At 62.6% G+C, this 55,648-nt stretch carries 56 protein-coding genes, 1 tRNA gene and 2 pseudogenes (2 of these 59 only partly in view); 35 read left to right on the top strand and 24 right to left on the bottom strand.

Annotated features, from left to right (window positions below; genetic code table 11):
* A protein-coding gene (locus tag Q9K02_RS13030) for a glycoside hydrolase family 16 protein (protein ID WP_305933280.1) crosses the window boundary here: on the bottom strand, window positions 1-216 show its 5' portion. 660 nt of this gene lie to the left of the window's left edge; the window shows 216 of its 876 coding nt (coding positions 1-216); it begins with the start codon at window positions 214-216; the stop codon falls past the left edge of the window.
* A 199-nt stretch (window positions 217-415) separates the two neighbouring features.
* Between Q9K02_RS13030 and Q9K02_RS13025 the strand changes: the two genes are divergently transcribed.
* Both Q9K02_RS13025 and acs read left to right on the top strand, forming a co-directional pair.
* Window positions 416-2,359: a M1 family metallopeptidase gene (locus tag Q9K02_RS13025; protein WP_305933279.1), complete on the top strand. Its 1,944-nt coding sequence runs from the start codon at window positions 416-418 to the stop codon at window positions 2,357-2,359.
* 33 nt (window positions 2,360-2,392) lie between these two features.
* The gene (acs, locus tag Q9K02_RS13020; protein WP_305933278.1) at window positions 2,393-4,330 is read left to right on the top strand and encodes an acetate--CoA ligase; all 1,938 of its coding nucleotides are present in this window, start codon (window positions 2,393-2,395) and stop codon (window positions 4,328-4,330) included.
* Between the two features lie 10 nt (window positions 4,331-4,340).
* On the opposite strand, the gene Q9K02_RS13015 is transcribed toward acs, so the two are convergent.
* From Q9K02_RS13015 to rtcR, 3 genes are all read right to left on the bottom strand, one after another.
* Window positions 4,341-6,116 (bottom strand): sodium:solute symporter family protein, encoded by a 1,776-nt coding sequence (locus Q9K02_RS13015; protein WP_305933277.1) that lies wholly within the window; start codon window positions 6,114-6,116, stop codon window positions 4,341-4,343.
* Between the two features lie 5 nt (window positions 6,117-6,121).
* Complete coding sequence (locus tag Q9K02_RS13010; protein ID WP_305933276.1) at window positions 6,122-6,433, bottom strand: DUF4212 domain-containing protein; 312 nt, start codon at window positions 6,431-6,433, stop codon at window positions 6,122-6,124.
* A 713-nt stretch (window positions 6,434-7,146) separates the two neighbouring features.
* Complete coding sequence (gene rtcR, locus Q9K02_RS13000) at window positions 7,147-8,781, bottom strand: RNA repair transcriptional activator RtcR (protein WP_305933275.1); 1,635 nt, start codon at window positions 8,779-8,781, stop codon at window positions 7,147-7,149.
* A gap of 255 nt (window positions 8,782-9,036) precedes the next feature.
* Here rtcR and Q9K02_RS12995 point away from each other — a divergent pair, with 255 nt between their 5' ends.
* Window positions 9,037-10,263, top strand: coding sequence for an RtcB family protein (locus Q9K02_RS12995; RefSeq protein ID WP_305933274.1), 1,227 nt, complete (start codon window positions 9,037-9,039; stop codon window positions 10,261-10,263).
* Window positions 10,264-10,301: 38 nt separating this feature from the next.
* On the top strand, window positions 10,302-11,321 hold the full coding sequence (gene rtcA, locus Q9K02_RS12990; RefSeq protein WP_305933273.1) for an RNA 3'-terminal phosphate cyclase: 1,020 nt from the start codon (window positions 10,302-10,304) through the stop codon (window positions 11,319-11,321).
* Between the two features lie 258 nt (window positions 11,322-11,579).
* Here rtcA and Q9K02_RS12985 read toward each other — a convergent pair whose 3' ends face one another.
* From Q9K02_RS12985 to groES, 3 genes are all read right to left on the bottom strand, one after another.
* The gene (locus Q9K02_RS12985; protein ID WP_422785433.1) at window positions 11,580-12,089 is read right to left on the bottom strand and encodes an Hsp20 family protein; all 510 of its coding nucleotides are present in this window, start codon (window positions 12,087-12,089) and stop codon (window positions 11,580-11,582) included.
* Between the two features lie 200 nt (window positions 12,090-12,289).
* Window positions 12,290-13,909 carry a chaperonin GroEL gene (groL, locus tag Q9K02_RS12980; protein WP_305933272.1) on the bottom strand — a complete coding sequence of 540 codons (1,620 nt, stop codon included), beginning with the start codon at window positions 13,907-13,909 and terminating at the stop codon, window positions 12,290-12,292.
* Between the two features lie 57 nt (window positions 13,910-13,966).
* Window positions 13,967-14,281 carry a co-chaperone GroES gene (groES, locus tag Q9K02_RS12975; protein ID WP_305933271.1) on the bottom strand — a complete coding sequence of 105 codons (315 nt, stop codon included), beginning with the start codon at window positions 14,279-14,281 and terminating at the stop codon, window positions 13,967-13,969.
* Between the two features lie 455 nt (window positions 14,282-14,736).
* Here groES and Q9K02_RS12970 point away from each other — a divergent pair, with 455 nt between their 5' ends.
* On the top strand, window positions 14,737-15,006 hold the full coding sequence (locus Q9K02_RS12970; RefSeq protein ID WP_305933270.1) for an usg protein: 270 nt from the start codon (window positions 14,737-14,739) through the stop codon (window positions 15,004-15,006).
* Window positions 15,007-15,138: 132 nt separating this feature from the next.
* Here Q9K02_RS12970 and Q9K02_RS12965 read toward each other — a convergent pair whose 3' ends face one another.
* On the bottom strand, window positions 15,139-15,771 hold the full coding sequence (locus tag Q9K02_RS12965) for a tyrosine-type recombinase/integrase (RefSeq protein ID WP_305933269.1): 633 nt from the start codon (window positions 15,769-15,771) through the stop codon (window positions 15,139-15,141).
* Between the two features lie 436 nt (window positions 15,772-16,207).
* Here Q9K02_RS12965 and Q9K02_RS12960 point away from each other — a divergent pair, with 436 nt between their 5' ends.
* The 9 genes from Q9K02_RS12960 (at window position 16,208) to Q9K02_RS12920 (ending at window position 23,707) form a co-directional block, all read left to right on the top strand.
* A complete protein-coding gene (locus Q9K02_RS12960) occupies window positions 16,208-17,206 on the top strand; it encodes a GlxA family transcriptional regulator (RefSeq protein WP_305933268.1) in 999 nt (332 codons plus the stop codon).
* Between the two features lie 99 nt (window positions 17,207-17,305).
* Window positions 17,306-19,054, top strand: coding sequence for a putative bifunctional diguanylate cyclase/phosphodiesterase (locus Q9K02_RS12955; RefSeq protein ID WP_305933267.1), 1,749 nt, complete (start codon window positions 17,306-17,308; stop codon window positions 19,052-19,054).
* Complete coding sequence (locus Q9K02_RS12950; RefSeq protein WP_305933266.1) at window positions 19,051-19,659, top strand: response regulator transcription factor; 609 nt, start codon at window positions 19,051-19,053, stop codon at window positions 19,657-19,659. Before Q9K02_RS12955 ends, Q9K02_RS12950 begins: the two co-directional genes overlap by 4 nt.
* Window positions 19,660-20,004: 345 nt before the next feature.
* Complete coding sequence (locus Q9K02_RS12945) at window positions 20,005-20,262, top strand: cold-shock protein (RefSeq protein ID WP_305933265.1); 258 nt, start codon at window positions 20,005-20,007, stop codon at window positions 20,260-20,262.
* Window positions 20,263-20,330: 68 nt separating this feature from the next.
* Window positions 20,331-20,528, top strand: a complete 198-nt coding sequence (locus Q9K02_RS12940; protein WP_305933264.1) for a hypothetical protein — start codon at window positions 20,331-20,333, stop codon at window positions 20,526-20,528.
* Window positions 20,529-21,005: 477 nt separating this feature from the next.
* Window positions 21,006-21,248, top strand: coding sequence for a translation initiation factor IF-1 (gene infA / locus Q9K02_RS12935; RefSeq protein WP_305933263.1), 243 nt, complete (start codon window positions 21,006-21,008; stop codon window positions 21,246-21,248).
* A gap of 256 nt (window positions 21,249-21,504) precedes the next feature.
* Complete coding sequence (locus tag Q9K02_RS12930) at window positions 21,505-21,729, top strand: hypothetical protein (RefSeq protein WP_305933262.1); 225 nt, start codon at window positions 21,505-21,507, stop codon at window positions 21,727-21,729.
* A 193-nt stretch (window positions 21,730-21,922) separates the two neighbouring features.
* Complete coding sequence (locus Q9K02_RS12925) at window positions 21,923-22,132, top strand: cold-shock protein (protein ID WP_305933261.1); 210 nt, start codon at window positions 21,923-21,925, stop codon at window positions 22,130-22,132.
* Between the two features lie 366 nt (window positions 22,133-22,498).
* The gene (locus Q9K02_RS12920; protein WP_305933260.1) at window positions 22,499-23,707 is read left to right on the top strand and encodes a sensor histidine kinase; all 1,209 of its coding nucleotides are present in this window, start codon (window positions 22,499-22,501) and stop codon (window positions 23,705-23,707) included.
* A 21-nt stretch (window positions 23,708-23,728) separates the two neighbouring features.
* Here Q9K02_RS12920 and Q9K02_RS12915 read toward each other — a convergent pair whose 3' ends face one another.
* The gene (locus Q9K02_RS12915) at window positions 23,729-24,094 is read right to left on the bottom strand and encodes a response regulator (RefSeq protein ID WP_305933259.1); all 366 of its coding nucleotides are present in this window, start codon (window positions 24,092-24,094) and stop codon (window positions 23,729-23,731) included.
* A gap of 364 nt (window positions 24,095-24,458) precedes the next feature.
* On the opposite strand from Q9K02_RS12915, the gene Q9K02_RS12910 reads away from it, so the two are divergent.
* Window positions 24,459-24,632, top strand: coding sequence for a hypothetical protein (locus Q9K02_RS12910; RefSeq protein WP_305933258.1), 174 nt, complete (start codon window positions 24,459-24,461; stop codon window positions 24,630-24,632).
* A 152-nt stretch (window positions 24,633-24,784) separates the two neighbouring features.
* Here the strand turns inward: Q9K02_RS12910 and Q9K02_RS12905 are convergent, their stop codons facing one another.
* A complete protein-coding gene (locus Q9K02_RS12905) occupies window positions 24,785-25,417 on the bottom strand; it encodes a tyrosine-type recombinase/integrase (RefSeq protein WP_305933257.1) in 633 nt (210 codons plus the stop codon).
* A 264-nt stretch (window positions 25,418-25,681) separates the two neighbouring features.
* On the opposite strand from Q9K02_RS12905, the gene Q9K02_RS12900 reads away from it, so the two are divergent.
* From Q9K02_RS12900 to Q9K02_RS12885, 4 genes are read left to right on the top strand one after another with little or no spacing between them, the layout of a single operon-like run.
* On the top strand, window positions 25,682-25,843 hold the full coding sequence (locus Q9K02_RS12900) for a hypothetical protein (RefSeq protein WP_305933522.1): 162 nt from the start codon (window positions 25,682-25,684) through the stop codon (window positions 25,841-25,843).
* Window positions 25,788-25,916 carry a DUF3489 domain-containing protein gene (locus tag Q9K02_RS12895; protein ID WP_305933256.1) on the top strand — a complete coding sequence of 43 codons (129 nt, stop codon included), beginning with the start codon at window positions 25,788-25,790 and terminating at the stop codon, window positions 25,914-25,916. The genes Q9K02_RS12900 and Q9K02_RS12895 overlap by 56 nt, the downstream gene beginning before the upstream one ends.
* A gap of 2 nt (window positions 25,917-25,918) precedes the next feature.
* Entirely contained in the window at window positions 25,919-26,335 is a 417-nt protein-coding gene (locus Q9K02_RS12890) for a DUF2924 domain-containing protein (protein WP_305933255.1), read from the top strand.
* On the top strand, window positions 26,332-27,996 hold the full coding sequence (locus Q9K02_RS12885; RefSeq protein ID WP_305933254.1) for a recombinase family protein: 1,665 nt from the start codon (window positions 26,332-26,334) through the stop codon (window positions 27,994-27,996). The genes Q9K02_RS12890 and Q9K02_RS12885 overlap by 4 nt, the downstream gene beginning before the upstream one ends.
* 235 nt (window positions 27,997-28,231) lie before the next feature.
* Here Q9K02_RS12885 and Q9K02_RS12880 read toward each other — a convergent pair.
* A tRNA-Ser gene (locus Q9K02_RS12880) sits at window positions 28,232-28,323 on the bottom strand.
* A 207-nt stretch (window positions 28,324-28,530) separates the two neighbouring features.
* On the opposite strand from Q9K02_RS12880, the gene Q9K02_RS12875 reads away from it, so the two are divergent.
* The 3 genes from Q9K02_RS12875 (at window position 28,531) to Q9K02_RS12865 (ending at window position 31,164) form a co-directional block, all read left to right on the top strand.
* Window positions 28,531-29,325, top strand: a complete 795-nt coding sequence (locus Q9K02_RS12875) for a DUF1134 domain-containing protein (protein WP_305933253.1) — start codon at window positions 28,531-28,533, stop codon at window positions 29,323-29,325.
* A gap of 117 nt (window positions 29,326-29,442) precedes the next feature.
* Window positions 29,443-30,618, top strand: a complete 1,176-nt coding sequence (locus Q9K02_RS12870; protein ID WP_305933252.1) for an amino acid aminotransferase — start codon at window positions 29,443-29,445, stop codon at window positions 30,616-30,618.
* Between the two features lie 6 nt (window positions 30,619-30,624).
* Entirely contained in the window at window positions 30,625-31,164 is a 540-nt protein-coding gene (locus Q9K02_RS12865; RefSeq protein ID WP_305933251.1) for a GNAT family N-acetyltransferase, read from the top strand.
* Between the two features lie 12 nt (window positions 31,165-31,176).
* Here Q9K02_RS12865 and Q9K02_RS12860 read toward each other — a convergent pair whose 3' ends face one another.
* The 6 genes from Q9K02_RS12860 to Q9K02_RS12835 are packed head-to-tail and all read right to left on the bottom strand — an operon-like array spanning window position 31,177 to window position 35,040.
* On the bottom strand, window positions 31,177-31,794 hold the full coding sequence (locus Q9K02_RS12860; protein WP_305933250.1) for a riboflavin synthase: 618 nt from the start codon (window positions 31,792-31,794) through the stop codon (window positions 31,177-31,179).
* Between the two features lie 17 nt (window positions 31,795-31,811).
* Complete coding sequence (gene ribD / locus Q9K02_RS12855; protein WP_305933249.1) at window positions 31,812-32,786, bottom strand: bifunctional diaminohydroxyphosphoribosylaminopyrimidine deaminase/5-amino-6-(5-phosphoribosylamino)uracil reductase RibD; 975 nt, start codon at window positions 32,784-32,786, stop codon at window positions 31,812-31,814.
* On the bottom strand, window positions 32,767-33,222 hold the full coding sequence (locus Q9K02_RS12850; RefSeq protein WP_305933248.1) for a hypothetical protein: 456 nt from the start codon (window positions 33,220-33,222) through the stop codon (window positions 32,767-32,769). The genes ribD and Q9K02_RS12850 overlap by 20 nt, the downstream gene beginning before the upstream one ends.
* 41 nt (window positions 33,223-33,263) lie before the next feature.
* Window positions 33,264-33,986, bottom strand: coding sequence for a M48 family metallopeptidase (locus tag Q9K02_RS12845; protein ID WP_305933247.1), 723 nt, complete (start codon window positions 33,984-33,986; stop codon window positions 33,264-33,266).
* Window positions 33,983-34,444, bottom strand: coding sequence for a YcgN family cysteine cluster protein (locus Q9K02_RS12840; protein ID WP_305933246.1), 462 nt, complete (start codon window positions 34,442-34,444; stop codon window positions 33,983-33,985). Before Q9K02_RS12840 ends, Q9K02_RS12845 begins: the two co-directional genes overlap by 4 nt.
* A complete protein-coding gene (locus tag Q9K02_RS12835) occupies window positions 34,432-35,040 on the bottom strand; it encodes an SCO family protein (RefSeq protein WP_305933245.1) in 609 nt (202 codons plus the stop codon). Before Q9K02_RS12835 ends, Q9K02_RS12840 begins: the two co-directional genes overlap by 13 nt.
* 73 nt (window positions 35,041-35,113) lie before the next feature.
* On the opposite strand from Q9K02_RS12835, the gene Q9K02_RS12830 reads away from it, so the two are divergent.
* The 6 genes and pseudogenes from Q9K02_RS12830 to Q9K02_RS12805 all read left to right on the top strand — a co-directional run.
* Window positions 35,114-35,716, top strand: coding sequence for an ankyrin repeat domain-containing protein (locus Q9K02_RS12830; RefSeq protein ID WP_305933244.1), 603 nt, complete (start codon window positions 35,114-35,116; stop codon window positions 35,714-35,716).
* Window positions 35,703-36,395, top strand: a complete 693-nt coding sequence (locus Q9K02_RS12825; protein ID WP_305933243.1) for a COQ9 family protein — start codon at window positions 35,703-35,705, stop codon at window positions 36,393-36,395. Before Q9K02_RS12830 ends, Q9K02_RS12825 begins: the two co-directional genes overlap by 14 nt.
* 56 nt (window positions 36,396-36,451) lie before the next feature.
* Window positions 36,452-36,691, top strand: coding sequence for a FeoA family protein (locus tag Q9K02_RS12820; protein ID WP_278327953.1), 240 nt, complete (start codon window positions 36,452-36,454; stop codon window positions 36,689-36,691).
* Window positions 36,688-38,550 (top strand): ferrous iron transporter B, encoded by a 1,863-nt coding sequence (gene feoB, locus Q9K02_RS12815; RefSeq protein ID WP_305933242.1) that lies wholly within the window; start codon window positions 36,688-36,690, stop codon window positions 38,548-38,550. Before Q9K02_RS12820 ends, feoB begins: the two co-directional genes overlap by 4 nt.
* Before the next feature lie 97 nt (window positions 38,551-38,647).
* The gene (gene ssb, locus Q9K02_RS12810) at window positions 38,648-39,187 is read left to right on the top strand and encodes a single-stranded DNA-binding protein (protein WP_305933241.1); all 540 of its coding nucleotides are present in this window, start codon (window positions 38,648-38,650) and stop codon (window positions 39,185-39,187) included.
* 196 nt (window positions 39,188-39,383) lie between these two features.
* Window positions 39,384-41,087: pseudogene (locus tag Q9K02_RS12805) on the top strand (putative bifunctional diguanylate cyclase/phosphodiesterase); the annotation flags it as partial.
* Between the two features lie 92 nt (window positions 41,088-41,179).
* Here Q9K02_RS12805 and Q9K02_RS12800 read toward each other — a convergent pair.
* A complete protein-coding gene (locus Q9K02_RS12800; RefSeq protein ID WP_305933240.1) occupies window positions 41,180-41,719 on the bottom strand; it encodes a YceD family protein in 540 nt (179 codons plus the stop codon).
* Window positions 41,716-42,234, bottom strand: coding sequence for a ubiquinol-cytochrome C chaperone family protein (locus tag Q9K02_RS12795; protein ID WP_305933239.1), 519 nt, complete (start codon window positions 42,232-42,234; stop codon window positions 41,716-41,718). The genes Q9K02_RS12800 and Q9K02_RS12795 overlap by 4 nt, the downstream gene beginning before the upstream one ends.
* A gap of 173 nt (window positions 42,235-42,407) precedes the next feature.
* Here Q9K02_RS12795 and Q9K02_RS12790 point away from each other — a divergent pair, with 173 nt between their 5' ends.
* The 6 genes and pseudogenes from Q9K02_RS12790 to Q9K02_RS12765 all read left to right on the top strand — a co-directional run bounded on the left by Q9K02_RS12790 (window position 42,408) and on the right by Q9K02_RS12765 (window position 46,490).
* Complete coding sequence (locus tag Q9K02_RS12790) at window positions 42,408-42,869, top strand: outer membrane protein assembly factor BamE (RefSeq protein WP_305933238.1); 462 nt, start codon at window positions 42,408-42,410, stop codon at window positions 42,867-42,869.
* Window positions 42,870-42,921: 52 nt separating this feature from the next.
* Window positions 42,922-43,038, top strand: a pseudogene (locus tag Q9K02_RS12785) (outer membrane protein assembly factor BamE); the annotation flags it as partial.
* Between the two features lie 48 nt (window positions 43,039-43,086).
* The gene (gene hslV / locus Q9K02_RS12780) at window positions 43,087-43,647 is read left to right on the top strand and encodes an ATP-dependent protease subunit HslV (protein ID WP_278327960.1); all 561 of its coding nucleotides are present in this window, start codon (window positions 43,087-43,089) and stop codon (window positions 43,645-43,647) included.
* A gap of 4 nt (window positions 43,648-43,651) precedes the next feature.
* Window positions 43,652-44,953: an ATP-dependent protease ATPase subunit HslU gene (gene hslU, locus Q9K02_RS12775; protein WP_305933517.1), complete on the top strand. Its 1,302-nt coding sequence runs from the start codon at window positions 43,652-43,654 to the stop codon at window positions 44,951-44,953.
* Window positions 44,954-45,051: 98 nt separating this feature from the next.
* The gene (locus Q9K02_RS12770) at window positions 45,052-45,648 is read left to right on the top strand and encodes a methyltransferase domain-containing protein (RefSeq protein ID WP_305933237.1); all 597 of its coding nucleotides are present in this window, start codon (window positions 45,052-45,054) and stop codon (window positions 45,646-45,648) included.
* Window positions 45,645-46,490: a glycosyltransferase family A protein gene (locus tag Q9K02_RS12765; RefSeq protein ID WP_340310227.1), complete on the top strand. Its 846-nt coding sequence runs from the start codon at window positions 45,645-45,647 to the stop codon at window positions 46,488-46,490. The genes Q9K02_RS12770 and Q9K02_RS12765 overlap by 4 nt, the downstream gene beginning before the upstream one ends.
* Window positions 46,491-46,496: 6 nt before the next feature.
* Here Q9K02_RS12765 and Q9K02_RS12760 read toward each other — a convergent pair whose 3' ends face one another.
* A complete protein-coding gene (locus Q9K02_RS12760) occupies window positions 46,497-48,002 on the bottom strand; it encodes a SulP family inorganic anion transporter (protein WP_305933236.1) in 1,506 nt (501 codons plus the stop codon).
* A 220-nt stretch (window positions 48,003-48,222) separates the two neighbouring features.
* Here Q9K02_RS12760 and Q9K02_RS12755 point away from each other — a divergent pair, with 220 nt between their 5' ends.
* Window positions 48,223-51,066: a M16 family metallopeptidase gene (locus Q9K02_RS12755; protein WP_305933235.1), complete on the top strand. Its 2,844-nt coding sequence runs from the start codon at window positions 48,223-48,225 to the stop codon at window positions 51,064-51,066.
* On the opposite strand, the gene Q9K02_RS12750 is transcribed toward Q9K02_RS12755, so the two are convergent.
* From Q9K02_RS12750 to Q9K02_RS12735, 4 genes are all read right to left on the bottom strand, one after another.
* The gene (locus tag Q9K02_RS12750; protein ID WP_305933234.1) at window positions 51,067-52,881 is read right to left on the bottom strand and encodes an ABCB family ABC transporter ATP-binding protein/permease; all 1,815 of its coding nucleotides are present in this window, start codon (window positions 52,879-52,881) and stop codon (window positions 51,067-51,069) included.
* A 46-nt stretch (window positions 52,882-52,927) separates the two neighbouring features.
* Window positions 52,928-53,869: a retroviral-like aspartic protease family protein gene (locus Q9K02_RS12745; protein WP_305933233.1), complete on the bottom strand. Its 942-nt coding sequence runs from the start codon at window positions 53,867-53,869 to the stop codon at window positions 52,928-52,930.
* Window positions 53,870-53,930: 61 nt separating this feature from the next.
* Entirely contained in the window at window positions 53,931-55,388 is a 1,458-nt protein-coding gene (locus Q9K02_RS12740) for a lipopolysaccharide biosynthesis protein (protein ID WP_305933232.1), read from the bottom strand.
* 4 nt (window positions 55,389-55,392) lie between these two features.
* Window positions 55,393-55,648 carry the 3' end of a glycosyltransferase family 2 protein gene (locus Q9K02_RS12735; protein WP_305933231.1) on the bottom strand. The gene runs 644 nt beyond the window's last position, so 256 of the gene's 900 nt are visible here — the last part of the coding sequence; its start codon lies beyond the right edge, outside the window; its stop codon occupies window positions 55,393-55,395.

Genomic DNA, 55,648 nt, shown 5'->3' with positions numbered 1-55,648 from the left:
CGTATCCGGGCTGTCGAGATAGGCCTGCTGCTCGTTGTTGACCCAGAAGTCCATCCCGATGACGTTCCATTTCGACCGATCGAGCGAAGGTGCGTCGAAATCTTCTTCGAACAGGAGTGCCCGCGTACTGGCGGTTGCACTCTCCTGCACGTCCTCGATAGGAGCGCAGGCGCTGAGCAGTGCGAAAGCGGCGACAGCCGCGATTGGTCGAAACATATGGTCTCCCCTTCGGCCGGTCGTCCGGCTCCTTGATCTGATAACGTTAACAATACAGCTTGAGTGAACCTTGGCCAGCCCCCGGCATACGATTTCACGCTAGGGGTGGATTGCCGCCCACCGATAGGCGATAGCCACCGCAATAGAGTTGCCGATCCTCCCTTCGGGATCCGGCCGCGCCACCAATCCGGAGACTTCGATGCGCTCAATCACCCTTGCTACCATCCTTGCGCTGAGCGCTGCTGCATGCACGACCATGGAGGCGGCGCCTCTCGCCGACACGGCCAACCCTGCGCGAATGGTCTCGCCCATCCTCACGACTCCCGAGGCCGAGGACACGCAGACCTGGGCCGAACCGGAGCGGGCTCGCGTTACGCATGTCGCGCTCGATCTCGACCTCGATTTCGATGCCCGGCGCGTCGGCGGCACCGCCATGCTCGACGTGCTGGCCGAACCGGGTGCCGATACGATCGTGCTCGACACCAACGGGCTGGAAATCGCGCGCGTCACCGACGGCAGCGGCCGCGAACTTCCGTGGGAAATCGAATCGATGGAAGAAACGGGCGCCAAGGGCGAACCGCTGCGGATCACGCTGAACGGCGCGCGCACCATCCGCATCGACTACCGCGCGCCGGCCGATGCAAGCGCGCTGCAATGGCTGAGCCCCGAGCAGACCGAGGGCGGGGTCCATCCCTTCCTGTTCAGCCAGGGGCAGGCGATCCTCAACCGCACCTGGATCCCGACGCAGGACAGCCCCGGCATCCGCCAGACGTGGGAAGCGCGGATCACTGCGCCTAAGCCGCTCGATGTCGTGATGAGCGGGGTGCGACAGGGCGAGCCGGAGGATCTCGGCAATGGTCGTCGCGCGTTCCGCTTCGTCATGGACAAGCCCGTGCCGCCGTATCTGATCGCGATTGCCGCGGGCGACATCGACTTCGCCTTGATCGGGCCGCGCACCGGCGTGTGGGCGGAGCCTGCCACATTGCCGCGCGCCCGTGCCGAGGTCGGCGATACGGAAGAGATGGTCGAGGCTGCAGAGGCGCTTTACGGCGAATATCGCTGGGGCCGTTACGACATGATCGTCCTCCCACCCGCCTTTCCCTACGGCGGGATGGAAAACCCGGTGATGACCTTCCTCACCCCGACCTTCATCGCGGGCGACCGGTCGAACAACGGGCTGATCGCGCATGAGCTGGCGCATAGCTGGTCGGGGAATCTGGTGACCAACGCCGTCTGGGGCGACAGCTGGCTGAACGAAGGCGTCACCACCTATTTCGAGAACCGCATCATGGAAGCGGTCTATGGCGAGAAGCGCGCCGAGCAGGAGGCAGCGCTGATGTATGCCAATATCCTCGAGACGCTGAACGAGGTCGGCAGGGACGCGCCGGGCACCGCGCTCAGCACCGATGGCGAATACGAGCTTGGTAGCGCGATTGCTTACGAGAAGGGCGCGTTTTTCCTGATGACGGTCGAAAGCATCGTCGGGCGCGAGCGCTTCGATGCCTGGCTGCGCCAATGGTTCGACAATCACGCCTTCCAGCCCGCGACCAGCGAGATGTTCTACGCGGACATGATGGCCAATCTCGTCCGGGACGAAGCGGAAGCGGAGCGACTGACCTTGCGCGAATGGATTTTCGAACCGGGCCTTCCCGAGAATGTTGCGAAACCCGACCCGGCCGCCTTTGCCGCGGTCGATCAAGCCGTCTTGTATTACGCGACGCGTTATTCGACCCCGGTGGATGGCCCTAACCCGCCGGCGCGCGTCAGCTTTCCGGAAGACCACTGGTTCGGGTGGACATCTGCCGAGCGGCAACGTTTTCTCGCCAATCTGCCAGCCGATCTTACCGAGATCGAGATGCGCATCCTCGACGACAATTTGAGACTTTCGCAATCGGCTAACAACGAAGAACTATTCCTTTGGCTCAATTACGCCCTCGACCATCGTTACGAACCGGTCGTACCACTTGTCGAACAGTTCCTGGCCCGCGTCGGCCGTGCCAAATTCGTCCGCCCGCTGTTCGCCACCCTATGGGGCGAAGGCGAGTGGGGCCGCCCCATCGCCCAGCGCATCTATGCCGATACGCGCGCGTCCTATCACTCGGTGACGCAGGCCGGGGTCGACCGGGTGCTGGCATCGGACTGATTTTTGGCTAACACGATCGTCGAGGAGAGACAGATGACCGATACGGCCAGGGAATACGTCGCACGTCCGGCCAATGATGGGCCGACCCATTGCACGGCGGCGCAGTACGAAGAGCTTTACCGGCGCAGCGTGGACGATCCCGACGGCTTCTGGCTGGAGCAGGCAAAGCGGCTCGACTGGGAAACCGCGCCTGCGAAGGGCGGCAACTGGTCCTACGATCCGGTCGAGATCAACTGGTTCGAGGATGGCGTCCTCAACCTGTGTCACAACGCCGTCGACCGCCATCTCGCCGAGCGCGGCGATGCCACCGCGCTGATCTTCGAGCCGGACGATCCGGACAGCCCCTCTCGCACTCTCACCTTCACGCAATTGCATGCCGAAGTGGTGCAGATGGCCAATGCGCTGAAGGCGCTGGGCGTGAAGAAAGGCGACCGCGTCACGCTCTACATGCCGATGGTGGTAGAGGGGACGCTGGCCATGCTCGCCTGCGCGCGCATCGGGGCGATCCACTCGGTCGTCTTCGGCGGCTTTTCGCCTGAGGCGCTGGCGGGCCGCATCACCGATTGCGACAGCCGCTTCGTCATCACTGCCGACAGCGGGCTGCGCGGCGGAAAGACCATTCCGCTGAAAGCCAATGTCGATGCCGCCCTCGCGCTCGAAGGCGTGCAGGTAGAGGGCGTACTAGTGGTACGCCACACCGGTGCCGAGGTGGATTTCGTCGAAGGCCGCGACCACTGGTATCACGATTTGCGGTCTGACGAGGATTGCCCCTGCGAGCCGATGAAGGCGGAGGATCCGCTCTTCATCCTCTACACCAGCGGATCGACCGGCAAGCCCAAGGGCGTGCTGCACACCACCGGTGGCTATGGCGTGTGGACCGCCGCGACCTTCCACTACGGCTTCGACTACCGGCCGGGCGAGGTGCACTGGTGCACCGCCGATATCGGCTGGGTCACCGGCCACAGCTACATCGTCTACGGCCCGCTCATCAACGGCGCGACGAGCCTCATTTTCGAAGGCGTGCCGAATTATCCCGACCACGGCCGCTTCTGGGACGTGGTGGACAAGCACAAGGTCGACATCTTCTACACCGCGCCCACTGCCATCCGCGCGCTGATGCGCGAGGGGGATCATCACGTCACGAGCCGCGACCGGTCTTCGATCCGCCTGCTCGGCAGCGTGGGAGAGCCGATCAATCCCGAAGCCTGGCGTTGGTATTACGAAGTCGTCGGCGAGGGCCGCTGCCCGGTGATCGACACCTGGTGGCAGACCGAAACCGGCGGCATCATGCTGACGACGCTCCCGGGCGCGCACGACATGAAGCCGGGCAGTGCGGGCAAGCCTTTCTTCGGTGTGCAGCCGCAACTGGTCGACAACGAGGGCGGCGTTCTGGAGGGCGAGGCCGAGGGGAACCTCTGCATTACGCATAGCTGGCCCGGCCAGGCGCGGACCGTCTATGGCGACCATGAGCGCTTCGTGCAGACCTATTTCAGCACCTACGCCGGCAAGTATTTCACCGGCGACGGCTGCAAGCGAGACGATCGCGGCTATTACCGCATCACCGGCCGGGTGGACGATGTCATCAACGTCTCGGGCCACCGCATGGGGACGGCGGAAGTCGAAAGCGCGCTGGTGCTGCATCCGCGCGTGTCGGAGGCTGCCGTGGTCGGCTATCCGCACGACATCAAGGGGCAGGGCATCTATTGCTACGTCACCCTGATGGAAGGCGATGACGGCGGCGACGAGCTGGAGGCGGAACTGCGCCAGTGGGTGCGCAAGGAAATCGGACCGATCGCGACGCCCGACCATCTCCATTTCACGCCCGCATTGCCCAAGACGCGCAGCGGCAAGATCATGCGCCGTATCCTGCGGAAGATTGCCGAGAACGATTTCGGCTCGCTGGGCGACACGTCGACACTGGCCGATCCGGGCGTGGTCGACAGCCTGATCGAGGGGCGGCAGAACCGCTGACTTGCGCGCGTCAATGCGCGTGGGCAGCACCCGCCCCGCGCGGGACGCGGATGTTCTCGACCAGCGCGTCAACCTCGGGCGGGGGCGGGGCGGTCAGCCGCGCGACGGTGATCGCCACGGCGAAATTCAGCAGCATGCCGACAACGCCGATGCCTTCGGGCGAGATGCCGAACAGCCAGTGCTCCGCTGTGTTGAGGTCGGGCGCCCAGAGCTTGAACCACGCGATGTAGAGGAAGGTGAAGGCAAGTCCCGTCACCATCCCGGCAATCGCGCCCTCGCGATTCATGCGCTTGGAAAAGATGCCCATGAAGATCGCCGGAAAGAGGCTCGCCGCGGCGAGGCCGAAGGCGAAGGCCACGACCTGCGCCACCCAGCCTGGCGGATAGATGCCGAGAATGCCCGCGACCACGATGGCCGCCGTCGCCGCGACCCGTGCGGCGAGCAACTCGCCCTTCTCGCTGATCTGCGGGCGGAAGGTCGATTTGAGGAGGTCGTGGCTGACTGCAGTGGAGATCACCAGCAGCAGCCCCGCCGCCGTGCTCAGCGCCGCCGCCAGCCCGCCTGCCGCGACCAGCGCAATGACCCAACCGGGCAGATTGGCGATCTCCGGATTGGCCAGCACCATGATGTCGCGGTCGACATAGACCTCGTTCGCATTGTCGGTGGCGGCATTGTCGAGCAGCCGCTCGCCCGAAACGCCGATGCCGCCGGGTGTATATTCGGGTGCACCCTCGAAGGCGTCGCCCGCCTCGTACTGCATCACCCCGTCGCCATTCTTGTCGCGCCAGGCGATCAGGCCGTTGGCTTCCCAGTTGCGGAACCAGTCGGGCGCCTCGGCATAGCGCGTGTCGCTGACGCTCTCGTTGAAGTTGAGGCGCGCGAAAGCGGAGACGGCAGGCGCGGTCGTGTAAAGCAGCGCGATGAAGACCAGCGCCCAGCCAGCAGACTTGCGCGCGTCCGACGCCTTGGGCACGGTGAAGAAGCGCACGATGACATGCGGCAGGCCCGCCGTGCCGATCATCAGCGCAGCGGTGATGCAGAAAACATCGACCATCGACTTGCTGCCGTCGGTATAGGCGGGAAACCCCATTTCGACGAGCGAGCTGTCGAGCTTCTGTAGCACGCTCATGCCCGATCCATCGGCAAGTTCAGAGCCTAGCCCCAACTGCGGCACCGGATTGCCTGTCGCCAGTAACGAGATGAAGATCGCAGGCACCAGATAGGCGAAGATCAGCACGCAATATTGCGCCACCTGCGTATAGGTGATGCCCTTCATCCCGCCGAGGACCGCGTAGAAAAATACAATCCCCATGCCCAAGATCACACCGAGCGTCACATCGATTTCGAGGAATCGGCTGAACACGATGCCCACGCCGCGCATCTGCCCGGCGATATAGGTGAAGCTGATGAAGATCAGGCAGACCACCGCGACCGTCCGCGCGATGTTCGAATAATACCGCGTCCCGATGAAGTCCGGAACGGTGAACTGGCCGAATTTCCGCAGGTAGGGAGCCAGCAGCAATGCCAGCATGACGTATCCGCCGGTCCAGCCCATCAGGTAGACCGAGCCGTCATAGCCCATGAAGGCAATCAACCCTGCCATCGAGAGAAAGCTCGCCGCGCTCATCCAGTCGGCGGCGGTGGCCATGCCGTTCACGACCGGATTTACCCCGCCGCCCGCGACGTAGAATTCGGACGTCGATGCGGCGCGGCTCCAGATCGCGATGCCGATATAGAGCGCGAAGCTCAGCCCGACGAAGAGATAGATCAGCGTCTGCGTTGCCATGCCGCCTACTCGCCCTCCACCGGCGTGTCGGCATCGTCGTCATCGAGGGCGAAGTCCCGCTCGATCCGGTGCATTCGCCAGGCGTAGATCGCGATGAGCACGATGAAGACGTAGATCGATCCCTGCTGCGCGAACCAGAAACCGAGCGGAAATCCGCCGAGCATGAACTGGTCGAGGAAGGGCCGGAACAGGATCCCGGCCCCGAAGCTCACCGCAAACCAGATCGCCATCAGCGTGCCGAGCAGTCGCAGGTTCGCCCGCCAATATGCGCGGCGATCCTCGGTCGACGACTTCGACTTATCGGCAATGTCCGACATATCGCTTCCCCTCCCCTGGACCGATTAGGGCAAGCTAAAACAGCGTCTCAATAGCCGCAATAGTGCGGATCAATAGAGCTTGAAGAGGGAAGTGGCGGAGCAGGCGGTCACCTGCGAACCGGCATAGTTGGGCGATTTTGGTCCCGTCTTTCCAAACGGTTTGTTTCTGGCGCAGGACGGCCAGAACGGGGAAGACGCTCAAACTTTCAGGCTTGTGAGACGGGACGAAGTCGAAGCAGCGCTTCGGCGCCAATCGGTCTCCGAGTCAAAGTCATGCGCCGCTAAGGTGACAGGCGTCTTATCTCGCTTGATTTGGCATCACGGCAACTGTCGAAGCTGCTCTGATGGCTAGCACAAGGTTCAGCAGAACCGAGAACTTCGTGCACTTGCGCGGTGCACTTGATTACCCCCAATCTGCATGCAAAACGTAGGCCACTAGCTGCAACCGATTGGATGGCGCTTAACCCGAAGGAAAAATGCGTTCTCTTACAGTTGCACAAGGGGGATCAGGATCGCGGTTTTCGCAAAGCCTTCCCGCGACACGCAGAGTATTCGCGCAAGTCATGAATTCGGGATATCGAACCCTAGCGCTTTTGTTTGGGCCCCTGTCGAAACCATAGTCTGCCAGATGGTGTGCGGTGGGGCTGACGTGATCGCCCGAACTGCCGAAGGTGGCGCATGACAGCGCCGGACGGCCGAGGAAATTGTCTGTTTTAGCCCGCTCGACAACTACAAGCGGACGGTCGCCGAACGGCCCATGAGCCGATATCGTCCCATCTAAGCCCGAAACGCGCCAGATACTTGCGCAGACGATCGGCGTCGTTCGTCGACTTGCGCTCACCCCGTGAGACCGCAAACAGTTCTCGGCCCGCAGCCGACAACGACGCACTGCGACGGCAGACCGCGATTACATGTGCCAGCTGTTCCCGGTCGAACGGGTCGATCCGGGCGATGGCATTTTCCGGAAGGACCTCGGCAAGCGCACTGCCACCAGCCCGGTTGTTCTCGCCGTGCCACAAGCGCCCGAGCCGTGTAATTTCGGCGGTAACCGTCGCCGCGTCGATCCGTCCGTCCGGGCTGAGCGTCGCCATGCGAGTAATGCTGGCCGACAGGTCGCGGAAGTTGCCGTTCCATGCTGCCGCGTTGCTCGTTGCGAAGGTGAGGTAGGTCCGGCGCGCCTCGGCGTTGAAAGTGACGCGCAGGTCTTCCGCTTTGGCGAAACGTTCCAGTTCATAGTCGAGGTTGGGTTCGATGTCCTCGCGGCGCTCTGCGAGGCCGGGGAGAGCGAAGGTCCATAGATTGAGCCGGGCGAACAGATCCTCACGGAACCGGCCCTCGCCGACCTCGACAACGAGGTCGCGATTAGTGCCGGCGATAAGTTGGAAATCGCTTGCCACTTCCTTGTCCGAACCCACCGGCAGGAAGCGCTTGTCCTCCACCGCACGCAGGATCATCGCCTGCTCGTCGAGGCCCAGTTCCCCGATCTCGTCGAGAAACAGCATGCCGTTGTCGGCGCTCCGGAGCAGGCCAGCGCGTTCGGCGACCGCGCCCGTGAACGCCCCCTTGGTATGGCCGAACAGCGCGGCCATCGCATTGTCGCCTTTCAATGTCGCGCAGTTGACCTCGACGAACGGACCGGAGAGGCGGTGCCGCTCGACCTTGAGTTCGTAGATCCGGCGGGCAAGCGCGCTCTTTCCAGCGCCAGTCGGCCCCATCAGCAGTAGCGGCGCGGAAGAGCGCGTCGCGACCTGCTCGATTTCGTCGATCATAGTGTTAAAGGCCGCGTTGCGCGTCTCGATACCGCCCTTGAGCAAGGATGTGCTAGCCCGGCTCCCCTCGGCGAAACGCTGCGCAATGGTGTCGTAGCGAGAAAGGTCGAGATCGATCGCGGTCCATACACCCGAAGGATCGGGCGCACCGCGTTTCGGCTGCGTCTGCAACAGCTTGCCCGGAATGAACCGGGCCTCGGTCAGCAGGAACATGCAGATCTGCGCGACGTGGGTGCCGGTGGTGATGTGGACTAAGTAGTCCTCGGCCTCGGGGTCGAAGGCGAAACCCTGCGCAAAGTCGAGCAGCTCGGTGTAGACCTCCTCGAAGTCCCATGCGTCGTCGAAATTCATGACGCGCGGTTCCACGCTCGTCTCCGGCGAGACGCTGGCGATATCGTCGGCGATGAAGCGCGCCAGCCCCTCGTGCTGGCGCCCGTGAAAAAGGATCAGGCGATCGACGCGCAGATCGGGCTGCATGCAAAGTCCCACCGTTGGCCGCCATTTGCTCCACCGAGACGCGTCGCGCTTGCTCGCATCGAGGGTGGAACCAAGAAATCCGATAACCGTCGTTCTCTTCATGCTTTATCAATTAGGATAAATCGCGATAGAATTCTATATATATTTGCGTCCTAGCACGTGCTTCCCTTCTGGCCTCGTTTTCAGAAAAGCACACGGATACAGTAGCTTATGAGGATTGCCCTCGTCTGGAGCCAATTTGGCACGCTGTCTGCAAAGCTATTGAGTGCCGGGTCGGTCGAACGCCCGGCGACGACGACGCCGGGGTGGCCGGAATGGGCCGGTCACCCCTAAGGCTGACAGATAAGGATCAGAACGATGACCCAGACGGGCTACGAACTACAGCAAGTGGGCGACGGCGCGCCGATCAAGATGTGGACGCGCGGCGTTCCCGTCGACGACAAGGCCCGCGACCAGCTCGCCCGGGCGGCGAAGATGCCGTTCATCTTCAAGCACGTTGCGGCCATGCCCGATGTTCACGTCGGGATCGGAGCGACCGTCGGCTCGGTCATTCCGACCAAGGGCGCGGTCATTCCCGCTGCGGTTGGAGTGGACATCGGCTGCGGCATGATGGCCGCGCGCACGTCACTGATGGCGAGCGATCTCCCCGACAATCTCGAGGGCATTCGCTCGGCTATCGAAAAGGCCGTGCCGCATGGCCGTTCCTCGGGCCGCGGCGGACGCGACAAAGGCGCCTGGGGCGATCCGCCGTCGGAGACGGTCGAGGTCTGGGCGACGCTCGTCCATCGGTTTGATCGGATCGTGGCGAAGTATCCCAAGCTGGAGCGCGCCAACCACCTCGTGCATCTCGGCACGCTGGGGACGGGCAACCACTTCATCGAGCTGTGCCTCGACGAGGAGCAGCGGGTGTGGGTCATGCTGCATTCCGGCAGCCGGGGCGTGGGCAACGCGATCGGGCGTTACTTCATCGAACTGGCAAAGGAAGACATGCGCAAGTGGCATATCAACCTGCCCGATGAAGACCTTGCCTACTTCCCGGAAGGGACCGACCATTTCGACGATTATGTCGAGGCGGTCGAATGGGCGCAGGACTTCGCAAAGCTCAACCGGCACGTGATGATGACGCACACGATCGCGGCGCTTCGCGGTCAGATCGCCAAGCCCTTCACGGCGGAATGCGAGGCGGTGAACTGCCATCACAACTACGTGACGCGCGAGAACCACTTCGGCGAGAACGTGCTCGTCACCCGTAAGGGCGCGGTGCGCGCGGCGAAAGGAACGATGGGCATCATTCCCGGATCGATGGGCGCGAAGAGCTTCATCGTGCGTGGCCTCGGCAACGCGGACAGCTTCGACAGCTGCTCGCATGGCGCTGGACGGGTGATGAGCCGGACCCAGGCCAAGAAGGAAGTCTCGCTCGCAGAGCACGTCGCCGACACCGCCGGGGTCGAATGCCGTAAGGACGAAGGGGTGATCGACGAGACGCCTCGGGCCTATAAGCCGATCGAAAAGGTCATGTCCGCGCAGGCCGATCTGGTCGAAGTCGTCCATACGTTGAAGCAGGTGGTGTGCGTGAAGGGATAATCCCTTCACGCGGCCATCCGATTATCTAGGAATAACCCATGATCACTATCGACGGCTCCGAAGGCGAAGGCGGCGGGCAGGTGCTGCGCAACGCCTGTGCGCTTTCGCTCGTCACCGGCGAGCCCTTCACGATCGAGAAGATCCGCGCAGGCCGCGACCAGCCCGGACTGATGCGTCAGCACCTGACCGCGACCGAAGCCGCATGCACCATTGGCGGGGCCGATTGCGAGGGGTTGCAGCTCGGCTCCAACCGCATCGTCTTCAAGCCAGGCTCGGTGACGCCGGGCGATTACCGCTTCGCTGTCGGCACCGCCGGCTCGACCGCGCTTGTCCTCCAGACCGTGCTTGTCCCGCTCGCGCTGGCGGACAAGCCGTCGCATCTGGTCATCGAGGGCGGCACGCACGCCAGTATGGCACCGCCTTTCGACTTCATCGCCAAGTGTTTCCTGCCCATCTTCGAGCGCATGGGACCGCGCATCTCGGCGCGCATCAAGCGGCATGGCTTCTTTCCACGCGGGGGTGGTCGGATCGAAATCGATATCGATCCTTCGCCGCTGCGCCGGATCGAATGCATCGAGCGCGGCGAATTGCGCGAACGCTCCGGTATGGTCTCCCATGCCTCCCTCGGCGATGGCAAGATCGCCCAGCGCATTCGCAAAGCTGCACTCAAGGCGCTGCCCGATTGGGAGGAAGCAATGATCGCCATTCGCGATCTGCCCGCTGGCCAGGGGCCAGGCGTGGCGCTAACGCTCGATGCGTCTTTCGAGCACGTGACCGAGGTCGTCTCGGGCTTCGGCAAATTGGGCCTGTCGGCGGAGCGGATCGGGAACACGGCCGGCAAGCGCATGGCCGGCTACGAGGCTTCAGGCGCCTTTGCTGGGCCGTATCTGCAGGATCAGCTGCTGTTGCCGATGGCGCTAGCTGGGGGCGGTGCCTTCACGAGCGTCAAGGTTAGCCAGCACACTCGCACCGCAGCGGATATCATCGCCAAATTTACCGGGCGCAGCGCGCGGTATGAGGACGCGGGGAGCAAGGGGACCCTGGTCCGCTTAGGCTAATTGCTTGCCGATACCGGGCTGTCCGTTTCCGGCCCAAAAGCAGTCATTCAGCGAGACTACCGCCCAACGGCAGCTTTCGGGCCGGTTGCGGACTGTCCGCTTCTAGCCACAAAATCCGGCAAAGCGGACGTTTGGCTTCCGACCCATTGCAGACATTTACGGTTAGGTCATGTGGGCCCTGCCAGAAGCCAACTAACCTGAAGACAGGGCGCGCTTCGCGAAGCGCGCCCTGCGTCAATCTATGTGAGAAGCCGACGTTTACGCGGCCTTTTCCTTCGTCAGCCTCGGCGTGTCGTCGTTGTCATGGTCATTGCCGCCGATTTCAATCTTGCGCGGCTTCATGGCCTCGGGAACGACGCGCTCGAGCAAGATGCTCAGCAAGCCGTCCTCGTAGGAAGCCTTCTTCACTTCGACGAAATCGGCGAGCTGGAAGCGCCGCTCAAAAGCGCGCGTGGCAATACCGCGATGCACGAAATCCACGCCATCCTCTTCCTTTTCGCGCTTCTCGCCAGAAATGACGAGCTGGTTTTGCTGGGCGGTGATGTCGATTTCATCGCGAGTGAAACCAGCAACCGCGAGCGTGATGCGATAGCTTTCGTCGCCCGTGCGAACGATGTCGAAGGGAGGGAAGCTATCGTGCCCATCAGCACGGAAGCTCTTTTCCATCGCGTCGAACAGACGGTCGAAGCCGACGGTCGAGCGGCGATACGGGGTAAGGTCAAATGCAGTTCTCATTTCCAAATCCTCCTTGTTGAGCAATCTGGGCATGAGCAGCGTCGGGAACGAAAGAGCCGACGCCCTCTGTCCAACCGGACCCGGTTTTGGCGTCCGGCATTTGATTAACTAAAAAACTGGCTTCTGGTTTCAGGCCCACTCCAATTTTGTCCACCTACATTTGAGTGGCTTGGAGCCAAAAAACAGGCGCGCCCTCGCGAGCGCGCCTGTAGGGTTCCAAGTGAAGGGACGCCTTAGAAATCCATCGAAGGCATCGGCGCCTCGCTATCTTCCTTGGGCAGCTCGGCCACTAAAGCCTCGGTGGTGATCAGCAAGGAGGCGACCGAAGCCGCATCCTGCAGCGCGGTGCGCACGACCTTCGCAGGATCGATCACGCCCGACTTCACCAAGTCTTCATATTCGCCGGTCGCGGCGTTGAAGCCATGGTTGTAGTCGCCGCCTTCGAGCAGCTTGCCGACGATATAGGCACCGTCCTCGCCGGCATTATCGGCGATCTGGCGTGCCGGAACGCGCAGCGCGCGACGGACGATGTCGATCCCCGACTGCTGGTCGTCATTGGCGGCCTCCAGCCCATCAAGCGCCTTGAGTGCACGCAAAAGAGCGATGCCGCCGCCGGGAAGGATACCTTCCTCGACTGCAGCACGAGTAGCGTGCAGCGCATCGTCGACCCGGTCCTTGCGCTCCTTGACCTCGACTTCGGTCGCGCCGCCAACCCGGATGACAGCCACGCCGCCGGCCAGCTTCGCGACACGCTCCTGCAGCTTCTCGCGGTCGTAATCGCTGGTCGTGGTTTCGATCTGTGCGCGGATCTGGCCAACCCGGTCTTCGATATCGGCCTTCGCGCCGGCACCGTCGACGACAGTCGTATTGTCCTTGTCGATGATGACTTTCTTGGCCCGGCCAAGCATCGACAACGAGACGTTTTCGAGCTTCGTGCCGAGTTCTTCGCTGACCACTTCGCCGCCAGTCAGGATGGCGATGTCCTGCAGCATCGCCTTGCGACGATCGCCGAAGCCCGGCGCCTTGACAGCGGCAACCTTGAGCCCGCCGCGCAGCTTGTTCACCACCAGCGTCGCGAGCGCTTCTCCTTCAACGTCTTCTGCGATGATGAGGAGCGGACGGCTCGACTGGACGACCTGCTCGAGCAACGGAACGAGCGCCTGAAGGTTCGAGAGCTTCTTCTCGTGAATGAGGATGTAGGGATCCTCGAGCTCGACTTTCAGCTTCTCGGCATTGGTCACGAAATACGGCGACAGGTAACCTCGATCGAACTGCATGCCTTCGACCGTTTCGAGTTCGGTTTCGAGGCTCTTGGCTTCCTCGACCGTGATGACGCCTTCATTGCCGACCTTCTCCATTGCTTCGGCGAGGATCCGGCCGACAGTTTCGTCGCCATTGGCGGAAATGGTCGCGACCTGCGCGATCTCGCTATTGGCCGATACCTTCTTGGCATGGCTCTCGAGGTCCTTGACCACGGTGCCGACGGCGAGGTCGATCCCGCGCTTGAGATCCATCGGGTTCATGCCGGCAGCCACCGCCTTGGCACCTTCGCGCACGATCGCCTGAGCCAGCACGGTGGCCGTGGTCGTGCCATCACCGGCCTTGTCGTTCTGCTTGTTGGCGACCTCGCGCAGCATCTGGGCGCCCATGTTCTCGAACTTGTCCTTGAGTTCGATTTCCTTGGCGACGGTGACGCCGTCCTTGGTGATCCTCGGCGCGCCGAAGCTCTTTTCGATCACGACGTTACGGCCCTTGGGGCCGAGAGTTACCTTGACCGCATTTGCAAGCGTATCCACGCCGCGGAGCATGCGATCACGCGCATCCGACGCAAATTTTACTTCCTTCGCAGCCATCTGGCCTGCTCCTTTCTATGCTTCTTTCGGTTGAACAGAAGATTGAACGTTTTGTGCTTACGCCGCCTTCTTAAGTTCGGCGGTGGTTTCGATGATGCCGAGGATGTCGCTCTCCTTCATGATGAGCAGGTCCTCGCCATCGATCCGCACCTCGGTGCCGGACCACTTGCCGAACAGGATACGGTCGCCCGCCGTGACGGCGAGTTCCACCAGCTTCCCGGCATCGTCACGCGCACCCGGGCCAACGGCGACGACTTCGCCTTCCATCGGCTTTTCCTTGGCGGTGTCAGGGATGATAATGCCGCCGGCCGTCTTTTCTTCGGCCTCGATACGGCGAACCAGCACGCGATCGTGCAAAGGTCGGAAATGCATGCATAACCTCCATTACAAAGCGATATGACTTAGCGCGCCTCCCCCGGTATTTTCCGGCAAGAGACAATCGCGATCTAATTTTGGGAGGGCCCGCTTCAAGAACGGATTGTCGACAAATATGCACCGTTCGCCGCTAGAAATCTTCGCGCGCGATAGAGGGCGTCGCAGATTATCCGACGATACGAATCAGGAGACTGCAATCTGCGGCGTTGAGAAAGGAGGCAACAGATGTCGCGGCCATTTTCCCGTTACCTGCACCCATTCGACACATCGGTACACCCCGCTTACGAGCCTGAAGTCGCGAACGCGAAACTCGCGACATGGGCTCTGGATTGCGGCGTTCTAGGATCCAAAATCAGCGGCCCGCCTCCCGCGGGTATGACCCGCCGGAATACACGGCTCTCTTCCGGCTTCATGAGCCGGATACACAAGGGGGAAGAAGGGCGAGGCTCTTCATGACGGATCGTGCGTTTCTCGCCCAACTCGATGGATACGGGCTTACGACAGCTGAGATCTGCTATTTCCGGCCTGACCACCCGTCGTTGATCCAGATCTTCGCCTGGCAGGAATACGACGCCGCACCGGATTTCCCCGTCCTGTTCGATTTTCTTGCGCATTGGCGGCGGCAAATCGAAGCTGAAATCAAGTCCGTTCAAATTGCTCACGATCAGCTGATCAGACCTGCATCCTGGCGACCGGCTGATGGGGTCATTTCTTGGGAATGACGGTAATCTTGGTGGGTAGGAGAGCGGATTGCAGCGTTGTGACGGCTAACTGCCCCAATTTCGGCCGTCCGACCGCGCGTCGCAAATGCTCGAAGCGGTCGACCGAGGTTCGACGGTCGACCGCTCGACAAGTCAGATCTCAGTTCGCTCTGATAGAAGCAAAGCATCTTCGACATCGACGCCTAGATAGCGGACCGTGTTCTCGATCTTCGTGTGACCCAGCAAGATCTGGATAGCTCGAATGTTGCCGGTGGCCGGATAGATCATCGCGGCTTTCGTTCTCCGGAGAGAGTATGTGCCATATTCGGCTTTTCGCAAGCCGATCGCCGTCACCCACTCATCGACCAAGCGTGCATACTGGCGCGTGCTCATATGGCCAGCTGGATCGACACGGCTTGGAAATAGGTGATCGCTTGTAGAGCCACCTCGGCGTTCCAGCCACGCTAGCAATGTGGCTCGAACGTCGGCGGTGAGTTCAAACTGCACCGGACGATTTGTCTTTTGCTGGATGACGGTTGCGCGATTGCGAATATCGGCACCTGCGACCACGTCACCGATCTTGATCTTCACAAGGTCGCAGCCGCGCAGCTTGCTATCGATGGCGAGGTCGAAAAGCGTTTTGTCCCTTAGGCGTCCCTCGCGATCGAGATGAAAGCGGATCGCCCAGATCTGCTTCTGTGTCAGTGGCCGCTTCGTTCCGACATTCTTGCCATCGTTCCAAGCCGGACGATGCCGCGTTGCTGCATCAAAACGTGAGTATCCCATTGCATTTCTCCTCGGCCCGAATGGCCGAAGAGGTAACGCTCTCGATGTCGCAGCTGGGGCCGGATGCAGACAGTCTGCTTTCAATCACGGAATCACGGGGAGCTGCAGTTCCGCTAAGGCGATACCCCGAAGCGATATTTCCGATACCAATGGTGGCCTCGAGGCATGAGCTGACCGTGACCGGAGAATTCGGACGCAAGCATCATGATGAAGGGAGCGGCTACCCCATCCGCAAAATTGAGTGGGGCCGCTCCTCTCTTCTCAAGGAAGGAATTTCTTCGACGAAGCTGTCCGAAACTGGAAATATGGTGGGTAACGCCGGACCGCCTTCGCGTGGGCAGGAACACGCTTCTGGTCATTCGGATCGGCAAGGCTTATAGGATGGAGCGATCAACGGGCATTGAGGCGATGGACGCCGCAGAGTGGAAAATCCACCATGCTCATCACGATCTTCGCGCCAAGCAACGTCCATTTGCTGGAGATCGCGGGCCTGCGCGACGCGATGTTCGAGGCAAACTGCAAGATTGCGTCCGGCCAACCTTATAACGTCCAGCTGGTGACAGATCTCGGAATCGTTGAAGAAAGCGCCTCGGGCGTCAAATACGTTCCTGATGCCGGTATCCGAGATGCAACCGCTCTGTGCGATACCTTGATCGTCGTTGGGCCCTACGGTGTGCCGGAACCTCCGAACGACGACGTTGCGCGTTGGCTGCGCGGGCAGGCTCAGGATGCGAGACGTTATGGCTCGACATGCACGGGCGCATTCCTGCTCGCCCATGCCGGATTGCTGAAGGGACGCCGCGCGACGACCCACTGGCAATATGCTGAACTCCTTGCCGAGGAATTCCCCGATATTCACCTCGAGCCCGACCGCATCTTCGTCCGCGATGGGCCTGTTTTCAGTTCGGCTGGGGTATCGGCCGCCATCGACCTCGCTTTTTCGCTGATCGAGGAGGATCACGGTCGCGATGTGGCACTCTGGGTGGCGCGCAGACTGGTGGTCTTCCTTCAGCGTCCCGGCGGCCAATCGCAGTTTAGCGACGTTTTGACCGCGCAAATGGCCACTTCCACTCCGATCGGCAAAGTCCGTCTGCATATCCTCGAAAATGCGCGAGCGGATCTGTCGCTCGATGCACTTGCCGACGTTGCACGGGTAAGCCCACGTCATTTGTCACGGCTGTTCCGCGCTGAGCTGGGCACGAGCCTCGCCACCTATGTGGAACTGACGAGGATCGATATCGCCCGACGCCTGCTGGAGGATAGCGAGTTGCCGATCAAGCAGATCGCTTATCTCGCCGGTTTCGGATCGACGGTGACGCTTCGGCGGGCATTCCGGCGCAGGATCGGCGTTATGCCGATGGAATATCGCAACCGGTTCCAGACGACGCGACGTGACGACGATGGCAACGACGAGGATGACTCCGTTTTGTCCTGAAGTGTCGCGTCGCCGGCGTTGAGGGGAGTGAAACGAGGCGGCATTTGCCGTTCTCAATGACGTACGACAACTTTCCGCCAAGCTTGCCGGATCCCTGCCATGCATGACCGCAAGCGATGGCGCTTCCGGTCGGCACGCGCGGAGCAGCCAGCCATACCACCCGAAGCGATAGCGCTCGGGTTCGAGAATAGCAGCGATGGCGTTCTGATTGCCGACATGGCCGCGCGCGGCCATCCCATCATCCACGTCAATCGCGCCTTTGAAACCTTAACAGGCTATTCTGCAGCCGAGGCGATCGGCAAGAATTGCCGATACCTTCAGGGCAGCGACCGCTTGCAGCCGGAAATAGCCGACATACGCAAGGCTCTCGAAGAGGGGCGAGCAGCCTCGGTAACCTTGCGGAACTACAGGCGCGACGGGACCATGTTCCGCAATGCATTGCGTCTGCTTCCGGTTCGCGACAGGGCGGGCAACGCAACCCATTGTGTGGGACTGATCCGCGACGTGACCCACGAAGCCGGGGTCGACCGACTTACCGGCTTGCTCGACCGCTACGGCCTGCTCGACAGGATCGCGGCCGCGAACGTTCCTGCCGCGTCCAAATTGCTGTTGATCAAGGTCGACATCCTTCGCTTTCATGACGTCAATATCGGCTTCGGTTACGACCTGGGCGACGCGTTGCTTCGTGCGACCGCAGCTCGGCTGGCGACTTTGCCTGCGATTGCGATATCGCGTGTCGCCACCGACACATTTGCCCTTGCCCTGTCGGTGGAGGATGACGACTGCGCGAACGCGTGTGTCAGCGACGTCCTTGACCTGCTGAGGCCGCCTTACGTCCTTCCCGCCGCATCGATTGTCGTGCAGTTCGCCGCTGGCTATGCGATCGACGCCCACGACGTCGATCCGCTTCAGCTCGCTCGTCAGGCGGGCGCGGGGCTCCAACGCTCGAAGGCCGAGCCGACCCATCCGCCGCATTCCTTTGCCGTCTCCGACGAGCGCGATGCGCGCAACCGCATCAGGCTCGGCAGCGAGTTGCAGAATGCAAGGTTAAATCAGGAACTTGTGCTTCACTATCAGCCACAGTTCGACCTCACCTCGGGGAAGATTGTAGGCGCCGAGGCGTTGCTGCGATGGGACCATGGTTCGTTTGGCATTCAACCCCCCGCGCGATTTATCGGTATAGCGGAAGACACCGGCGCAATTCTGGAGATCGGTGCGTGGGGGCTGCGCACTCTCGCAACGTATGCTGCGACAGTGAATCGAGGCCGTTCGGAGCCAATCCGCTTCGCGTTCAACGTCTCAGTACTCGAATTCATGCAGCGCGACATGGTGCAATTTGTGGAGCGGGTACTGGCTGAAGCTGGTTGCCGACCGCAATGGCTGACGCTTGAACTCACCGAGAACCTAATGGTCGGGCAGCCGGAATATATTCGGCGCGTGTTCGGTGACCTGCGTCAGCTCGGTGTCGGCATATCCATCGATGACTTTGGCACCGGCTATTCAAGCCTTCGTTACCTGGAAAAATTCCCGATCAGTGAGATCAAGATCGATCGGAGCTTTGTTCACGATGTCGCCAATAGCGCTGCAAAACGAGTGATCGTGGAGGCCGTGGTGAAGCTTGGCGCGGCGCTCGACATCCGGGTGTTGGCGGAGGGAATTGAAACCGAGGCCGAGCGCGGGATGATGCAGGCGCTCGGCTGCTCGTTCGGACAGGGCTACCTGTTTGCCACACCAATGGAGGAGCTGGACCTTCATCGGTTGCTCGACCGGGAGTTTGTAATCCGGGAAGGCTGGGACGCCCGGCGGTTCCTTGCGATGATGGACGGTAGCGAGAATCGTGATCGATGAGCGATGCAACCTACGTCCATATCGTCGACCAGGATTCTGCGCGCCGCGCAAAGATGGCTTTCCAATTATACGGGAGCCAGATTCATGCGGAGATCTATGGAAATCTTGAGGAACTGATCGACCGCAGACCCTCTCGAGGCGTCGTTCTGATCAGCGACGATCCACGCAGAGCCGACCTGAAACCGGCGCTCGAGGTCATGCAGATGGAAACGGGATATCTGCCTGTCGGCATGTTTTCATCTGCGCCTACGCCGCGGAAGATCGTCGAAGCCATGTCAAACGTTGTGTTGGACTATTTGGAATGGCCATGCTCCACAGACGCTTTGATCGATGCGGTGAGGCGGCTTGTCGAGGTTGGAGCGCGCAGGGGCCGAAGGGAAAGGCGGCGCGCTGAAGCGCGGAAGGTCATCGGGCTCCTGACTGGACGCGAGATGGACGTGCTCAAAGGTCTTGTTGATGGTGCCTCGAACAAGGAGATTGCACGACGTCTCGGAATAAGCCCTCGGACGGTTGAAATTCACAGGGCCAACATGATGGGACGGCTCAACGCTCAGTCGGTCGCGGATGCCGTGCGCATCGGCTTGTATGCCGGGCTGGACAGTTAACCCCGGAGGGGGCTCAAGACTCGAACAGGCCCTCAAGAATGAAGCGGTATTTTGGCAAGAGCAGTAAGGCGGTCTTTTTGGGGCCGGTAGCGGACTGGCAGCTCTTGTCGGCGAGCGCCCCAGAAGCGCACGTCGATCCTTTGGCATCTTCTTGCTGACCTTCGCTACTAATCTGTTTTCAGTTTAGGCTTGTATGCCAACAATGACTTCCCATCTTGAGCTAAGCTACCAGTCGCAATCGACGGTCTTAGGCTTCCAGTTTCCAGAAGCCACCTCCTTCAGTTTCGCCTCTTAGTCGCAGCCGGTCCAATTCTGGCGCGCTGCATTCAAACTGAAGGACATGACATGACACATTTCGGCAAGATCAAGAGCTACGACAGTGGCAAGGGCACCGGCATGATCACCCCGGATAAGGGCGGCGACGCGCTGCCGTTCGGTCGGAAGGATCTGCAGCAGGAAGCACAGGAGCCCAGCGTCGATCAGCGCTACGGTTACGACACCAGCGAAGTCGACGGCGGAAACAAGCGGGCCATCAACCTGCAGCCGCAGCAGGGCGAAGCTGAGAGCGTACAGGAGGAACAGGCGCGCTCCCAGCAGGGCTAGCTTGTGAAAGCCAGCCGGGGCCTAGAAACCTCGGCTGCCATTTCTGTACGGTGCGAGAGGAGTTCGCCATGACGCTCGATCAGCTGATTTTTAATTACGAGCTTGCGAAGACCAATGCGGCTCGGCCGGGCTCGTTGGAAGATCGGAAGACCTATTTTGATCTGGTCGGCTACTATGAAAAGCGTATCCGGGCAGCTCGAACCTCGGCTCTTCCGCCCTGGATTCGCATGCGAGGGGATCAGCTGCCATCGGGAAGGTTCCAATAACTATGAGCCCGGTTCCCGAAGCGCGAGTCAGCAAGGCTCAGGCGACAAACGAGTGGGAAAACGAGGGTGGCTCGGTCAAACCCATTCCATCGCCTGTATTGCCCGAAGGAGTCACTGCGGTGACTGTCACCCAATACCGTGTCGGCCCATACAGATATTCCAGTCTGGAGGATGCGCTGGCCGAGCATCGGCGTCAGTCTGAAGCTCGATGAGTGCGATCCGGTCAGAGCGGGTCACGTCAACACATGCGACAATTTCCAAACCATTTGACCAGCACCATTGTAATTTTTTTGCACGCTGCTATATAGATATTGCCTAACTTCGTTTGCGACGGATTATGATTGCCGCAATGAGCGCCCAAGCGCGAGATCGGCACCACTTCCATTTCATCCTACCTGGCTCCGCAGCGGAATTCGTCCGCGCGGATGATTTTTCGTACGCGAGGATGATGTATTGGCGTAGAAGGAGCTCATTGTGATGGAGGGCGAGATCAACGAGATCCTGCCCGATGGCCGCTTCGGCGTCACTCTCGATAATGAGCATCGTCTGATCTGCTACACAGCAGGGAAGATGCGTCGTTACCGTATCCGCTCGGTCGTTGGAGACCGCGTACATGTCGAATTGACGCCCTATGATCTGACCAAGGGCCGGATCGTCTTTCGCGAACGAACACCCGGGCAAGGACCCGCCGGTGCTCGCAAGCGCGGATACAGGCGCTGAGACTTTCAAGAAGGCGGCGGGAAGAACCTGCCGAACATAAGAAAAATGAATGCAATGAACCTGCGCGATACGTCGCGCCCCAAACTTTCGCCGCGCTATGGCGAGATACATGCAAATGGCGCGGACCGTGACCGGACAAAATTCAGTCATATGCCGACCGCCGAGTTGCGACGTCTCGTCGCCACTATGATCGACTAGGTGACAATCATTACCCGCGGCCATGCATCAGCATTCCCGCCACATCCGGAGAACTGACATGGACCTGAACCTGCAATATGCCGAGCACCAGCGAGCCCTCATGGGTGCCGATGGTGCCGCAAACGATGACGACCGCCTGGCAAAACTTGCGAACGCTTCACACATCGCAGGTCGTATCAGCGATTTCCAGCATGGACTCGGCGCCGCCGCAGCCTGTGCCTGGAGCAAAGCCCAGTTTGCCAATTTGGTTCTGACGAAAGCGGGCTCCGAAGCGACCTTATAGTTCGCAAGAAGAATGCCCGACCAAATCTGCTCGCGTTAAATTTCGACGGATATCGACATCTGGTTAGGAAACCGGAATATTCCGATTTTTCCGCCTTGGATATGACGACCTCCTTTCAATTGACGACTTGACGCACGACCCCGGCTCGCAATCTCGCGCGCCGAACACGACCGTTTCTTGAAAGGAAACGAATATGACTACCGGTACAGTAAAATTCTTCATTGGCGACAAGGGCTATGGCTTCATCCAGCCCGATGACGGCTCCGCCGACAGCTTCGTGCACATCTCCGCGGTCCAAGCGGCGGGCATGACAACGCTCGATAAGGACCAGCGCCTCAATTACGAGGTCGAGACTGGCAGCAATGGCCAGGCCAGCGCCGTGAACCTGTCCGCCGCCGATTGAGAGGTTTCTGGCTCCGGATTGCATGCAAATGCGGTCCGGAGCTCCCCTTTTTCGACTTTAAGGAGTGACGGTAATGTCCCAGAACTATGATTTTCAGACCGCGCAAGCAGACGCGGCTGCCATAGAGGCCGGCGAGGCTACACTGGAGAACGCCAGGCTTCGCGCACTTCGGTCTGAAGCTGCGTGGCGCGAGATGGCCGACCGCACTCTAAGAATGGAAAAGGGGCGCGAGAAAGCTCGTTTGGCGCGGGCACTCCAAAGTTCCGAGATGTTGGAACCGGAAAGGCAAACAGCCCGTGATCCAAGCCCACGCGCTTGATATCACCGGCTAACTCGCTTAATCGTGTAAGCCTGCCTCAAACTTGATTGGAGTCGGTCATCGAAAAGTTGCAGACCGATAATCCTCTCTCGGCCCCTTCCGACCCATTGACAGAAGAGTATCTCGCAGAGGTCTGGCGTCGCCAGCAGCAGATACTTGGTCGTGTGGCGCTTGGGGGCGACCGCGAAGCCATACTCTGCGACATAATTCGCCTCGCCGAAGAACAGACCGGGGACGGCATGCTGGCCTCGATCCTTTTGCTGACAGAAGACGGGCAGCATCTCGAACTGGGTGGCGCTCCCAGCCTTCCCGACGAATACAATGCGGCGATCGAAGGGATGGCGATAGGAGACGGGGAGGGGTCCTGCGGCACTGCCGCCGCGACTGGCCAAGCTATCTTCGTCGAAGACATCGCTACCGATCCGCTCTGGGTCGATTTTCGCGATCTGGCACTATCGCATGGTCTGGGCGCTTGCTGGTCGGTGCCGATCAAGGCAGGCGACGGTAGCGTGCTCGGCACTTTTGCGAATTACTATTCCGAACCCCGGCAACCCTCCGACTTTGATCGGGCTATCATCGAAGCGATCGCGCTCACAACATCGATCGCCGTCGAGCGGATGCGCCTAGAGCGGATGCGCAACCGCGCCGAAGAGGCCAAGGCGCTCGTTCTGGAAGAACTTCAGCATCGCGTGAAAAACGCCTTCGCCCTCGCGCAGAGCCTTATCAACCTGAACGTGCCGGCGGCGCTGAGCGCCCGGGACCTGGCAGACAAAGTCAACGGAAAGCTTCGAGCGATTGCGTCCGCTCAAGATCTCATAATTGTTCGCAATGCGGCCGGGCGTTCGGATGAAATGACAGCAATCCGTACGTTGCTCGCAACAATTCTCGGACCATTGGGGTATGGTGATGCAAATGATCGCATCAGCCTGAATGGCGATGAACAGACGGTCGATGCCCAGTCACTTTCAGGACTGGCCATGGTGTTTCATGAACTCGCCACCAATGCGACCAAATACGGTGCCCTGAAGGATATGGTTGGCAAGGTTTCGATCGATTGGCTGCCAACCGCGGAAGGTCTGAAAATCGAGTGGACCGAGACTGAAGGCCCCACAACCACAGCTCCAGAGAGCCAGAATTTTGGCACTCGCCTTGTCGCATCGACAATTCGCCAGCTCGGTGCGACAATCGACTATGATTGGCGAGCTGATGGCCTTCGCGTGACGATTATCTTGCCGCGCGCGTCGGTTGCCGAATAGGCCGCTCCAGCTTTGACCCTATCAGGGTAGCATTTCCTGTATCGCGGCGTGGACCGTAGCTGGCATGTAAGGCTTCGAATAAAATCTCGAACCTTCGGGCAGCGCGTCCTCACCGAGCGCTGTTTTGCCGGACGTAACGATAATGCCGATCTCCGGCCGTGTCCGAGAAACCTCATGCGCCAACATGATGCCATCTAGGTCTCCCGGCATGTCGACGTCGGTGAATAGGATACAAACCCCGTCGCCTGTCGTGAGCGCTTCGAGCGCCTCGCGTCCCGTCGATGCTTCAATTACGCTGTAACCAAGACTGGTCAATTGATCGACGACATCCATGCGGATCAGGACTTCGTCCTCGACAACGAGGATGACGGCATCGGAAGAATGCATGGGGACACGTTCCTTCTGGGACAGCCCCTCCGCCTTTTGGAACGACATATCTCGAACGCCGGAGCTCGTGGCTCGGTTCCGGTTGGGCTCACAATTAGTTTGCTTGCAATCCGCAAAAAACGGGCGGCAAGAAATTGCAATACATGCATCCGATGCTATGGTAGGAAGCTGCTCATCGCAGGGAACATCTAGCATCTGCGACTGAGAGACCGGTTTGTGCTCCCGCTTTTGAAGAGGAGCAAATCTTGGCCTGTCCGACCTTAGCCGTAATTTTCCCTATATCACGGTGCCCGCTGTGAGGCGTCCCAAGCCGAGCATTCGCCTGACGCCCGCAGCTTCGCGTCGCCAAGGCGAAACCACTCGCATGGCGATGATGCTTCTTGGGAGGGAAGCGGCGATAGAATTCATGAACGCACATCACGATGATCTGGGCGGACGCCCCATCGATCTGGCGATTGCGAGCGACGAGGGACGTTCCCGAGTTGAGCTGGCGCTTTCCGAGCGCTGCAACCCGTCGGGCGAACGCAGTATGCCTTAGCAAGTTTTCAGACAGCAGCAGCCCTGCACAAAGGCGACCCGAAGGGCGGCACTGCGGCGTTCGTAGTGCCAACCTCGACTTTAGGCCTCCGCTCCATTGCAGGGGCGGAGGCCTTCTTTACGGTCGCCCAAGATCCGCGTTAAGACCAGTAGTCAAATCTCCGTTCTTTCAGCCAAGGTTAGCGCGTCTTCTATATCGACACCAAGGTATCGGACGGTGTTCTCAATCTTCGAATGGCCGAGCAAAATCTGGATCGCCCTGATGTTGCCAGTTGCCTTGTAGATGATCGAAACCTTGGTTCGACGGAGCGAGTGAGGTCCATACTCCTCGGGCCGCAGTCCAATCGCCCCGACCCATTCGTTAACAAGTCGGGCGTACTGGCGCGTGCTTAGGTGACGAGTGTGATCGACGCGGCTCGGAAACACAAAGTCCTCGACGTCACCGCCTCTCAGTTCTAGCCAGGCGAACAGGCTGTTTCTCGCGTTTTTTGCGATCTCGAATTGAACAGGCCGCCCCGTCTTGCGCTGAGTAATGGTGGCTCGTGTCCTGATCTCTGGCCCACTGACCAGATCGCCGATCTTCAACTCAACGAGATCGCAACCTCGCAGCTTGCTATCGATCGCCAAGTCGAACAGCGCTCGATCGCGAATGCGTTTCTCGCGATCAAGGTAGAAGCGTATTGCCCATATCTGCTTTTGATTGAACGGTCGCTTGGGCCCAATCTTCGCTCCAAAGTTCCACGGCACCCGGTTTTGGGCAGCAGGATCAAAGTGTGAAAACGTCATTGTCATTCTCCTTGGCCGGAATGGCCTCGAAGAATGTCTGCTTTCAGGTACTAAGATCTTGAATCGGTACGTCTTGGATGGGGCGCAAAGCGGACATTCGCGACATTCCCCACTTTCCATTCGACTTCGCGGACAAAGCAAGCCTTGGTGCCGTCAGTGAATCGCGGCCCTTGAAGGCGGGCTATTACGCCGACGCAGCGCGCGAGCCGGGGTCTTGGGTGGTGATAGGCGGCATGGTGCCGCTTACCACAAGGAGAGCCACCCATGACCAAGCAGACCGACACAGCAGCAAACGCCAAGCGCGAGACCAAGATAGACAAGGTCATCGCGCTCCTGAAAGCGCAAGCAGGGTGCAACGCTCGACGAGCTGGTGAAGGCGACCGGCTGGCTGCCGCATACGACCCGCGCGGCAATGACCGGGCTTAAGAAGAAGGGGCACACGATCGAGCGCGACAAGCGCGGCGAGGTCTCCTGCTATCGCATCACGAAGAGCGCCTGAAGATGGCGGAGCTGTTCGATGAGCTCGCTGCCGTTGCAGCGATGGACAAGCCGGCACTTGGCGATCGGTGGGCGAAGCTCACCGGTCGGCCCATCCCGAAGGCCAGCGCGCAGACGCTGCGGCTGGCAGTGGCTTACGAGCTGCAATCCAAGGCGGGGCGCAGCCTGCCGCGCAAGATCAGGCAGCGGCTCGATCAGGCTGCGAGCGGGAAGACGATCACGCAGGACCTCCGGCCAGGCATGCGCCTTGCGCGCGAGTACGGCGGCAAGCTTCACGTGGTCGCGATCGGAGAGCAAGGTGAGATCATCTGGAACGAGCGGCAATGGCGTTCCTTGAGCGAAGTGGCTCGCGCGATCACCGGCACGCGCTGGTCGGGTCCGGCTTTCTTCGGCTTGAAGACAAAGGCGAGGGCAGCATGAACAAGGTTCGCTGTGCGATCTATACCCGCAAGTCGAGCGAAGAGGGTTTGCAGCAAGACTTCAACTCGCTCGATGCCCAGCGAGAGGCCTGTGCTGCCTACATTCTCAGCCAGGCCTCGAAGGGCTGGTCGCAACTTGCCGAAATCTACGATGATGGCGGTATATCGGGAGGAACACTCGAGCGTCCCGCGCTCCAGCGGCTGCTTGCAGACATCGCGGCGGGCAAAATCGACATCGTGGTGGTCTACAAGGTCGACCGGCTGACACGCTCGCTACTTGATTTCGCGAAGCTGGTCGAAGCGATGGACAAGGCAGAGGTCAGCTTCGTGTCGGTGACGCAGTCGTTCAACACTACCACCAGCATGGGGCGGCTGACCCTCAACATGCTGCTCTCCTTCGCGCAGTTCGAGCGCGAGGTGACCGCCGAGCGCATTCGCGACAAGATCGCTGCCTCCAAGGCGAAGGGCATGTGGATGGGCGGCGTGGTGCCGCTCGGCTACGAGGCAAACGGCGGAACGCTGGCGATCGATAATAAGCACGCCGCTTTCATCCGCAACATCTTCGATCGCTACCTGGAGATCCGCAACGTCCGGCTGCTCGCCGCACAGCTCTCTGAGCAGGGTATTCATGTCCCCAAGCGCGTGACCGGCACGGGCCGCAAGCTGGGCGGCAAGCCGTTTACGCGCGGGCAGATCTACAAGATCCTCTCCAACCCGATCTACATCGGCAAGATCTGCCACAAGGGTGAGATCTACGATGGCCAACATGGCGCCATAGTCGATCGCGAGATATGGGATCGAGTGCAGGCGCAGCTCGAAGCCAATACGCAAGGTGAGCAGCAGACGCGTACTGTAAGCTCGCCCAGTCTGCTGGCTGGGAAGGTGTTCGACAGCGAAGGCAGTGCGCTGTTCGCGAGCCATGCGACCAAGGGGGCTATGCGCTACCGCTACTACATCGGGAAGGGCGACCGTGGCGAAGCTACGGAAGGCCAGCGAACCCTTCGCATTCCGGCGCTCGAGCTGGAGAAGGTCGTGTGCGAGGCCGTGGCAAAGGAGATCGAACAGCCGCTCGGCTTGCTGGCGAAGGCTGGCGGCGAACTGGCACCTGACATTGTGGCGAGCCTCGGTGATCGCGCGACGAGCCTAGCGACCAGGCTGAGAAAGCGGGAGCGAGCCGCGGTGCGATGTTGCATCGAAAAAATCACCATCGCGCCGACGCAGGTATCGGTAGAGTTGGCTGCGACCGAGCTTTTCGGCTTACTTTCGATCGCGCCATCCTCGCCTGCGATGACCAAGCCAATAATATCCATCGACGCGAGCATCCGGCGCAGTGGTCGCGCTGTTCGATTGGTTCAAGACGGCTTGTCGAAGTCGACCAAGGGCGAGCCGCAGGCGCATCTGCTGAAGCTGCTCCATCTCGCACGCGCATGGTGGCAGATGATGCTGGACCGCAAGCTGACGGTATCGGCGCTCGCGCGCGAGCAGCAGGTGACCAGCTCCTACGCCTCTCGCGTCGTGCGGCTGAACTTCTTGGCGCCGAAGATTGTCGAGGCGATCGTTACCGGAAAACAGCCTATCGATCTCGATGCGAAGAAGCTGCTCGGTCTGAACGATCTACCGCTGGCGTGGAGTGACCAGGAAAAGATTCTGCTCGGCCGATAGACTGGCGAGAAGAGCGATTGACGAGTGGCGGGCGACTGCCGCCCGTCTTCGTTTGGGCAATAGTCCCGAAGTGCGAAACTGGTACCTCGGAATAAGGGCACAGAGAATGTTCGCCGGTTTCGCTACTAAACGCGTATCGATGCGCTCTCTGGCTGACCACCTTTCGCGCGGAATGGCGCAGAACCGCGGGACATTCCGCGAGCAATAAAATCGTTCTCTATCAATGGTTTATAGGTGGCGGAGACGGAGGGATTCGAACCCTCGATACCCGTTACCAGGTATGGCTCCTTAGCAGGGAGCTGGTTTCAGCCACTCACCCACGTCTCCGCATGTCGCCGGCCGGAGCTTGGCCGGGCGAGGGGCGCGCTATAGCCATGGGCCTCGCCCCCTTCAAGGGAAGAATCTCGACCTACGGGCGACTCGATTCGCCCCGTTTTCGATTCGGTTCATCGCCGTTTCATTGCCCTGCTGCTTGAAGGGGATTCTTCTACGACATCGACTGTACGTGCGCCATGCGCCGACAGGGAGGGAAACATGACCACGCTAGCACAACATCTGTCCCGCTTCGGCCTCGCCATGGCGGCCATCGGGCTGGCCGCAACGCCGCTTTCGGCGCAGGTCGAGACGATCGACCCCGACAGCGCAATCGACGGCGACCTCGTCGAACAGCCGGGCGAGGCGCCGGTCTATGCCGACGAGCAGGAAGACGGGGCGGTCACCTACACGCAGGCACCCGACGAAACCGCGCCCGAGGATAGCTATCCCGAGCAAGACAGCTGGTCGGAACAAAGCGCCGAGGCTGCCGCCGACGAAGCCGTCGAAACCGCCGCAGTGGACGACAGCTCCACCACCTACCGCGAAGACGATCTGATCGGTGCAGCCGAAGGCGTATTCGGCAAGGGCGCCCAAGGCGTCGCCAACATGATCCAGAAGCTTCTCGCCGAACAAGGCGAGCCCAATGCCTACATCGTCGGGCGCGAGGCGGGCGGCGCGTTCATCGTCGGCGCGCGTTATGGCTCGGGCACGCTGTTCCACAAGGTAGAGGGCGAACGCCCCATTTACTGGACCGGCCCGTCGATCGGCTTCGACGCGGGCGCGAACGCGGGCAGCACCTTCGTACTTGTCTACAATTTGTGGGACAGCGAGGAGCTGTACGAGCGCTACCCGGCGGGCGAAGGCCAGGCCTATGTCGTCGGCGGCCTCACTGCGAGCTACATGCGCAAGGGCGACGTCGTGCTGATTCCCATCCGCGTCGGCGCCGGACTGCGGCTCGGCGTGAATGCCGGCTATATGAAGTTTTCCAAGAAGCAGCGCTGGCTGCCGTTCTGATACTCGGTCGCAGAGGCAAGGAGCCCTTCGGGTCGCGATAGAACAAAACCGAAGAGCTCCGGGGCCGCAGCGGGATTTCCTGTTGCGGCCCCACGCATATTTGGCGAAGAGGCGCGCATGCTCGACAACCTTCAAGCCCAGGCTCCCGACGCGCTGCTCGCGCTGATCAAGATGCATGCCGAAGACCCGCGGGAGGACAAGATCGACCTCGGCGTCGGCGTCTATCGCACCAACGACGGCGCAACGCCCGTCTTCCGCTCGATCAAACAGGCCGAACAGAAGCTCATCGACGAACAGGACAGCAAGTCCTACCTCGGTCCGGAAGGGGATACGGGCTTCACCGCCGCACTGATGCCCTACATCTTCGGCGAGGACGCGACGATGGGTGGCCGCATCGAAGGCATGCAGACCCCGGGCGGCACCGGCGCCGTTCGACTCGCGGTGGCATTGGCCCAGCAGGCGGGCGTGACGCGGATTCACATGGGCACGCCGAGCTGGCCCAATCATGCGCAAATTTTGGCCGATGTCGGAATGGAAGTCGCACCCTTTAATCACGCGACGAAAGACGGCAACGCCGATCTGGATGCAGTGCTGGGCGCGATCAGAGACGCCAAGCCGACCGATGCCGTTCTGCTGCACGGCTGCTGCCACAACCCGACTGGCGTGGATTACACTGAGTGGGATAAGATCGCCAGCGCGTTGGCGGACGCCGGTGTGCTGCCGATCCTCGATGTCGCCTATCATGGGCTCGGTCAGGGCCTGGACGAGGACATCGCCGGCGTTCGCACCGTGCTGACAGCAGTGCCGGAAGCGCTGATCGCCTATAGCTGCGACAAGAACTTCGGCCTCTACCGCGACCGCGTCGGCGCCTTCTACATGATGGCGAAAGAGCCGAACCAACTCGACGCCATCGTGTCGAATGCCAATTCGCTGGCGCGCGCGAACTGGTCCATGCCGCCCGATCACGGCGGGGCGGCGGTACGCAACGTGCTGCATGACGACACGCTGACCGGCGAATGGCTCGACGAGCTTACCGAGATGCGCGAGCGGATGCGCCGCGTCCGCGAATGGCTGGCGGCGGCAGACAACGAAGTGCCGGGGCTCAACCTCGCCGCACTGGCCGAGCAAAACGGTCTGTTCGCCATGCTGCCACTCTCCAAGGACCAGATCGCCAAGCTTCGCGAGGATCACGGCGTCTACATGGCAGGTTCCGGCCGCATCAACGTGGCGGGGCTTCACGCGGGCAATACCGACAAGTTCATCGCCGCGCTGGCCGACGTCACGCAGGGCTGACCGGCAATGGACCGGCAGCCGACCCTCGAAACCGAGCGGCTGGTGCTGAGGCCGGTGACCGAGGACGATCGCGAGCCGCTGTACGAAGTCGCTTCGGACCCGATGGTGTGGGAGCAGCACCCGATCCACGATCGCTGGCGGCGCGAGGTTTTCGATAGGTTCTTCGACGAAGGCCTGGCGAGCGGTGGTACGCTGGCTGTCGTCGACAAGGCCAAGGATCGCATCCTCGGCTCGACCCGCTACGACAAATACGATCCGGAAGAAGGCGGCGTGGTGGAGATCGGCTGGACCTACCTTGAGCGGCGCTGCTGGGGGAAGGGCATAAACCGCGAGATGAAGCGCGCCATGCTGGCGCATGCCTTCGAGCACGTTTCACTGGTCGAATTCAGAGTGGGCGACACCAATTACCGCTCGCGCAATGCGCTGGAGGCGATCGGGGCCGAGCGCACCGATTGTTACGAACTGGAGCGCTACCAGGGCAAGCGCGTGGTGCACCTCGTCTACGAGATCACGCGCGACGCGTTCGAGGCCGGTCCGCTAGCCTGAAAGCTCGCGGGTCTATCCCGCCAGCGCCTGCATTCTCTTGAGATAGCGTGCCAGCACATCGATCTCGAGATTGACGCGGTCGCCCTTGGTAAGCGCGCCGAGGGTCGTCACCTCGCCGGTGTGCGGGATGATATTCACCGCGAAATCACAAGTCCCGTCGGTGCGGTCGCGCACATCGTTCACGGTCAGCGAAACCCCGTCGATCGTGATCGAACCCTTGGGCGCGACGAAGGGTGCCAGCTCGCGGCTGATGCGGATCGCGATTTTGCGCGACCCGCCCACATCCTCTGCCAGCACGACCTGGCCGACCGAATCGACATGGCCGGTCACCAGATGACCGCCGAGTTCGTCGCCGAGCTTGAGCGCAGGTTCGAGATTGAGCTTCGCGCCACGATCCCACATGCCTTGCTTCGTCCGGCTGACCGTTTCGCCCGACACATCGAACGTCACGCGCGCATCGCCGGTCTCGCCACCCAGCGCGATCACCGTCAGGCAGACGCCCGAGCAGGCGATGGATGCGCCGATATCGATCGTCGCCGGATCGAACCGGCAGGCGACCACGACGCGCAAATCGCCGCGCTGCTCGGCGCTTTCGATGGTGCCGATGGCGGTCACGATACCGGTGAACATGTGTGCAGTGTCTCCTGTCAGCGCGTGCGGCTGTAGGCTTCGTATGTGTCGCTGCCAAGCTGGCGCTGTTCGGCAAGCGTCCAGCGGCCATGCGCCTCGCCCAGCGATGCGAGGCCGATATCGCCGAGCGCATGCTTGCCTGCGCCGATCACGATGGGTGCGCGATAGAGCTCGATGCGATCGACGAGGTCTTCGGCGAGAAAGCTGGCCGCGACCTGCGCGCCGCCCTCGACATAGAGATACTGTACGCCGTCCAGCCGGTCGATCTGGCCCGGCGCATTGATGACCTTGACCCCGTCGGGCGGGATGCCGCGCGTGAGCAGGATACGTTGCGGGCTGCGGTCTTCCAGTCCTGGTAGGCGAACGTCGACACGGGGTTTGTCGGCTCGCCAGGTCCCGCCGCCGACCAGGATCGCGTCCGTCAGCGCACGGCGCGAATGGACGTGCGCACGCGCGGCCGCGCAGGTGATCCACTGGCTCTGACCGTCGGCCATGGCTATGCAGCCGTCCAGCGATGTGGCCAACTTGAGCGTGACGTGCGGACGGCCCCTTGTGGCGCGAGTGAGATAGCCTGCGAGGCTTGCCTCGGCCTCGGGAATGGGAAGAAGGGCGGCGGCGATGCCGGCGGCCGATAAACGGGCGATACCCTCGCCAGCGGTGCGCGGGTCGGGGTCTTCAACGCCGACAACAACGCGTGGGACTCCGGCCTCTATCAGGCGATCCGCGCAGGCCGGCCCACGAAGCGAGCGATGGGCGCAGGGTTCCAGCGTGACATAGGCCGTCGCACCTCTCGCAGCCTCTCCTGCATGGTCGAGCGCCGCAGCCTCGGCATGCGGTCGGCCACCTTCCCGCGTCCATCCCCGTGCGACGACCCGCCCCTCCTTGACGAGGATGCAGCCGACTGCAGGGTTCGGGCGGCTCAGCGGGCGGCCACGCGATGCCAGCCGTGCCGCCGCCGCCAGCCAGCGTGCATCATTCGGTTCCGGCTGCAACCGTCTCGCCCGCCTGGTAATATTCCCGCTGGCGCGCTTCGGCCTCGGCCGCTTCGCGCGCGTTTTCGAGTTCGGCCTCGCGCGCCATCTCATCGACATCGAGCCCGGTAGCGCGGCCCAGCGTCTTGTATGCTTCGACCTTACGCTCGAGCAGCTCGGCGCGCTCGGCTTCGCGCGCTTCCTTGCGTCGCTGGTTTTCGATGTTGCTGAGGAGGATTTCCTCGTCCGTCCGGCCTTCCGCGAACGTATTGATAAAGGTCACCTTAGGCGGATCGGGCGGGCGAAGATGGGATTCCTGGGACAGCGCTAGAAGCGCGCCCGCGGGTATCATTGCCGACAGCAACAGCAGCGTCCAGCGGAACGGCCGCGGTTCGCGGACATAGTCCCAGAGATCGGTGACGCCCGACTTGACGTGGAATCTGCTCTTCAATCGCATGAGACCAAGATAGGCATGTTTGCTGAACCTTGCCAGTACGCTCAGCCGAAGGCGGCGTAGAGGGTGCGTCCGTGCTGGCTGAGCCAGGCGTTCGCATCTTCGACATTCCCCTCGAACAGCTCGTCCAGCAGCGCGTGGAAGGCGGGCGAGTGGTCGAATTGGACGAGATGCGCGACTTCGTGCGCAACCACGGATCGCCGAACGAAATCGGGTGCTTGTACCAACCGCCAGTTGAGGCGCAGCACGCCCTCGCTCGAACAGCTGCCCCAGCGCCGTTTGGCCCGGGTCAGGCGCACGTCGCCGACAGGAAGATCGGCACGGCTGCAATAGTCCTGCGCGTCTTGGGCAAACAGGCGCTGCGCCTCGGCCTCCAGCCAGCGTTGCAGTCTTTTCGTCAGTGTTTCCTGCGGTCCGCCAACCCGAACGCCGGTCGTGTCGAGCGCGGGTTTGCGTGGATGGTCGGCGGACCAGTCGATCGATACCTCCCACCCGCGATAGGTGAGCTTCCCTTCACTGAGAGGGTCGCGCCGCTCTGGAACCTTGGCCAGCTGCTCGCCCAGCCAGTCGGCGCGCGCATGGGCGAAAGCCAGGGCTTCCATGCTGCGGCACCAGTGCGGCAGGGTGATGCGCACCGCACTGCCGTCGGGCGCGAGGCGCAGGGTCAGCCGCTTGGCACGCCGGTTGCGATTGAGTTCGATCGGCAGGACGCGCCCGGCAATCTCGATTTCCGGCTCCAAGGCTTCGCGGCGAAGCCAGTCGATCACGCCGCCTGGTCCTCGTCCTCGTCGCCCCAGTCGACGACGTGGTGTTCAAGTGGCCCGGCCTCGGTTTCCGAGATCACGCGACCGGCCACCGACACGCCGGCGCGCACCACGTCCTCGCGGTCGCCGCTGATAAGATAGTGCCAGCGCCGCAGCGGTTGCCCTTCGGCGCGCAGGCGATAGGCGCAGGTCGGCGGCAGCCATTCCACCTTATCGACGATCCTGAGCGTAAGCTGCAGGCAATCGGGCACGAAGGCCTTGCGTCGTTTGTAGTCGGTACAACGCGCGCTTTGGCAGTCGAGCAGTTTGCAAGCCACATTCGTGTGCTCGATCTCGCCCGTATCTTCGTACTCGACCTTGTGCAGGCAGCAGCGTCCGCAGCCATCGCACAGGGCTTCCCACTCGGCTTGATCGAGCTCGGCCAGCGGCCGTTCCCAGAAGCGGTCTCTCAGCGCACCCATTTGCGCAGTTCCGTGGCGACTGCTTCGGCACCCTCGTCGGTCGGCAAAGTGGCGAGAGGTTCTCCGTCAGGTCCGAAGAGCAGGGTGACATTGGTGTGATTGACCAGATAGCCGCCGGCCTCGGTTTCCTCGCCCTTGGAGAAGCTGGCGGCAAATTGCTGCGCGACGCTCGTCAGCGTTTCTTCGTCACCGGTCACTCCGATCAGGCGCGGATGGAAATTATCGGTGAATTCGGTCAGCACCTCGGGCGTGTCGCGTGCCGTATCGACGCCGACAAACAGCGGCTGGATCTGGGCGGCACGCTCCGGGTCCTGCTCTTCGAACAGCTTGAGGCCTGCCATCGCGCGCTGCACGTCGACCGGGCAGACGTCCGGGCAATAGGTATAGCCGAAGTAGATCGTGCGGTATTGCCCGTCGAAATCGCTCCAGCTGACAGGCTCGCCGTTCTCGCCTGTGAGGGTGAAATCGCCGCCGATGCTGGCACCCTCGAGCGGTGGTGGTTCCGCCGGGGCATTATCTTCGTACGAGCAGCCGACAAGGGCCAGGGCGATAGCGATAGATAGAGCATTGCGAGGAAGCATGGCATCCCGGTTCATGGTCTGCTAATTGCCTCTGTTCAAGAGACGACCCCGCATTCGCATGCGGAAAAATTCAGGGGTAGACGACGAGATGAAACGGATTGTTCACGCGATCCTGGGCGCAGCGGCGCTGGCGATGGTGGCAGCACCGGCGAACGCCCAACGCAAGCGCGAGGGATACGAGTTCCTCGAAGCGGTCAAAGATCGCGACGGCGGCAAGGTGAACGAGCTGCTGGCGCAGCCGGGCAACGTCCTTGTCAATTCGCGCGACATCACCAGCGGCGAGACGGCCCTGCACATCGCCGCGCAGCGCCGCGACGCGGTATGGATCAAGTTTCTTCTCGGCAAGGGTGCCAACCCCAATCTCGAAACACGCGACGGCGAATCGCCGCTGGAAGTGGCCGTGCAAATCGGCTCGCTGGAAGCGGTCGAAGCCTTGCTGGACGGCGGAGCCTCGGCAAATGTCACGAATGCAGCCGGCGAAACGCCGCTCATTTCGGCCGTCCATCGCCGCGACGTGGAAATGATCCGCCTGCTTGTCGACAAGGGGGCTGATCCGCTGCGCACGGATAGCTCGGGCCGCACCGCGAGGGATTATGCCGAGCTTCTCGGCGGACGATCGCAGGTGCTGGCTGCGCTCGACGCAGCTATTGCGGAAAAGGGAAAGGCGGCGCCGGTCTATGGCCCCAAGTGATCCGAGCCTCGAGGAAGAGCTGCTGGTCGAGGACCTGACGCTTGACGAATTACGGTTGGCGCTCGCGCCCGGCATTGCCGATGCGGCGGTGTTCGATGGCTGGACCGACACCGCGCTGGAGATGGCGGCTGTACAGCTTGGCGCCGATCGCGATGTCGCCCGGCTCGCTTTCAAGGACCAGGGCGCGATGGGCATGATCCGCGCATGGATCGAGACGATCGATCGCCAGATGATGCTCGACATGCCGGCGGAAAAGCTGGCGGAGATGAAGATTCGCGAGCGCATTCGCAACCTTGTGCAATACCGGCTGGACGCAGTGCTCGGTCTGGAGGAATCGCTGCGCCGCGCGCTGGCGATCATGGCCATGCCGCAGAATGTGCCGACTGCGCTGAAGACCGGTTGGAACAGCGCCGATATCATGTGGCGGCTCGCGGGCGACACCGCGACCGATTATAACCACTATACCAAGCGCGCCATCCTCGCTTCGATCTACGGCGCGACGCTGGCTGTATTCGTCGAGGACGAGAGCGAGAACAAGGCCGAGACCTGCGCCTTCCTCGAGCGGCGGATCGACGGCGTCATGAAGTTCGAGAAGGTAAAGGCCAAGTGGCTCAACCCGGACCGCGAGAGCTTCAGCGTCACGAGATTCCTAGGACGGCTGCGGTACCCTGCCCGCTAACCTCCGCTATTGATAATCGGTTGCAACAAGCGCGCGCTTCTGACAGGGCGCTGCGCATGACTCTCGACGCGTTCGAACATGAGAAATCCGCGCGCATTACCGCGGTGGACTGGGCTGCGCTAGCCGAGGACGAGGGCAAGCGCCTCAAGGCCCTGGGTGTGGACGAGGGCGCGGAAGTATCCGTGATCCATCGCGGCGTCTTCGGCACGCGCGACCCGCTGGCCATCCGTATCGGCCGCATGACCATCGCACTGCGCCGCGCGCACGCGCTCGCCATCGAGGTGGAGCCCGCATGAGCCGCGACGATCCCGTCCGCCACCACAAGGTTGCGCTGGTCGGCAATCCCAATTCGGGCAAGTCGGCACTGTTCAACGCGCTGACCGGCGCCCGCCAGAAGATCGCCAACTATCCCGGCGTCACCGTGGAGCGAAAGGCCGGACGCCTGGCGCTGCCGAACGGCGAATCGCGCGAGCTGATCGACCTGCCCGGCGCCTACAGCTTCGATGCTGCCAGCCCGGATGAGGAGGTGACCCGGAAGCTCGTCCATGGCGAGTTCGAGGGCGAGGCCGCACCCGATGTGCTGGTGCTGGTGCTCGATGCCGCCAATCTCGAGCAACATCTCGTCTTCGCGCAGGAAGTTCTCGAGCTGGGCCGGCCTACCGTGGTCGCGCTCAATATGGTGGATCTGGCGGAGCGGGACGGGCTGACGCTCGATCCGGCGGCGCTTTCGGAAGCGCTCGGCGTGCCGGTGGTCCCGACGGTTGCCGTTCGCCGCAAGGGGCTCGACGAACTCACCGCCGTCATCGCCGAGGCGGACACCCATGCCGATGAAGAGGCGCACAAGCGCTGGCACCTGACGCTGCCCGAACGGCGGCTGGCGGCCAAACATATGGCGAAAGGCGCGATCCTCTCCAAATCGACGCGCCACACGATCGAGACCGGCATCGATCGCGTGCTGCTCAATCCGTGGATCGGGCCGGTGATCCTGTTCGGCCTGCTGTTCGTGATCTTCCAGGCGGTGTTCGCCTGGGCGACCCCCTTCGCCGACGCGTTGGAGGGCGGGGTGGGCGCCGTGTCCGCGCTCGTCACCGACACCATGCCCGAGGGCTTCGTGCGCGATTTTCTGACCGAAGGCGTGCTCGCGGGTGTGGGGTCGGTTGTAGTTTTTCTTCCCCAGATTGTAATCCTGTTCTTCTTCATCCTGGTGATGGAGGCCAGCGGATACATGGCGCGTGCGGCCTTCCTTATGGACCGGCTGATGGCGGGTGTGGGCCTGTCGGGCAAAAGCTTCATTCCGCTGCTCTCCAGCTTCGCCTGCGCCATTCCCGGCATCATGGCGACGCGCAGCATTCCCGATGCGAAGGACCGGCTGACGACGATCCTGATCGCGCCGCTGATGACGTGCTCGGCGCGCTTGCCCGTCTATGCGGTGATCATTGCGGCGGTTATCCCGCAGACCAGCATCGGGCCGGGCATCGGGCTGCAGGGACTGGTGCTGTTCGCGCTCTATGTCGCAGGCATCGTCGGCGCGATGGTCGTCGCGCTGGTGCTGCGGCGCACGGTCGCGCAAGGGGCGGCGAGCGGTTTCATCATGGAGATGCCGCGCTACCAGTTGCCGCGCATCAAGGATCTCGCCATCGGCTTGTGGCAGCGCGCCTGGGTATTCCTGCGGCGGGCGGGCACGATCATCTTCGTGGTGACCATCGCCCTGTGGCTGATGCTGAGCTTCCCCAAGGCCGATCCCGGCGAGAGCCAGATGGACGCGAGTATCGCGGGTATGGTCGCCGATGGTCTCCACCCGATCCTCGAGCCCATCGGCTTCAACCGCGAGATGAGCCTTGCGCTGGTGCCGGCCATGGCCGCACGCGAAGTCGCCGTTTCCGCGCTGGCGACGACCTATGCAGTAGACGCCGCGGACGAGGAGGTCGCGGCGGAAGGTGTGACCGACAAGATCGCCGCGCTGTGGAGCCTGCCGACCGCGCTCGCCTTCCTCGCGTGGTTCGTCTTCGCGCCGCAATGCATCTCGACCATCGCGGTCGCCCGGCGCGAGACCAATGGGTGGAAATGGCCGGCATTCATGGTCGTGTACCTCTTCGCGCTGGCTTACGTGTTCGCGGGCCTGACCTACTGGGGCGCGGTGGCGCTGGGGTTGTAGCGATCGGGTCCGCTTCGGTGGAAACTCCGGATCGCCCCTAGAAGCGACTCGCCCCCTCCGTTAGGCCCTTCGCCAACAGACACGAAGGGACGATTCGATGGCCGGTAGCCTCAACAAAGTCATGCTCATCGGAAACCTCGGGGCCGATCCCGAGATCCGCAGCTTCCAGAACGGCGGCAAGGTCGCGAACCTGCGCATCGCGACCAGCGAGACGTGGAAGGACCGCAACACCGGCGAACGGCAGGAGCGGACCGAGTGGCACACCGTCGCGATCTTTTCCGAAGGTCTCGTCGGCGTGGTCGAGCGCTATCTGCGCAAGGGCAGCAAGGTCTACATCGAAGGCCAGCTGCAGACCCGCAAGTGGCAGGACCAGTCGGGCAACGACCGCTATTCGACCGAAGTCGTCATCCGCGGCCTAGGCGGCACGTTGACCATGCTCGACGGTGCGTCGGGCGGCGGGGGCGGCGGCGGTGGCGGAGGCCAGCGCGGCGGCGGCAATTGGGACCAGGGCGGCGGCGGACAGAGCTCCGGCGGCGGCGACAACTGGCGCAGCGGCGGCGGTTCTTCGGGCGGCAGCTCCGGCGGTTCCGGCGGCGGCTCGAACTACGATGACCTCGACGACGATATTCCCTTCTGAGCGTTCGAGAGATTCCATCGCGCGTCGCACAGACGGGCTGCTCCGACTGGCCCCGGTGCCAACGATAGGGGAAACCCCTGAGCCGGATGACGGGGTGCGTTAGCCTTGGCCTGATAGCCACTGTGCACATGGATATGTGCCAAGCTCTGGAATCGAAAGAAAATCGCGATCGTGGACATTGCCGTAGCGACCTCGCATGGGGCGCATACGAGCGCGGCATGCACGGATTTGGGACCGCTCACCCCGGCGAGGTGCCGTGCGCGCGAGTCTTTGGGTTACTTCGCGCATGACCGATCCGGAGACTCTCTTTTCGATTGATCGGTTTGCCAGGTCCTTGGGCGTAGCGCTGCTGATCACCGACGTCGAAGGCAAGATCGCCTTCTGGAATCCCGCCGCGGAGGCGATGTTCGGATACTCCGAAGGCGATGTCATCGAGAGGGGTGTCGAAATAATCATCCCTGAAAGATTCAGGGCGCAACACCGAGAGGGGATGCGCCGCATGGCCGAAGCGAATGTATGCAAACTGGCCGACAAGCCGCTCGAGCTATCCGCACTGAGATCGGACGGGACCGAGTTTCCGGTCGAAATGACCCTTGCTAGCTGGGAGGGGCCCCATGGCATGGAAATCGGGGCCAAGCTGAAGGATATTACCGAGCGGCGGGAAAAAGAAAACCGACTGAAGAGGCTGGCGCATCACGATGCGTTGACGGGGCTGGTCAATCGCACCGGATTTTTGAAGGCGCTCGGAAAAGCGGAAGCACGCGCCGGATCGACTGTCTTCGCAATCGACCTCGACGGTTTCAAGGAGGTGAACGATACCTTCGGGCATGCGGTGGGCGACAGCCTGCTCCAAGCCGTCAGCCTGCGGCTGATCGCCCATCTTGAACCAAGCGGCACGGTTGCGCGGATGGGCGGCGACGAATTCGGAGTCCTTTTGCCCAATCTCACTCGGGGTTCGGATGCGCTGGCCCGCGCTCAATCGCTATGCGACCAGTTTCGGGACCCGTTCCTGGTCTGTGGCCAGCAAATCCAGATCGGCCTTAGCGTGGGCGCCGCCATGGCACCTGTGCATGGCACCGATCCGGAGGAGATTTTGCTCAAGGCGGACATGGCACTCCTTGCCGTGAAAAAATCGGGTGGACGAAGGGTCCGGCTGTTCGACGACGATATCGACCGGCAGATGCAGAACCGCCGGGCCCTGAAGGACGAGCTTCGCACAGCCAATGATCGCGGCGAATGGCAATTGGTCTACCAGCCGCAGGTTCGCCTCTCCGACGGGACGCCAATCGGTGCCGAAGCCTTGCTGCGCTGGGATCATCCGGAGCGCGGGATGCTTGCTCCCGCCGATTTCCTGACAACGCTCGAAAGGCATCTGGTCGCCAATCAGGTGGGTGACTGGGTGGTAAAGGAAAGCTGTCGTCAGCTGGCTCTCTGGAGAGCCCATGGCATCGATGTCCCGCGCATAAGCTTCAACCTCTTCGCCGCGCAATTCACAAGCTGCACGATGACCGAGACGATCAGCTCCGCCATCGAAGAAAATGCCTTGCAACCCTCGGACATTGAAATCGAGATAACCGAGACCGTCGCCTTGCGGTCTGACGACCAGATATTTGCGACACTGAACGCGCTAGGCGAAGCCGGCGTCAACATTGCCCTCGACGATTTCGGAACGGGTTTTGCATCCCTGTCCACCTTGTCGCAGCTCCCGGTCACCCGCCTGAAGATCGACAAGGCCTTCGTCGCCGACCTCGGCGTGAGGCCCCAGGGCAGCGCGATCATCTCGGCCATGGTGTCTCTTGCTCGTGGCCTGGATCTCGAGGTTCTCGCGGAGGGCATTGAGACCGAAGAACAGCGCCTGAAACTGATGGCGCTCGGCTGTCGCGAGGGGCAGGGCTTCTTATTCGGTCGTCCCGAGAAAGGCGACGACCTGCTGAAGCACTGGCGTTCTCGAGCCGCCAACGATTGCTCGCCGGGAAGCTCAGACCCGAAAGATCATTCTGCGCTCTTGCCTTTCAACGCCGCCAGCGCCTCCGCCAGCGGCCCGCTCGGAGTTTCCTCTTCGTCGCTGACGATTCCCGCAGCTTTCCGCGCCTCGTCCGCTCCCGGTCCCTCGCGATAGGGGTCGATGGCGAGGGCCAGCGTCTGCGCGATGGCTTCGCCGAGGTCGAAGCTGTCGCCCTCGTATTCGATCTCGTCGAGGTCCTCGCTGTCCAGTTCGATTTCCTCGTCCGGCGCGTAGTCCGGCACCGATCCGGCGGGGACGAAGCGCAGGTTCAACGGCTCCTCGACATCGTAGGTCAGCGGCTCGCGCGTCACAGCGCAGGGCTGCTCGATGGTAGCCAGCAGGCGGCCGTTCGCCAGCACCGCGCCATCCTTCGTCTCGAACGCGACATGGGCATTCAGCGCATCGACCGCCGTCACGCCGAAGCGATCGGCCAGCGCCTCGCGCTCGGCCGTGTCGGCAGTGATCGTCATGGCTTCGGCAGGCAGCGCGCGCGGTTTGACGAGGCGGACGAGTTCGGGCGCGCTCATGCGGCGATCTCTCCCTTGTGCAGCGTCTCGAAACCTGTCCGCTCCAGCCGCGCGTGCAGCGCCGCCATCCGCTGGACAAGTGCCTCGGCCTCGTCGGGCTGGGCCATGGTGACGTTGCGGCGCACCGCCTCCACCAGCACCTTGGGATCGCTGCGTAGCCCGTCGCGATAGGCGCCGATGCGGCCGTTCATGCTGGCCATCACGGCGGAGAGCTTCTTGCCGACGGTCGGATCGCCGATCCCGGCTTCGCGCAATTGGCCTTCCATGTCCTCGGCGAACAGCTCGGTCAGGCGGGCGCTGGCGTTGCTGCCTTCCTCGCCCACGTCGTCCAGCCGCAGCATCACCAGCGCCAGCACCAGAGTGACCATGTCGTAGCGGCCTTCCAACGAATCCGCGACGCCGCACATGCGGTACCAGTCGGGATCGCGCGCTTCCTCTACCACGCGGTGCCACAGCGGGCGCCATTCCTCGCGCGGGTCGCTGGACAGGCCGAACAGGCGGGCGAAAAAGGACATGGCATCTCCGTTCAGCGGCAATACAGGCCGCGATCTCCAGTCGCTGATCCCCAAGCGATCGGCAACAGTGACATTGCATGGGCCGATGCTTTGCGACTAAGGCGTTGGCCGAGCATATAGGGACGCACGCCCACACGGCCAAGCGGACTTGAAGACGGAGATTTGCTGTTCCCATGAACAGGACCAAGATTGTCGGCCTCTGCGCCATTGCCCTTGCCGGTGTGGCTACCGCTGCGTGCCAGCCGATCCGCGAAACCCGCGGCTATATCGTCGATCCGGTACTGACCCAGTCGATCCAGCCGGGCATCGACAACCAGCAGTCGGTCGCGGGCACGCTGGGCCGTCCGACCTTCACCAGCCAGTTCGGCGAGCCGACCTGGTATTACGTGTCGAGCACCACGGGCCGCAAACCCTTCGTGCGTCCGCGGATCGAACAGCACCAGGTGCTGGCCGTGCGCTTCGACGCGGCGGGCAATGTCGTGGCTGCGGACCGCAGCGGAATCGACCAAGTGGCGTATCTGCGCCCCGATGGCGACGAGACGCCGACGCTGGGCCGGGAGCGCACCTTCCTCGAAGACCTGTTCGGCAATATCGGCGCGGTCGGTGCGCCGGGCGTTGGCGGGCAGCAGCAGTAATCCTCCCGGCGGCTTGACCCATTCGGCGCGCGCCCCATATCGCGCGTCATGTCTGCGCCCCGATGGCGACGAGACGCCGACGCTGGGCCGGCAGCGCACCTTCCTCGAAGACCTGTTCGGCAATATCGGCGCGGTCGGTGCGCCGGGCGTTGGCGGGCAGCAGCAGTAATCCTCCCGGCGGCTTGACCCATTCGGCGCGCGCCCCATATCGCGCGTCATGAGTTCACACAGCGAAAGTCACGGCATCGTCCAGTGGCACTCCACCACCATCGTCGGCGTCAAACGCGGCGACCGGATCGTGATTGCCGGGGACGGACAGGTCTCCATGGGCAACACGGTGATGAAGCCCAATGCCCGCAAGGTCCGCCGCATCGGCGAGGACGGCAAGGTCGTCGCCGGGTTCGCCGGCGCGACCGCCGATGCCTTCACCCTGTTCGAACGGCTCGAGAAAAAGCTCGAGCAATATAACGGCCAGCTCCTGCGCGCCGCAGTCGAGCTGACCAAGGACTGGCGCACCGACAAATACCTGCGCAATCTCGAAGCGCTGATGATCGTTGCGGACAAGGAGAACCTCCTCGTCCTCACCGGCAATGGCGACGTGCTCGAACCCGAAGGCGGCATCACCGCAATCGGCTCGGGCGGCAATTACGCTCTGGCCGCGGCCAAGGCGATCGCCGAATACGAGGACGATCCCGAGCAGATCGCGCGCAAGGCGATGAAGGTCGCCGCCGACATCTGCGTCTTCACCAATGGCAATGTGACCGTCGAAGAGGTCTGAGAACATAATGGACAATCTGACCCCCAAGGCGATCGTCGCCGCACTCGACGAGCACATCATCGGCCAGAAGGACGCCAAGCGCGCCGTGGCCGTGGCCCTCCGCAACCGCTGGCGCCGCCAGCGCCTCGACCGCGACCTGCGCGACGAGGTGACGCCCAAGAACATCCTGATGATCGGCCCCACCGGCTGCGGCAAGACCGAGATCAGCCGCCGTCTCGCGCGGCTGGCCGAGGCACCCTTCGTCAAGGTCGAGGCGACCAAGTTCACCGAGGTCGGCTATGTCGGCCGCGACGTCGAACAGATCGCCCGCGACCTGGCCGAAGAAGCCATCCGGCTGGAGAAGGAACGCCGCCGCGAGGCCGTTCGCGAATCTGCGAGCGAGGCCGCGATGGACCGCCTGCTGACCGCGCTCGTCGGTGACAATGCCAGCGAGGCGACCCGCGAAGCCTTCCGCGCGCGCATCGTCGACAACTCGATGAACGACACCGAGGTCGAGATCGAGGTGAGGGACCAGCCGCAGTCGAACATGGAGATCCCCGGCATGCCCGGCAATGTCGGCATGATCGACCTCAGCGACATGCTCGGCAAGGCGATGGGCAAGTCCAACCTCAAGCGCCGCAAGCTCAAGGTGCCCGATGCGTGGGACCGGCTAGTGGAGGAAGAGGCCGAGAAGCGCATGGACCAGGACGACGTCAACCGCGTCGCGCTGGAAAATGCGGAGACCAATGGCATCGTCTTCCTCGACGAGATCGACAAGATCGCCGTCAGCGACGTGCGCGGCGGTTCGGTGAGCCGCGAAGGCGTGCAGCGCGACCTGTTGCCGCTGATCGAGGGCACGACGGTGGCCACAAAGTATGGCCCGATGAAAACCGATCATGTCCTCTTCATCGCCAGCGGCGCGTTCCATGTCGCCAAGCCGAGCGACATGCTGCCCGAACTCCAGGGCCGCCTGCCGATCCGCGTCGAACTGCGCGCGCTTACGGAGGAGGACTTCGTGAGCATCCTCAAGGAAACGCGCGCCAATCTGGTGGACCAATACACCGCGCTGCTCGGCACCGAGAAGGTCGCCCTCGACTTCACCGACGAGGCGATCGCCGAGGTCGCGAAGATCGCCGCGCGGGTCAACGAAAGCGTCGAGAACATCGGTGCCCGCCGCCTGCAGACGGTGATGGAACGCCTGCTCGAGGACATCAGCTTCGAAGCCGAGGAACACGAGGGCGAGACCGTCACCATCGACGCGGACTATGTGCGCGAGCGGCTCGACGATCTGTCCGGCGATACCGACCTGTCGAAGTATATTCTCTGACGCCGAAATCGTGAGCGATTGATTTACCGTCCGGGTCGCGCCAGCATGGGTGGGTGAACGGTAAACCGATTTTAGACATTCGGCGCTAGGGGGCCTGCATGAAGCAGCAAGCCATCGCCCTTGCAGAACGTGTGGCGCGCGTGGTCGGTTACGACAAGACGCACATCACGCGCACGGTCGCCTATCGCACGATCGATGCGTTTCTCGATACCCTGCCGGTGCAGGAGATGGACGCGCTGGAAATCGCGGCGGGCTGGAAATGGCGCGAGCGCGACTGGGGCAGTTACACCGAGATGAACTGGCCCGAATACGACATCTGCGACCATGTGCTGGATCGCCAGTTCGACATCTGCATTGCCGATAATGTGTGGGAGCACCTCGTGCGGCCCTATCGCGCAACCGAGCATGTCTTGCAGATGCTGAGGCCGGGCGGGATCTTCGTCAACATTACACCCTTCATGATCCGCCAGCACGCCGTGCCGGTGGACTGCACGCGCTGGACGGAACTCGGCATGCGCAATTTCCTGGCCGAGGTCGGGTTCGACGAGGCGACGATCGAAACCGGATCGTGGGGTAATCGCAGCGCGGTGAAGGCCAATCTCGACCGCTGGGCGCGGACCGGCTGGCAGCGGCGCTTCAAGAACGAACCGAACTTTCCCGTCACCGTGTGGGCCATCGCCCGCAAGCCGGAATGAACGACAGCCTGCCGGTCGCCATTTCGGTAATGGCGCACAACGAGGAACGGCGGATCGCGCGCTGTCTCGCTAGCCTGCCGCTGGGCGAACCGGGCTACGACATCCACGTGGTCGTGAACGGGACGACCGACCGCACTGCGCAGATCGCGCGCGGCTACGACAGGGTCACGGTCCACGACTGGGAGCAGGGGGGCAAGTCGCGCAGCTGGAACCGCTTCGTCTTCGACGATCCAGCGCCTGCCGGACGACACTTCGTCTTCGTGGACGGCGACGCCGAGGTACAGCCGGGTTCGATTGCCGCGCTGGTAGCGGGGCTGGACGATGGGGGCGTGAATGCGGCGTCCGCGTTTCCCGGCAATGGCCGCCGCGTAGAGGCCTATCGCGAGCAGATGCGGCGCGAGCATGGACTGTTCGGCGATCTCTATGCGCTGCACGGCGATTTCGTTGCCCGCATGCGTGAAAAGGACATTCGCCTGCCGAACGATTTGATCGGCGACGATGGCCTGCTCTGCGCTCTCGCCAAGACCGATCTCGGCAACGAGGACGACTGGCAGGACGAGCGGGTCGCGACGGTCGAGGGCGCTGCCTTCCTCTGCGATCCCGTACAACTGACACCAGGCGACCTGCTCCTGCAGGCACGCCGAATGCGCAATTACAGCCTGCGGCATTTCCAGAACCGGATCGTCAGCGACATCATGCGCGGGCCGGGGCCGACGGCACTGCCGGAACGACTGGCGTCGCTCTACCCGAGTTACCTGCCGCAGTTCCGGCCCCGGCGAGATCCGCGCCTGTGGTGGTTCGACCGGCAGGCGCTCGCCTTGATGGCGCGCGCTGCCGGTTAGTTCGCCCTAAGGATGCGGGGCGAGGCCGATTTCGACGCCGGTCTTGTCTGTCAGCGCGAATTTGTCGACGAGATCGCTGCTCGCCTTGTTGAGGCCGCGCACCTGCACGCTGCGACCGTTGCGGCGCATGCGCTCGACCACCTTGTCCAGCGCGCCGATGGCCGAGATGTCCCAGAAATGCGCCTTGCGCACGTCGATGATGACGTGGTCCGCCGGATCGGGCTGGGTGCTTTCGGGGCCGAGCGCGGCTTCGAACCGCTCCACGCTGGCGTAGAAGATCTGGCCCTTGGCGCGGTAGATCGCCGTGTCGCCATCGCGCTCTCGCACCACTTCGAACATGGTCATCACCTTGTGGGTGAAGAACACGCCCGACAGGATGACGCCCGCCAGCACGCCCAGCGCGAGATTGTGGGTCGCGACGACCACTACGACAGTGGCGACCATCACGACGCTCGACTGCCACGGGTGCTTGGTAAGGTTGGGTATCGAGTTCCAGCTGAAGGTCCCGATGCTGACCATGATCATGATCGCGACCAGCGCCGGCATCGGCACCTGGCCGACGAGATCGCCGAGCAGGGCGAGCAGGATCAGCAGGGCGAGGCCCGCAGTGAAGGTCGACAGCCTACCGCGACCGCCGCTGGTCACGTTGATGACCGATTGGCCGATCATGGCGCAGCCGCCCATGCCGCCGAACATCGCGGCGACGACATTGGCGACGCCCTGACCTGCGCTTTCGCGGCGCTTGTCGCTGCCGGTATGCGTCATGTCGTCGACGATCTGCGCGGTGAGCAGGCTTTCCAGAAGGCCGACTGCCGCCATGGTTGCCGAATAGGGCGCGATGATGCGCAAGGTTTCCCATGTCAGCGGGACATCGGGCAGGGCGAAATAGGGCAGGCCCTCGGGCAGCTCGCCCATGTCGGCGACGGTATTGACCGGCGCTTCGATCCAGATGCTCAGCGCGGTCAGGATCACGATGGCGACCAGCGGGCTCGGGACGGCGGTAGTCAGCTTCGGCAGCAGGTAGATCACCGCCAGCGCGGCGGCGACCATGACGTAGGTCAGCCATGTCACGCCGGGATTCCCCAGTGTGAGCTCGGGCAGCTGCGCCATGAAGATCAGGATCGCGAGCGCATTGACGAAGCCGGTGATGACCGAGCGGCTGACGAATTGCATCAGCAGGTCGAGCCGTAGCAGCGCCGCGATGCCCTGGAAGATTCCCATCAGGATGGTGGCCGCGAACAGGTATTCGACCCCGTAATCGCGCACGAGCGGGACGACGACGACCGCAACCGCCGCAGTCGCGGCGCTGATCATGCCGGGTCTCCCGCCCGTAAACGCGATCACCATCGCGATGGCGACCGACGCGTAAAGGCCCACGCGGGGATCGACACCCGCGATGATCGAGAAGCCGATCGCTTCGGGAATAAGGGCGAGGGCTACGACAAGCCCGGCAAGGATATCGGCGCGGATATTGGAGAGCCAGTCGCGGCGCAGGGTGCTGCGGTCGAGCATGGAAGAACCTATTCGTCAGGAAGTTTGGGCATCAGACAATAATGCCGAGAAATGATGTTCTCTTTGAAGCATGTTGCAGTGCAACACAACCCGCTGCGGCCCCGACCTGCATGCTCAGATTATGCGCCCACTCGTCGAGCGGCTAGGGCGGTTGTTCTATTGGCCGATCGCGTCCAAGGTGTTCGAACGTTTTGCGTAATCGAGACGAGGGGTCTGTTTTATGTTCCGTCACATCCTTGCCGCCGGTGCGGCTTCGCTTGCCATCATCGCCGCCGCGCCTGCCGTTGCCGACGATCACACCGCCAGCAGCACCGGAGCGGTCGTCGCCCCCGAAATCGAATACGAGCGCTGGACGCTCGACAACGGGCTTCAGGTCATTGCCATCCCGGACGCTTCGACCGGCACGGTGACGACATCGATGTGGTACGAGGTCGGCTCCAAGTCCGATCCCGAAGGCCGCGCCGGCTTCGCGCATCTGTTCGAACATATCCTCAGCCGTAAGACGCTGAACATGCCGTACAACCTCATCTACGGCCTCACCGCCGATGTGGGCGGCACGCGCAATGCGACCACCAATGCCGACCGGACGAACTATTTCGAGATCGTCCCGGCCGAATATCTCGAAGCCATGCTCTGGACCCACCGCGAGCGAATGGCCTTCCCCGTGATCGACCAGGACGTGTTCGACAAGGAGCGCGATGTCGTGAAGGAAGAGCTGCGCCAGCGCGTGCTCGCGCCGCCCTATGGCCGGTTCGGCAGCTTCGTCATTCCCGAAGCCGCCTATGACGTCTCGCCCTATCGCCGCCCGACCATCGGCAGCATCGAGCAGCTCGAGTCCGCCGAGCTCGACGATGCGCGTGCTTTCCACCAGGCCTATTACGGGCCGGACACCGCCACGCTGATCGTGGCCGGCAATTTCGAGGTTTCCGATTTGCGCAGCCTGGTCGAGGAATATTTCGCCGACATCCCGCGCCGCGAGAACCCGGTGGAGATCGCCTTCGACCTCGATGTCCCCGAGCGGACCGAGCCGCGCAGCATCACCGCGACTGCGCCGAATGTCCCGCTGCCGCTCGTCGGCACCGTGTGGAAGCTTCCTGCGATCACCCATCCCGATGCGCCCGCGCTGGAGGTGCTCGACGCGATCATGTCGCGCGGAGACAACAGCCGCATGGCCGCGGCCCTGGTCCGCAGCGGCAAGGCCGTGCAGGCGATCCATCAGGTCGGCATGCAGGAAGAGGGCGGGGTGCTGGCGCAGTTCGCCGTCATCAATCCGCAGGCCAATGTCGATGAAGTGCGCGGCATTCTCGTTGCCGAGCGTGAGCGGATAAAGTCCGAAGGCGTGACCGAAGCCGAAGTCGCCGAAGCGAAGAACGAACTTCTCGCCAGCGCGCTGCGTTCGCGAGAAACTGCACGCGGCCGAGCCTTCGAGCTGGGCGAAGCGCTGCTGACGACGGGAGATCCGTCTTTCCCGGACAAGCGGCTTGCCGCGATCGCGTCGGTCACGGCAGCCGATGTCCAGCGCGTCGCGCAGACCTATTACAATCCAAATGCGCGGACCGACATCGTTTATACGGCAGGCGAGGACGATCCTTCAGCCTACGCAAATCCTTATCCCATGCCGACTTTCAAGACCTTGCCCGACGCGGTGGGCGAGCCGCTGTCGGTCGCTGCGGAAGACGTGCGCGAAACCGTGCCCGGTCCCGGCCAGCGCCCGCAGCTGGAAGCCGCGCGGATCGTCGAGCAGACCTTGTCCAACGGCATCGAAGTGGTCGCCGCCCAGACGGGCGATGTGCCGCTGGCGACGATGACGGTGCTGGTGCCGGGCGGTTCGATCAGCGACGACCGCGCCAAGGCTGGCGTGGCCCAGCTCACCGCGCAACTGGCCGACAAGGGGGCGGGCGGTCTCGACGAAACCGAGATCGCGCGCCGCCTCGAAAGCCTCGGTGCCAGCTTCGGCGCGACTGCCGGGTCTAAAGGCGCCTATTTCAGCCTCACCGCGCCGGTCGCCAACATGGAAGAGGCGGGCAAGGTGCTCGCAACTATCCTCACATCCGCAGATTATCCGCAGGCCGCCTTCGAGCGCGAGCGCAAGCGGGCGATCGACGGACTGGCGGCTACGTTGAAAGACCCCGGGGGCATCGCGAGCATGGCGGTGCGCCCTGTGCTTTATGGCGACTCCCCCTTCGGCACGCTGCCGGGCGGCACGCAGGAGAGCCTGGCGCAGATCACGCGCGAGGATCTGGTCGAGCATCGCCGCACATACTGGCATCCGGCACGCGCACAGGTGATCGTCAGCGGCGGTATCGCACCCGAGCGGGCGATCGAGCTCACGCAGACCCTGCTTGGCGACTGGCAGGGCGTGGGCGAACCGCCGGTCGAGATCGCCAATCCCACCGGCGAGGCGCAGCCCGTCCGCACAGTGGTGATCGATATGCCCGACGCTGGGCAGGCCGCGGTCTATGCCGGCATGCGCGCACCATCGCGAACCGACGGCAATTACTACGCAGCGGAGCTCGCGAACGCGATCCTCGGCGGCGGGTCCAGCGGACGCCTGTTCGAGGAGGTCCGCACGAAACGCTCGATCAGCTACGGCGCCTATAGCGGCGTCGGGTCGGACACGCTGGTCGCTTCTGCGCAGACCCAGAACTCGACCGCCGACGAGGTGGTGCAGGTCTTCCTCGACGAGTTCGACCGACTGGGCGACGAAGCGATTGCGCAGGACTTACTCGACAAGCGTCGGCTCTACCTCGGCGGCAATTACGCCCGCTCGCTGGAAAGTTCTTCGGGCTTCAACAGCATCGTCGCCGGACTGCTGTTCGACGGGCTCGAGCCGGGTGAAGCTGCGCGCTATGCGGACCGTCTCGCGGCAGTCTCGCCCGAAGCCGCCACGCAGGTTGCGGCGGAGTATGTGGGGTCTGAGAAGGCGACCGTCCTCATCGTCGGCAATGCGGCCGAGTTCCTCGACGACCTCAAGGCGATTCGCCCCGATGTCGAAGTGGTCGATGCCGATGCGCTGGACCTTTCGACCAGCGCGCTGGTGGCGGCTGCCGCTACGGGCGACTGATCAGACGGGCTCTACCGCCGGGCGGTCTTCTGCCTGGCGGGCCCACATGTCGGCATAGAGACCGCCCGCGCGCAGCAGGTCCGAATGCGTTCCGCTTTCGGCGAGCCGTCCCTGGTCGAGGACGAGGATGCGGTCGGCATCGGCGATCGTCGACAGGCGGTGCGCGATGGCGAGCGTGGTGCGGTGCTCCGATACGCGGCGTAGCGTCTGCAGGATTTCCTGCTCGGTGCGGCTGTCGAGCGCGCTGGTCGCTTCGTCCAGCAGCAGGATCGGCGGGTCCTTTACCAGCGTGCGAGCAATGGCGACCCGCTGCTTCTCGCCGCCCGAAAGCTTGAGCCCGCGCTCGCCGACCTCGGTGTCGAAGCCGTCGGGCAGTCGCTCGATGAACGGAAGGATCGCCGCCGACCGCGCCGCGCCGACGATATTGTCATGCTCCGCTTCGCGTCGACCGTAGGCGATATTGTAGCCGATCGAGTCGTTGAACAGCACGCTGTCCTGCGGGACGATGCCGATGTTTTCGCGCAGCGACGCCTGCGTAACCTGCGCGATGTCCTGCCCGTCGATCAGGATGCGGCCCGATTGCGGGTCGTAGAAGCGGAACAGCAGCCGCCCGATCGTGCTCTTGCCTGCGCCGGAAGGTCCGACGATGGCCACATGGCTGCCCGCCGGTACCTCGAAGCTGAGGCCGTGAAGGATGGTGCGGTCCTTCTCGTAGCCGAACACGACATTCTCGAAAGCGACGGTCGGCCGGTTCACGATTAGCGCCGGCGCGCCGGGCACGTCCTCGACCTCGACCTCACTGTCGATCAGGCGGAACATCGCGGCCATGTCGATGATGCCTTGGCGGATCGTGCGATAGACCCAGCCGAGCATGTCGAGCGGGCGGAAGAGTTGCATGAGGTAGGTGTTGACCAGCACGAGATCGCCGGTGGTCAGCTCTCCCCGGCTCCAGCCCCAGACGGTAAACGCCATCGCGCCGCCCATCAGCAGGTTCATGATCAGCGCCTGGGTGATGTTGAGCAGGCCGAGCGAGTTCTCGCTCTTCACCGCCGCCTCTGCATAGGCATGGGCGGCGCGGCCATAGCGCTCCCGCTCGCGCCCTTCGGCGCCGAAGTATTTGACCGTCTCGTAATTCAATAGGCTGTCGACCGCGCGGGCCAGCGCCTGCCCGTCGAGGTCGTTCATCTGCCGCCTCAGCTTGGTGCGCCATTCGGTGATCCAGCGCGTGATCGCGATATAAGCGACGACGGTCGCGCCGGTCGCGGCAACCAATTCCCAGCCGAAATTGATGTAGAAGATCACGCCTACCGCAATCAGTTCGAGGATCGTGGGCGCGATGTTGAACAGCAGGAAATAGAGCATGGAATCGATGCTCTTGGTGCCGCGCTCGATCGTCTTGGTGACCTCGCCCGTGCGCCGCGAAAGATGGAAGCGCAGGCTCAGCTGGTGCAGGCGAGCGAAGGTGTCTTCGGCCAGATTGCGGGTCGCTTCCTGGCCGACCCGCTCAAAAGTGATGTTGCGAAGGTTGTCGAAAGCCACCCCGGCAAACCGCCCCGCCGCATAAGCGATCACAAAGGCCAGCGCGACCATCGCCGCTTCGTTCGCGGGCGTGGTCATCGCATCGACGGCGCGCTTGTAGGCGAAGGGCAGGGCGAGCGTGGTCGCCTTCGCCAACAGCACGAACATCATCGCGCCGACGATGCGGCGCTTCAGCTTCGGATTGCCCTCCGGCCAGAGATAGGGGAGGAAGCGGCGGATCGTCGCCCAGCTCTCGGCATCGTCGCGCTGGTCGGAAGTGGCGGTATCGGGGGGCATTGCCGCGCCCATCTGGGGTAGCGGCTTGCACTAGGCAAGGTCCATGTCAGCCGGGCATGTCTTCGCGAAGGTCATCTCGCTTGGCCCGGCGGCTCGGCATGTCGAAAAGGATGCGCTTCGTGCTGAAGTCGATCGCGACCCGGTCGAAAACGCGCAGATTGTTCATGCCGAGCACCAGTGCGGGGCGACGCGACAGGCCGAGTGCGGCAAAAATCGGGCTGTCCGCGAAGCCGATCTGGACATTGGTCATCTCCGCCCGCCCGATCTGCAGGCTGCGCAGGAATGTCGCGCGGCTGGTCAGCTGGGTGCCAAGGACATCGACGCTAACGATCTCGTGTCGTTCGCGCGCACGCAGTTTGCGCAACAGCACCGGATTGGCGATGCTGTTCTGCGCGCCGGTGTCGATCACCACGGCTGTGCGCACGCCGTCGATCCGTGCATCGGTGATGACCATCTGGCCGAGCTTTTTGCGCGCCCGCACGACGATTTCGTAGCCGGAATTGCTCTCTTCGTACTCGGCATCGGCGATGGCCATACGCCGCTCGCGGAAATCGATCAGCACGCGGGTATCCTGCAGGCTGTCGAGGCCGAGAATGCCGTCCGCACCAATATTGCTCGTGTGCAGCAACGGCGAGATCAGGCCGCTGACACTGCGATTGGCGAATTCGAGATCGTCGAGCTCGACCGTCTCGACCTGCCGCGAACTGCCCATCGCGACCAGCGTGGCCGTGCCACTACGGCGCAAGGCGAGGTCCTCGACTAGCTGATGCGTCACGACTGTTGCCTGCGCGCCCGTATCGATGAGGAAGCGGTAGGGACCTTCGCCGGCGATTGTGACGGGCACGGTCATGCGCTTGTGGCGGTCCGCCGTCAGCGTGGCTTCGTCGCTCGGCGCGTCGCCGATGACATCCTCGACCTGATCCGGCTGCGCGCTGGCAGTGGTGGCGAGGCCCAAGGCCAGAATTGCGGCAAGGCTGCGGCGCGCCATGCGGTCTCTCCTGCATCAGTAGCGAGAGTGATACCACGCAGGTGGGACAGGCTCCAGATGCCTAGCGATTGCGGACGAGCGCGATGAACTCGAACAACCGCTCCCGCGCAAACAGGAAGAGCCAGCCGCAATAGATCGTCGCGCCGAGGGCAACGAGCGCCACAAGACGTAAGACAGGCTCGGCATCGGCCAGCGCCTTGTCCCCGAGATAGACGGCGAGGGCCATGACAATGCCGGCGAGGGCCGTGGGCAAGACCGCGGCGAGTAATCGGGTCGGCGCTACGCCGATGGCAGGTAGCGAATTAGCCGCAGTGATCAGCGCGATCGCGGGATAAGCGGCCAGCCACGCCCAGGCCATGCCTTCGACCCCCCATTGGACGGCCACGATGAAGGCGAGAGGCATGACCAGCGCCCCGATGGCCGCATTACGCACCGCGATGCCGGGGCGGCCTGCTGCATTTGTGGCCGGAGCGAAGAGCACCTGCAGCACCATCCAGGGCATGGCGCAGCCGAGCACCTGCAGCAGCGGGACGATGCCGAGCCATTTCTCGCCCAGGACGACGCGCACGAAAGGTTCGGCAGTCACGGCCAGGCCGAGGCAGAACGGAATGGCGAGCAACATGATACCGTGCACCGATATCAGGAACCCGTTGGCGAAGGCCTCGCGGTCTGCTTGCGCCCGCGACAGCGCCGTGAAGGCGACCTCGTTCAGCGGCGGCACCACCTTGTTGATGAAGATCTGCGCGAGGAACAGCGCGGTCGTATAAAGGCCGACCGTCGCGGCATCGAAATTCCGACCCGCGATGACGACGTCCGATTGCGTTTGCAGGAAATAGAAGATGCTGGACAGCGTCACCGCCCCGCCGAAGCTGGTGATGGCACCGGCGCCGCGAAAGTCGAAGCTCGGCCACATGAAGGCGCGCGCGACGATCGTCATCGCAACTGCCCGCGTGACGAATACCGAAAGCGGCGCGAGCACCAGCGTCCATACGCCCAAACCTGCCAGCGCGCCGGCCAGAGCCACCACTGCGCCCAGCATGGCTGTGGCGAGGTTGACCTGTGCCTGCCGCTTGAAGTCCATCTCGCGCGAAAGGATGGCGTAACCGAGGGCGAGGAAAGGGTTCGTCAGGAAGACCAGCGCCAGGACTCGGAGTAAGTCGGCAACCTCGGGCTGTTCGTAAAACTGCGCGATGAGTGGCGCTGCAATCACCTGTGCAATGGCCAACAGAATGTTGAGCACCAGCAGCATGCCGAACAGCTGGCGCAACTCTTTGCGCGTCACTGTCTCACGCTGGATCAGCGCATTGGCGAGGCCATAGCCGTTGAGCAGGCCGAGCAAGGTCAGCACCACCGCCGCCATTGCGTAGAGGCCATAGTCTGCCGGATCGAGAATGCGGAGGACCAGGAAGGTCGACGCCCAAGCGATCAGCTGGCTGACGATCTGCGAGCCCGAGCGCCAGATCACCGCCTTGCGCACCAGCATGCGCAAACCTTGCGTGTCGATCTTGGCCGCGCTCATCGTGTCAGCCCCGGCCCAGCCTGACGCTCAGCGCGAAACGAAGCCAGCCCGCCACCTTGCGCAGATTGCCCATGACGGTCGGCGGGTGATCCCGCCAGGCACGCCGCAGCAAGCCCCATCGCAGATGGTAGGGATCGCGGGTCGCCAGGTTGAGATAGGCAAAGGCGCGCCAGGGGGACTTCGGCAACTGCTCGATCGATTGCAGCATGATCGGACCGGACAGCCCATATATATGCTTCGCGCGCGTGGAGGTCAGGCTG

The sequence above is a fragment of the Qipengyuania profundimaris genome (assembly GCF_030717945.1).
Lineage (GTDB): Bacteria > Pseudomonadota > Alphaproteobacteria > Sphingomonadales > Sphingomonadaceae > Qipengyuania > Qipengyuania profundimaris.
The sequence above is the reverse complement of the archived record's forward strand: the minus strand, read 5'-3'. Positions and strand labels throughout refer to the sequence as shown.

Coding starts and splice junctions, on each gene's coding strand:
- Q9K02_RS12940 (WP_305933264.1), top strand. CDS start 20,331: ATGACGCTCGATCAGCTGATTTTTAATTACGAGCTTGCGAAGACCAAT.
- Q9K02_RS12905 (WP_305933257.1), bottom strand. CDS start 25,417: ATGACGTTTTCACACTTTGATCCTGCTGCCCAAAACCGGGTGCCGTGG.
- Q9K02_RS12965 (WP_305933269.1), bottom strand. CDS start 15,771: ATGGGATACTCACGTTTTGATGCAGCAACGCGGCATCGTCCGGCTTGG.
- Q9K02_RS12800 (WP_305933240.1), bottom strand. CDS start 41,719: ATGAGCGCGCCCGAACTCGTCCGCCTCGTCAAACCGCGCGCGCTGCCT.
- rtcA (WP_305933273.1), top strand. CDS start 10,302: ATGATCACTATCGACGGCTCCGAAGGCGAAGGCGGCGGGCAGGTGCTG.
- Q9K02_RS12765 (WP_340310227.1), top strand. CDS start 45,645: ATGAACGACAGCCTGCCGGTCGCCATTTCGGTAATGGCGCACAACGAG.
- Q9K02_RS12930 (WP_305933262.1), top strand. CDS start 21,505: ATGGACCTGAACCTGCAATATGCCGAGCACCAGCGAGCCCTCATGGGT.
- Q9K02_RS12835 (WP_305933245.1), bottom strand. CDS start 35,040: ATGAACCGGGATGCCATGCTTCCTCGCAATGCTCTATCTATCGCTATC.
- infA (WP_305933263.1), top strand. CDS start 21,006: ATGGAGGGCGAGATCAACGAGATCCTGCCCGATGGCCGCTTCGGCGTC.
- rtcR (WP_305933275.1), bottom strand. CDS start 8,781: ATGAAGAGAACGACGGTTATCGGATTTCTTGGTTCCACCCTCGATGCG.
- Q9K02_RS12910 (WP_305933258.1), top strand. CDS start 24,459: ATGGCGATGATGCTTCTTGGGAGGGAAGCGGCGATAGAATTCATGAAC.
- Q9K02_RS12850 (WP_305933248.1), bottom strand. CDS start 33,222: ATGCGATTGAAGAGCAGATTCCACGTCAAGTCGGGCGTCACCGATCTC.
- Q9K02_RS12915 (WP_305933259.1), bottom strand. CDS start 24,094: ATGCATTCTTCCGATGCCGTCATCCTCGTTGTCGAGGACGAAGTCCTG.
- Q9K02_RS12745 (WP_305933233.1), bottom strand. CDS start 53,869: ATGGCGCGCCGCAGCCTTGCCGCAATTCTGGCCTTGGGCCTCGCCACC.
- Q9K02_RS12865 (WP_305933251.1), top strand. CDS start 30,625: ATGGACCGGCAGCCGACCCTCGAAACCGAGCGGCTGGTGCTGAGGCCG.
- Q9K02_RS12875 (WP_305933253.1), top strand. CDS start 28,531: ATGACCACGCTAGCACAACATCTGTCCCGCTTCGGCCTCGCCATGGCG.
- Q9K02_RS12900 (WP_305933522.1), top strand. CDS start 25,682: ATGACCAAGCAGACCGACACAGCAGCAAACGCCAAGCGCGAGACCAAG.
- Q9K02_RS13010 (WP_305933276.1), bottom strand. CDS start 6,433: ATGTCGGACATTGCCGATAAGTCGAAGTCGTCGACCGAGGATCGCCGC.
- Q9K02_RS12795 (WP_305933239.1), bottom strand. CDS start 42,234: ATGTCCTTTTTCGCCCGCCTGTTCGGCCTGTCCAGCGACCCGCGCGAG.
- Q9K02_RS12925 (WP_305933261.1), top strand. CDS start 21,923: ATGACTACCGGTACAGTAAAATTCTTCATTGGCGACAAGGGCTATGGC.
- Q9K02_RS12950 (WP_305933266.1), top strand. CDS start 19,051: ATGAGCGATGCAACCTACGTCCATATCGTCGACCAGGATTCTGCGCGC.
- Q9K02_RS12790 (WP_305933238.1), top strand. CDS start 42,408: ATGAACAGGACCAAGATTGTCGGCCTCTGCGCCATTGCCCTTGCCGGT.
- groL (WP_305933272.1), bottom strand. CDS start 13,909: ATGGCTGCGAAGGAAGTAAAATTTGCGTCGGATGCGCGTGATCGCATG.
- Q9K02_RS12955 (WP_305933267.1), top strand. CDS start 17,306: ATGCATGACCGCAAGCGATGGCGCTTCCGGTCGGCACGCGCGGAGCAG.
- Q9K02_RS12970 (WP_305933270.1), top strand. CDS start 14,737: ATGACGGATCGTGCGTTTCTCGCCCAACTCGATGGATACGGGCTTACG.
- Q9K02_RS12840 (WP_305933246.1), bottom strand. CDS start 34,444: ATGGGTGCGCTGAGAGACCGCTTCTGGGAACGGCCGCTGGCCGAGCTC.
- Q9K02_RS12755 (WP_305933235.1), top strand. CDS start 48,223: ATGTTCCGTCACATCCTTGCCGCCGGTGCGGCTTCGCTTGCCATCATC.
- hslV (WP_278327960.1), top strand. CDS start 43,087: ATGAGTTCACACAGCGAAAGTCACGGCATCGTCCAGTGGCACTCCACC.
- Q9K02_RS12885 (WP_305933254.1), top strand. CDS start 26,332: ATGAACAAGGTTCGCTGTGCGATCTATACCCGCAAGTCGAGCGAAGAG.
- groES (WP_305933271.1), bottom strand. CDS start 14,281: ATGCATTTCCGACCTTTGCACGATCGCGTGCTGGTTCGCCGTATCGAG.
- acs (WP_305933278.1), top strand. CDS start 2,393: ATGACCGATACGGCCAGGGAATACGTCGCACGTCCGGCCAATGATGGG.
- Q9K02_RS12820 (WP_278327953.1), top strand. CDS start 36,452: ATGACTCTCGACGCGTTCGAACATGAGAAATCCGCGCGCATTACCGCG.
- feoB (WP_305933242.1), top strand. CDS start 36,688: ATGAGCCGCGACGATCCCGTCCGCCACCACAAGGTTGCGCTGGTCGGC.
- Q9K02_RS12760 (WP_305933236.1), bottom strand. CDS start 48,002: ATGCTCGACCGCAGCACCCTGCGCCGCGACTGGCTCTCCAATATCCGC.
- Q9K02_RS13015 (WP_305933277.1), bottom strand. CDS start 6,116: ATGGCAACGCAGACGCTGATCTATCTCTTCGTCGGGCTGAGCTTCGCG.
- Q9K02_RS12960 (WP_305933268.1), top strand. CDS start 16,208: ATGCTCATCACGATCTTCGCGCCAAGCAACGTCCATTTGCTGGAGATC.
- Q9K02_RS13025 (WP_305933279.1), top strand. CDS start 416: ATGCGCTCAATCACCCTTGCTACCATCCTTGCGCTGAGCGCTGCTGCA.
- Q9K02_RS12860 (WP_305933250.1), bottom strand. CDS start 31,794: ATGTTCACCGGTATCGTGACCGCCATCGGCACCATCGAAAGCGCCGAG.
- Q9K02_RS12770 (WP_305933237.1), top strand. CDS start 45,052: ATGAAGCAGCAAGCCATCGCCCTTGCAGAACGTGTGGCGCGCGTGGTC.
- Q9K02_RS12870 (WP_305933252.1), top strand. CDS start 29,443: ATGCTCGACAACCTTCAAGCCCAGGCTCCCGACGCGCTGCTCGCGCTG.
- Q9K02_RS12750 (WP_305933234.1), bottom strand. CDS start 52,881: ATGCCCCCCGATACCGCCACTTCCGACCAGCGCGACGATGCCGAGAGC.
- ssb (WP_305933241.1), top strand. CDS start 38,648: ATGGCCGGTAGCCTCAACAAAGTCATGCTCATCGGAAACCTCGGGGCC.
- Q9K02_RS12985 (WP_422785433.1), bottom strand. CDS start 12,089: ATGCCCAGATTGCTCAACAAGGAGGATTTGGAAATGAGAACTGCATTT.
- Q9K02_RS12825 (WP_305933243.1), top strand. CDS start 35,703: ATGGCCCCAAGTGATCCGAGCCTCGAGGAAGAGCTGCTGGTCGAGGAC.
- Q9K02_RS12890 (WP_305933255.1), top strand. CDS start 25,919: ATGGCGGAGCTGTTCGATGAGCTCGCTGCCGTTGCAGCGATGGACAAG.
- Q9K02_RS12995 (WP_305933274.1), top strand. CDS start 9,037: ATGACCCAGACGGGCTACGAACTACAGCAAGTGGGCGACGGCGCGCCG.
- Q9K02_RS12830 (WP_305933244.1), top strand. CDS start 35,114: ATGAAACGGATTGTTCACGCGATCCTGGGCGCAGCGGCGCTGGCGATG.
- Q9K02_RS12945 (WP_305933265.1), top strand. CDS start 20,005: ATGACACATTTCGGCAAGATCAAGAGCTACGACAGTGGCAAGGGCACC.
- Q9K02_RS12740 (WP_305933232.1), bottom strand. CDS start 55,388: ATGAGCGCGGCCAAGATCGACACGCAAGGTTTGCGCATGCTGGTGCGC.